50 protein-coding genes (1 of these 50 cut by a window edge) are annotated in these 57,500 nt (G+C 76.5%); 18 read left to right on the top strand and 32 right to left on the bottom strand.

What is annotated here, in order from left to right:
- Positions 1–77: 77 nt before the first annotated feature.
- Together HNR08_RS15680 and HNR08_RS15675 are read left to right on the top strand one after the other, a co-directional pair.
- Positions 78–1,067, top strand: a complete 990-nt coding sequence (locus HNR08_RS15680) for a LysR family transcriptional regulator (protein ID WP_146833455.1) — start codon at positions 78–80, stop codon at positions 1,065–1,067.
- A 68-nt stretch (positions 1,068–1,135) separates the two neighbouring features.
- Positions 1,136–1,639, top strand: a complete 504-nt coding sequence (locus tag HNR08_RS15675; protein ID WP_146833458.1) for a hypothetical protein — start codon at positions 1,136–1,138, stop codon at positions 1,637–1,639.
- A gap of 30 nt (positions 1,640–1,669) precedes the next feature.
- Here the strand turns inward: HNR08_RS15675 and HNR08_RS15670 are convergent, their stop codons facing one another.
- From HNR08_RS15670 to hflX, 3 genes are all read right to left on the bottom strand, one after another.
- Positions 1,670–2,683 carry an L-lactate dehydrogenase gene (locus HNR08_RS15670; protein WP_146833461.1) on the bottom strand — a complete coding sequence of 338 codons (1,014 nt, stop codon included), beginning with the start codon at positions 2,681–2,683 and terminating at the stop codon, positions 1,670–1,672.
- 128 nt (positions 2,684–2,811) lie between these two features.
- Positions 2,812–4,959 (bottom strand): ATP-dependent DNA helicase, encoded by a 2,148-nt coding sequence (locus tag HNR08_RS15665; RefSeq protein WP_246802915.1) that lies wholly within the window; start codon positions 4,957–4,959, stop codon positions 2,812–2,814.
- 66 nt (positions 4,960–5,025) lie between these two features.
- On the bottom strand, positions 5,026–6,573 hold the full coding sequence (gene hflX / locus HNR08_RS15660) for a GTPase HflX (protein WP_146833464.1): 1,548 nt from the start codon (positions 6,571–6,573) through the stop codon (positions 5,026–5,028).
- A 122-nt stretch (positions 6,574–6,695) separates the two neighbouring features.
- Here hflX and HNR08_RS15655 point away from each other — a divergent pair, with 122 nt between their 5' ends.
- Positions 6,696–7,310, top strand: coding sequence for a class I SAM-dependent methyltransferase (locus tag HNR08_RS15655; protein ID WP_146833467.1), 615 nt, complete (start codon positions 6,696–6,698; stop codon positions 7,308–7,310).
- A 16-nt stretch (positions 7,311–7,326) separates the two neighbouring features.
- Here HNR08_RS15655 and HNR08_RS15650 read toward each other — a convergent pair whose 3' ends face one another.
- The 7 genes from HNR08_RS15650 to HNR08_RS15620 form a co-directional block, all read right to left on the bottom strand.
- Positions 7,327–7,653 (bottom strand): thioredoxin family protein, encoded by a 327-nt coding sequence (locus tag HNR08_RS15650; RefSeq protein WP_246802916.1) that lies wholly within the window; start codon positions 7,651–7,653, stop codon positions 7,327–7,329.
- Between the two features lie 44 nt (positions 7,654–7,697).
- Complete coding sequence (gene dapF / locus HNR08_RS15645) at positions 7,698–8,651, bottom strand: diaminopimelate epimerase (protein ID WP_146833470.1); 954 nt, start codon at positions 8,649–8,651, stop codon at positions 7,698–7,700.
- Positions 8,648–9,601 carry a tRNA (adenosine(37)-N6)-dimethylallyltransferase MiaA gene (miaA, locus tag HNR08_RS15640; protein ID WP_146833473.1) on the bottom strand — a complete coding sequence of 318 codons (954 nt, stop codon included), beginning with the start codon at positions 9,599–9,601 and terminating at the stop codon, positions 8,648–8,650. Before miaA ends, dapF begins: the two co-directional genes overlap by 4 nt.
- Complete coding sequence (locus tag HNR08_RS15635) at positions 9,598–10,305, bottom strand: hypothetical protein (protein WP_146833476.1); 708 nt, start codon at positions 10,303–10,305, stop codon at positions 9,598–9,600. Before HNR08_RS15635 ends, miaA begins: the two co-directional genes overlap by 4 nt.
- Before the next feature lie 262 nt (positions 10,306–10,567).
- Complete coding sequence (locus HNR08_RS15630) at positions 10,568–12,499, bottom strand: hypothetical protein (protein ID WP_146833479.1); 1,932 nt, start codon at positions 12,497–12,499, stop codon at positions 10,568–10,570.
- A gap of 52 nt (positions 12,500–12,551) precedes the next feature.
- Positions 12,552–14,477 carry an HSP90 family protein gene (locus HNR08_RS15625; protein ID WP_146833482.1) on the bottom strand — a complete coding sequence of 642 codons (1,926 nt, stop codon included), beginning with the start codon at positions 14,475–14,477 and terminating at the stop codon, positions 12,552–12,554.
- A gap of 10 nt (positions 14,478–14,487) precedes the next feature.
- Positions 14,488–14,976, bottom strand: a complete 489-nt coding sequence (locus HNR08_RS15620; protein WP_146833485.1) for a type III secretion system chaperone family protein — start codon at positions 14,974–14,976, stop codon at positions 14,488–14,490.
- Positions 14,977–15,168: 192 nt separating this feature from the next.
- Here HNR08_RS15620 and HNR08_RS15615 point away from each other — a divergent pair, with 192 nt between their 5' ends.
- Both HNR08_RS15615 and HNR08_RS15610 read left to right on the top strand, forming a co-directional pair.
- On the top strand, positions 15,169–15,741 hold the full coding sequence (locus HNR08_RS15615) for a type III secretion system chaperone family protein (RefSeq protein WP_146833488.1): 573 nt from the start codon (positions 15,169–15,171) through the stop codon (positions 15,739–15,741).
- The gene (locus tag HNR08_RS15610) at positions 15,738–16,247 is read left to right on the top strand and encodes a type III secretion system chaperone family protein (RefSeq protein ID WP_146833491.1); all 510 of its coding nucleotides are present in this window, start codon (positions 15,738–15,740) and stop codon (positions 16,245–16,247) included. The genes HNR08_RS15615 and HNR08_RS15610 overlap by 4 nt, the downstream gene beginning before the upstream one ends.
- A 7-nt stretch (positions 16,248–16,254) precedes the next feature.
- Here the strand turns inward: HNR08_RS15610 and miaB are convergent, their stop codons facing one another.
- On the bottom strand, positions 16,255–17,847 hold the full coding sequence (gene miaB / locus HNR08_RS15605; protein ID WP_146833494.1) for a tRNA (N6-isopentenyl adenosine(37)-C2)-methylthiotransferase MiaB: 1,593 nt from the start codon (positions 17,845–17,847) through the stop codon (positions 16,255–16,257).
- Between the two features lie 133 nt (positions 17,848–17,980).
- Here miaB and HNR08_RS15600 point away from each other — a divergent pair, with 133 nt between their 5' ends.
- The 4 genes from HNR08_RS15600 (at position 17,981) to HNR08_RS15585 (ending at position 21,338) form a co-directional block, all read left to right on the top strand.
- A complete protein-coding gene (locus HNR08_RS15600) occupies positions 17,981–18,772 on the top strand; it encodes an amino acid ABC transporter ATP-binding protein (protein WP_146833497.1) in 792 nt (263 codons plus the stop codon).
- Positions 18,773–18,830: 58 nt separating this feature from the next.
- Entirely contained in the window at positions 18,831–19,709 is an 879-nt protein-coding gene (locus HNR08_RS15595; RefSeq protein WP_146833500.1) for a glutamate ABC transporter substrate-binding protein, read from the top strand.
- A 79-nt stretch (positions 19,710–19,788) separates the two neighbouring features.
- Positions 19,789–20,439, top strand: a complete 651-nt coding sequence (locus HNR08_RS15590; protein WP_146833503.1) for an amino acid ABC transporter permease — start codon at positions 19,789–19,791, stop codon at positions 20,437–20,439.
- Positions 20,436–21,338 carry an amino acid ABC transporter permease gene (locus HNR08_RS15585; protein WP_146833506.1) on the top strand — a complete coding sequence of 301 codons (903 nt, stop codon included), beginning with the start codon at positions 20,436–20,438 and terminating at the stop codon, positions 21,336–21,338. Before HNR08_RS15590 ends, HNR08_RS15585 begins: the two co-directional genes overlap by 4 nt.
- A gap of 13 nt (positions 21,339–21,351) precedes the next feature.
- Here the strand turns inward: HNR08_RS15585 and rny are convergent, their stop codons facing one another.
- From rny to HNR08_RS15545, 8 genes are all read right to left on the bottom strand, one after another.
- Positions 21,352–22,911 carry a ribonuclease Y gene (rny, locus tag HNR08_RS15580; RefSeq protein WP_146833509.1) on the bottom strand — a complete coding sequence of 520 codons (1,560 nt, stop codon included), beginning with the start codon at positions 22,909–22,911 and terminating at the stop codon, positions 21,352–21,354.
- 697 nt (positions 22,912–23,608) lie between these two features.
- Complete coding sequence (locus tag HNR08_RS15575; RefSeq protein ID WP_307724239.1) at positions 23,609–24,415, bottom strand: regulatory protein RecX; 807 nt, start codon at positions 24,413–24,415, stop codon at positions 23,609–23,611.
- A gap of 650 nt (positions 24,416–25,065) precedes the next feature.
- The gene (gene recA / locus HNR08_RS15570; protein ID WP_146833512.1) at positions 25,066–26,106 is read right to left on the bottom strand and encodes a recombinase RecA; all 1,041 of its coding nucleotides are present in this window, start codon (positions 26,104–26,106) and stop codon (positions 25,066–25,068) included.
- Between the two features lie 265 nt (positions 26,107–26,371).
- Positions 26,372–27,178, bottom strand: coding sequence for an MBL fold metallo-hydrolase (locus HNR08_RS15565; protein WP_146833515.1), 807 nt, complete (start codon positions 27,176–27,178; stop codon positions 26,372–26,374).
- Complete coding sequence (locus HNR08_RS15560) at positions 27,175–29,385, bottom strand: alkaline phosphatase family protein (protein ID WP_146833518.1); 2,211 nt, start codon at positions 29,383–29,385, stop codon at positions 27,175–27,177. Before HNR08_RS15560 ends, HNR08_RS15565 begins: the two co-directional genes overlap by 4 nt.
- 90 nt (positions 29,386–29,475) lie before the next feature.
- A complete protein-coding gene (locus HNR08_RS15555) occupies positions 29,476–29,709 on the bottom strand; it encodes a DUF3046 domain-containing protein (RefSeq protein ID WP_146833521.1) in 234 nt (77 codons plus the stop codon).
- A gap of 179 nt (positions 29,710–29,888) precedes the next feature.
- Entirely contained in the window at positions 29,889–30,068 is a 180-nt protein-coding gene (locus tag HNR08_RS15550) for a hypothetical protein (protein ID WP_146833524.1), read from the bottom strand.
- A gap of 187 nt (positions 30,069–30,255) precedes the next feature.
- A complete protein-coding gene (locus HNR08_RS15545) occupies positions 30,256–30,717 on the bottom strand; it encodes a hypothetical protein (RefSeq protein ID WP_146833527.1) in 462 nt (153 codons plus the stop codon).
- On the opposite strand from HNR08_RS15545, the gene HNR08_RS15540 reads away from it, so the two are divergent.
- Both HNR08_RS15540 and HNR08_RS15535 read left to right on the top strand, forming a co-directional pair.
- The gene (locus HNR08_RS15540; protein ID WP_146833531.1) at positions 30,716–35,842 is read left to right on the top strand and encodes an Lhr family helicase; all 5,127 of its coding nucleotides are present in this window, start codon (positions 30,716–30,718) and stop codon (positions 35,840–35,842) included. The genes HNR08_RS15545 and HNR08_RS15540 overlap by 2 nt on opposite strands.
- 9 nt (positions 35,843–35,851) lie before the next feature.
- On the top strand, positions 35,852–36,652 hold the full coding sequence (locus HNR08_RS15535) for a DNA-formamidopyrimidine glycosylase family protein (protein ID WP_146833534.1): 801 nt from the start codon (positions 35,852–35,854) through the stop codon (positions 36,650–36,652).
- A gap of 190 nt (positions 36,653–36,842) precedes the next feature.
- Here HNR08_RS15535 and HNR08_RS15530 read toward each other — a convergent pair whose 3' ends face one another.
- The 4 genes from HNR08_RS15530 to HNR08_RS15515 form a co-directional block, all read right to left on the bottom strand.
- A complete protein-coding gene (locus HNR08_RS15530) occupies positions 36,843–37,181 on the bottom strand; it encodes a helix-turn-helix domain-containing protein (RefSeq protein WP_146833680.1) in 339 nt (112 codons plus the stop codon).
- Positions 37,182–37,351: 170 nt separating this feature from the next.
- The gene (locus tag HNR08_RS15525) at positions 37,352–37,888 is read right to left on the bottom strand and encodes a CinA family protein (protein WP_146833536.1); all 537 of its coding nucleotides are present in this window, start codon (positions 37,886–37,888) and stop codon (positions 37,352–37,354) included.
- Entirely contained in the window at positions 37,885–38,547 is a 663-nt protein-coding gene (gene pgsA, locus HNR08_RS15520; RefSeq protein WP_146833539.1) for a CDP-diacylglycerol--glycerol-3-phosphate 3-phosphatidyltransferase, read from the bottom strand. Before pgsA ends, HNR08_RS15525 begins: the two co-directional genes overlap by 4 nt.
- 49 nt (positions 38,548–38,596) lie before the next feature.
- Entirely contained in the window at positions 38,597–41,275 is a 2,679-nt protein-coding gene (locus HNR08_RS15515; RefSeq protein ID WP_146833542.1) for an FtsK/SpoIIIE family DNA translocase, read from the bottom strand.
- Between the two features lie 140 nt (positions 41,276–41,415).
- Here HNR08_RS15515 and HNR08_RS15510 point away from each other — a divergent pair, with 140 nt between their 5' ends.
- Complete coding sequence (locus HNR08_RS15510) at positions 41,416–42,567, top strand: DNA glycosylase AlkZ-like family protein (RefSeq protein ID WP_146833545.1); 1,152 nt, start codon at positions 41,416–41,418, stop codon at positions 42,565–42,567.
- A gap of 25 nt (positions 42,568–42,592) precedes the next feature.
- On the opposite strand, the gene HNR08_RS15505 is transcribed toward HNR08_RS15510, so the two are convergent.
- The 6 genes from HNR08_RS15505 to HNR08_RS15480 form a co-directional block, all read right to left on the bottom strand.
- Positions 42,593–44,278, bottom strand: coding sequence for a ribonuclease J (locus HNR08_RS15505; protein WP_146833548.1), 1,686 nt, complete (start codon positions 44,276–44,278; stop codon positions 42,593–42,595).
- Between the two features lie 15 nt (positions 44,279–44,293).
- The gene (gene dapA / locus HNR08_RS15500; RefSeq protein WP_146833551.1) at positions 44,294–45,214 is read right to left on the bottom strand and encodes a 4-hydroxy-tetrahydrodipicolinate synthase; all 921 of its coding nucleotides are present in this window, start codon (positions 45,212–45,214) and stop codon (positions 44,294–44,296) included.
- Between the two features lie 93 nt (positions 45,215–45,307).
- Positions 45,308–46,129 (bottom strand): glycerophosphodiester phosphodiesterase, encoded by an 822-nt coding sequence (locus HNR08_RS15495; protein WP_246802918.1) that lies wholly within the window; start codon positions 46,127–46,129, stop codon positions 45,308–45,310.
- Complete coding sequence (locus tag HNR08_RS15490; protein ID WP_146833555.1) at positions 46,126–47,496, bottom strand: ABC transporter substrate-binding protein; 1,371 nt, start codon at positions 47,494–47,496, stop codon at positions 46,126–46,128. The genes HNR08_RS15495 and HNR08_RS15490 overlap by 4 nt, the downstream gene beginning before the upstream one ends.
- A gap of 97 nt (positions 47,497–47,593) precedes the next feature.
- Positions 47,594–48,517 (bottom strand): carbohydrate ABC transporter permease, encoded by a 924-nt coding sequence (locus HNR08_RS15485; RefSeq protein ID WP_146833558.1) that lies wholly within the window; start codon positions 48,515–48,517, stop codon positions 47,594–47,596.
- The gene (locus HNR08_RS15480; RefSeq protein ID WP_146833560.1) at positions 48,514–49,473 is read right to left on the bottom strand and encodes a carbohydrate ABC transporter permease; all 960 of its coding nucleotides are present in this window, start codon (positions 49,471–49,473) and stop codon (positions 48,514–48,516) included. The genes HNR08_RS15485 and HNR08_RS15480 overlap by 4 nt, the downstream gene beginning before the upstream one ends.
- Positions 49,474–49,674: 201 nt before the next feature.
- Between HNR08_RS15480 and HNR08_RS15475 the strand changes: the two genes are divergently transcribed.
- Positions 49,675–50,463: an AzlC family ABC transporter permease gene (locus HNR08_RS15475; RefSeq protein WP_146833564.1), complete on the top strand. Its 789-nt coding sequence runs from the start codon at positions 49,675–49,677 to the stop codon at positions 50,461–50,463.
- Complete coding sequence (locus HNR08_RS15470) at positions 50,460–50,780, top strand: AzlD domain-containing protein (protein WP_146833567.1); 321 nt, start codon at positions 50,460–50,462, stop codon at positions 50,778–50,780. Before HNR08_RS15475 ends, HNR08_RS15470 begins: the two co-directional genes overlap by 4 nt.
- 24 nt (positions 50,781–50,804) lie before the next feature.
- Here HNR08_RS15470 and HNR08_RS15465 read toward each other — a convergent pair whose 3' ends face one another.
- A complete protein-coding gene (locus HNR08_RS15465) occupies positions 50,805–51,623 on the bottom strand; it encodes a thymidylate synthase (protein ID WP_146833576.1) in 819 nt (272 codons plus the stop codon).
- A gap of 226 nt (positions 51,624–51,849) precedes the next feature.
- On the opposite strand from HNR08_RS15465, the gene HNR08_RS15460 reads away from it, so the two are divergent.
- Positions 51,850–53,322, top strand: a complete 1,473-nt coding sequence (locus HNR08_RS15460) for an NAD-dependent succinate-semialdehyde dehydrogenase (protein ID WP_146833579.1) — start codon at positions 51,850–51,852, stop codon at positions 53,320–53,322.
- A 6-nt stretch (positions 53,323–53,328) separates the two neighbouring features.
- Positions 53,329–53,889: a GNAT family N-acetyltransferase gene (locus HNR08_RS15455; protein WP_146833582.1), complete on the top strand. Its 561-nt coding sequence runs from the start codon at positions 53,329–53,331 to the stop codon at positions 53,887–53,889.
- Here the strand turns inward: HNR08_RS15455 and HNR08_RS15450 are convergent.
- Entirely contained in the window at positions 53,858–54,724 is an 867-nt protein-coding gene (locus tag HNR08_RS15450) for a sigma-70 family RNA polymerase sigma factor (RefSeq protein WP_146833585.1), read from the bottom strand. The two genes, HNR08_RS15455 and HNR08_RS15450, sit on opposite strands and share 32 nt — an antisense overlap.
- An 85-nt stretch (positions 54,725–54,809) precedes the next feature.
- Between HNR08_RS15450 and HNR08_RS15445 the strand changes: the two genes are divergently transcribed.
- Complete coding sequence (locus HNR08_RS15445; protein WP_146833588.1) at positions 54,810–55,139, top strand: VOC family protein; 330 nt, start codon at positions 54,810–54,812, stop codon at positions 55,137–55,139.
- Positions 55,140–55,324: 185 nt separating this feature from the next.
- Complete coding sequence (locus HNR08_RS15440; RefSeq protein WP_146833591.1) at positions 55,325–57,052, top strand: EAL domain-containing protein; 1,728 nt, start codon at positions 55,325–55,327, stop codon at positions 57,050–57,052.
- Between the two features lie 28 nt (positions 57,053–57,080).
- Here the strand turns inward: HNR08_RS15440 and HNR08_RS15435 are convergent, their stop codons facing one another.
- Positions 57,081–57,500: the 3' portion of a tetratricopeptide repeat protein gene (locus HNR08_RS15435; protein ID WP_146833594.1), read on the bottom strand. Its footprint extends 57 nt past the window's final position; 420 of the gene's 477 nt are visible here — the last part of the coding sequence; its start codon lies beyond the right edge, outside the window; the stop codon is at positions 57,081–57,083.

Genomic DNA, 57,500 nt, shown 5'->3' with positions numbered 1-57,500 from the left:
GACTCTCCCGCCGCCCGGCACATGCGCGCAACGGGCAGTTCCGCGCAGACCCATGCCGTGCGATTATGCTTCGCGCCATGCCCGCCCGGACGCTCGACGCCGCCGCCCTCCGCCTGGTCCGCACCGTGCACGAGGCGGGGAGCGTGACCGCCGCCGCGCGCGAGCTGGGGCTCACGCAGCCCGCGGCCAGCCAGCAGCTCCGGGTGATCGAGCGCACCGTCGGCACGCCCGTGGTGGTGCGCGCCGGCCGCGGGGTGCGCCTCACCGAGGCCGGCCTCGTGCTCGCCCGGAACGCCGCCGCCGTCGAGTCGGCCCTCGCCGCGACGCTCGAGGAGGTCGCGGCGGTCGCCAGCCTGCGGGCCGGGCGCGTGCGGGTCGCCGCGTTCCCGTCCGCGGCCGCGACGCTGCTGCCGGGGGCCCTGGCCGCGCTCCGGCAGGCGCACCCGGGCCTGAGCACGACGTTCGCCGAGGCCGAGCCGCCGGAGGCGCTGGCCGAGCTCGCCGCGGGCCGCGTCGACGTCGCCCTCGTGTTCCGCGACGCGGACGCCGAGCCCGCCGACGACCGGCTGCGACGCGTGCCCCTCGTCCGGGACGAGGTGCTCGCCGTCCTGCCCGCCGCCGACGGCCGCGAGCCCGGCACGCCGGTGGACCTCGCCGACCTCGCGGGCCGACCGTGGATCGCCGGCTGCCCGCAGTGCCGGGCGCAGCTCGTCGGCACGTGCGCCCGCGCCGGGTTCACCCCGCGGGTGGACTTCGCGACCGACGACTACCTCGCCGTGCTCGGCCTGGTGCGCGCCGGCCTCGGGGTCGCCACCCTCCCGGGTCTGGCGCTGGCCGCGCTCCCGCACGCCGGCGTCACCGTGCACCCCGCCCGCCCCGGTGCGGCGCGGGTCGTCGAGGCCGTGACCGAGCCCGGCACCGCCCGGGTCCCGGCGGTCGCGGCGGCGCTCGACGCCCTGCGGGTCGCCGCGTCGTCGGTCGCGCAGCCGCACGTGCACACGTACCCCCGCCGCACCCCGACCGCCACCCGGCACGCAGGTGCGTCGCCGCTCACCCCGGCCGGGTGACCCGCCCCGCGGGGGCGCCGACCTACGCTCGCTGACGCCCGCCACGCGCCCAGGGACGGAGGCCCACGATGCCGGCACCCCGCGTCGAGCGGGTCACGCGGTTCCTGCTGGGCAAGGACGCACCCGACCTGCTGTACGGCGCGATCGTGTCGGCGGCGATGCTCGCGGTCACCAGCCTGCACGCCGAGTCCAACGACATCGTGGCGGTGGCCACCACGGCGGTGATCATCACGTACTGGCTGGCGCACGTGTACGTCGACGCCGTCGGCGGGCGCCTCGAGGACCGCGACCACCACACGGGTCAGCGGCTCATGACGGCGCTGCGGGAGAGCACCGGAGTCCTGCTGGGGTCGCTCCCGCCGCTGCTGGTGTTCCTGCTGGCGCGCGCGGTCGGCGCCGACGTCACCGACGCGGCCGTGGCCGCCCTGGTGTTCACCGTGGTGATGCTCGTCGCCGGCGGCGCGCTGGTCGCCTACCTCGCCGGGGCGCGCGGCCTCGCCCTGGTGGGCGAGGCCGCGATCTCGGGCGCGTTCGGCGGCGTCGTGCTGGCCCTCAAGCTGGTCCTGCACTGACCCCGGCGGGGCCGGGCGAGGCAGCCCGCGTCAGAGCCCGAAGCGGCGCGCGACGGCGCGCAGCGACTCCGCGGACCGGCGCAGGCCCGCCAGCTCGTCGGTCGACATCGGCACCTGCAGCCGCTCGCCCACGCCGCCGCGGCCGACCACCGACGGCACGGACAGGCACACGTCGCTGATGCCGTGGTAGCCGTCGAGCAGCGACGACACCGGCAGGATCCGGCGCTCGTCCTTCATGATCGCCTCGATGATCCGGGACCCGGCCAGCGCCACGGCGTAGTTGGTCGCGCCCTTGCCGGCGATGATCCGGTAGGCGGAGTCCACGACCTCGCGGGCGATCGACTCGCGGACCTCGTGCGTGAGCGGGACGTGCCCCTCCATCGCGTTCCAGTCGAGCAGCGGCACGCCGCCGATCGTCGCGGAGGACCACAGCGGCAGCTCGGTGTCGCCGTGCTCGCCCGCGATGTAGGCGTGCACGTTCTGCACCGCGACGCCCGTGTACTGCGCGATGAGGTACCGCAGCCGCGAGGAGTCCAGCACGGTGCCGGAGCCGAACAGCTGCGTCGGCGGCAGGCCCGAGACCCGCAGCGACGCGTAGGTCACGATGTCGACCGGGTTGGTCACCATGACGTAGACCGCGTTCGGCGCGACCTCGACCAGCGAGGGCAGGATCTTCTTCACCAGGGAGATCGTCGCCTCGGCCAGGTCGATGCGGGTCTGCCCGGGCTTCTGCTTGGCGCCGGCGGTCACCATGACGACGTCGGCGTCCGCGCAGGCGGCGATGTCGTCGGAGCCGATCACCTCGGCCATCGGCATGAACTGGATGCCGTGCCCGAGGTCCAGCGCCTCGGCCTCGACCTTCGCCTTGTTGATGTCGTAGAGCACGACGCTGCGGGCGGCGCCCCGCATGAGCGCCGCGTACGCCATCGTCGACCCGACCGCGCCGGCGCCGACGACGGCGAGCTTGGTGGTGCGCCGCGGCGACGCCCCGCTCCCGGCAAGGCCGAGCTCGTCGCCCTCGACGTCGTTCGTCTGCTCGCTCACGGCGGTCCTCCCGGTGGTGCTGCGGCTGCGTCGGCGCCGGTCGGCGCGCTGCTCACGAGGCTAACGGGCCGGGGCGCACCCGCGCGCCCGCTGCGCCGCGCGTCGCGCCGGCGCAGGTGCGAGCCGCGTCACGCCGCGGCGAGCCGGCGCAGCGCCCCGAGGGCGACCTCACGGTCGGTGGTGCGCCAGAACGCCGGCAGCGACCGGGCCAGGAACTCGCCGTACCGGGCCGTCGCGAGGCGCGGGTCGAGCACGGCCACCACGCCGCGGTCGTCCACGGAGCGGATCAGGCGTCCCGCGCCCTGGGCGAGCAGCAGCGCCGCGTGCGTCGCGGCCACCGACATGAACCCGTTGCCGCCCGCCGCGGCGACCGCCTCGGAACGGGCCGAGCGGACCGGGTCGTCCGGGCGCGGGAACGGGATCCGGTCGATGAGCACGAGCTGGTTCGACCGCCCGGGCACGTCGACGCCCTGCCAGAGCGAGAGCGTCCCGAACAGGCAGGTGGCCTCGTCCTCCGCGAACCGGCGCACCAGGGTGGGGAGCTGGTCCTCGCCCTGCACGAGCACGGGGACGTCGAGCCGCTCGCGCATGGCCTCGCCGACGGCCACCGCGGCCCGCCGGGACGAGAACAGCCCGAGGGTGCGGCCGCCGGCCGCGGTGACCAGCTCCGCGATCTCGTCGAGCTGCGCGTCGGTGGCGGGCTCGCGGCCCGGCGGCGGCAGGCGGCGGGCGATGTAGAGGATGCCCTGGCGGGGGTAGTCGAACGGGCTCCCGACGTCGACCCCGTGCCACGGCAGCGTCGTCGTGGCGGCGGACGAGCCGGAGCCGGATGCTGCCGCCCCGGCGGCCGGGGTGGTGCCCTCGCTCCCGCCCGGCGCCGCGAGGGCCGTGGTCGCGGCGGAGGCGGTCGCCGCGGCGGCCTCCCCCGCGCCCTCGAGGCCGATCGCCCGCGCCATCGACCGGAACTCCCCGCCGAGGCTGAGGGTCGCGGAGGTGAGCACCGAGGCCCGGCCGGACAGCAGGTGCGTGCGGATGAGCCCGTTCACCGCGAGGGGCGCCGCGTAGATCCGGGTGGCGCCGTCCCGCTCGCCGCGCGAGCACCACAGCACGGTGTACCTCTGGTCGTCGGCGTCGGCGGCCATGCGGTCGGCGACCTCGAACAGGGCGAGGACCGCCGACGACGCGATCTTCAGACCCGAGTCGGCGGGCGCGGCCTCGCCCGACGCCGGCTTCTCGGGCCGCAGCGCCGTCAGCAGCCCGCGCGCGGCGTCCCGCACCATCGCGACGGCGGACCGGGTGCCCTCGGGCAGGCCGTCCGCGAACCTCCCCTCCGGCAGGTGGATCAGGGCGGCGCCGAGCGCGGCCGCGGCGCCGTCGAGCTCGGTCGTCGCGACGCCCCCGTGCCGGCGCGCCATCCGCCCGGCGTGCTCGACCGCGCCGACGGACATCTCGGCCGTCGACTGCGCCGTGACCCGGTCCGCGAGCTCGTGCGCCTCGTCGACCACGAGCACCTGGTGCTCGGGCAGGACGTTCGGCGAGCCGGACGCGGCGACGCCGAGCATCGCGTGGTTCGTGACGACGACGTCGGCGGCGCGCGCGGCGGCCCGGGCGCGCTCCGGGAAGCACTCCTCCAGCATCGGGCACCGCTGCCCCAGGCACTCCAGCGAGGTCACGGACACCTGCCGCCAGGCGCGGTCGGTGACGCCGGGGACCAGGTCGTCCCGATCGCCCGAGTCGGTCGCCTCGGCCCACTCCCGCAGCCGGACGACCTGGGCGCCGAGCGGCTCCTTCTCGGGCGTCCCGCCCTCCGGCGCGTCGGGTGCCTCTGTCGTCGCGGGGTGCTCGGCCGCGCCGTGGTCCCCCAGGTCGAACAGCATGCCCTGGTCGTCCGGCGGGTAGCCGCCCGCGGTCTTGTGCACGCAGACGTAGTTGTGCCAGCCCTTGAGCAGCGCGATCCGGGGCCTGCGCGGCAGCTCGGGCGCGAGTGCGTCGGCGACGAGCGGGAGGTCGCGGGTCATCACCTGGCGCTGGAGCGCCAGGGTCGCGGTGGACACGACGACGCGCTCCTCCGCGAGCACCGCGTGCCGGACCGAGGGCACCAGGTAGCCGAGCGACTTCCCGGTGCCGGTGCCGGCCTGCACCATGAGGTGCTCGCCCCGCTCGATCGCGCCCGCGACCTCGCGCGCCATCCGGAGCTGGCCCTCGCGCGGCGACCCGCCCAGGGCCGCCACCGCCACGTCGAGCAGGTGGTCGACGTCGGGGGCGGGATCGGGCACCCGGACAGGGTAGTCGCCGCCGGGGACACGGCGGGCCGCGCGCCCGGCCGCGGCCCGGCCGGCGGGCTACCGGACCTGGACCGCCGCGGCCGTCAGCTCCGACGCGAGGCCCGCGTCCACCCGGCCGCGCAGCGCGGTGCCGTGCGGCGTGTGCTCCTCGGCGTCGATCTCGCCCGTCTCGTGCACCCGGTGCACCAGGTCGCCGCGGTCGTACGGGATCACCACGTCGACGGTCACGCCCGGGCGCGGCAGCTGGTCCGCGATGACGGCCTGCAGCGCGTCGACGCCCTCGCCGGTGTGCGCCGAGACGACGACCGCCCCGTGCTCCCGCGACCGCAGCCGCGCCAGCGCCTCGGGCTCCGCGAGGTCGGCCTTGTTCAGGACGATGATCTCGGGCACGTCCATGGCGCCCGGGATGTCCGCGAACACGTGCCGCACGGCGGCGATCTGCCCCTCGGGGTCCGGGTGCGACGCGTCCACGACGTGCAGGACGAGGTCGGCGTCCGCGACCTCCTCCAGGGTGGACCGGAACGCCTCGACGAGCTGGTGCGGCAGGTTCCGCACGAACCCGACGGTGTCCGCGAGCGTGTACACGCGGCCGTCCGCGGCCTGCGCGCGCCGGACGGTCGGGTCCAGGGTGGCGAACAGCGCGTTCTCCACCAGCACGCCGGCGTCGGTCAGGCGGTTGAGCAGCGAGGACTTGCCGGCGTTGGTGTACCCGGCGATCGCGACGGACGGGATCGCGTTCTTCTTCCGCGACGCCCGCTTGGTCTGCCGGGCCGGCTCCATCGCGGCGATCTCGCGGCGGAGCTTCGCCATCCGGTTGCGGATGCGCCGGCGGTCCAGCTCGATCTTCGTCTCACCGGGACCGCGGGAGCCCATGCCCGCACCGGCGCCGCCGACCTGGCCACCGGCCTGCCGGGACATCGACTCGCCCCAGCCGCGCAGGCGCGGGAGCAGGTACTCGAGCTGCGCGAGCTCCACCTGCGCCTTGCCCTCCCGGGACTTGGCGTGCTGGGCGAAGATGTCGAGGATCAGCGCCGTCCGGTCGACGACCTTGACCTTGACCACGTCCTCCAGCGCGCGGCGCTGGGACGGGGCGAGCTCGCCGTCGACGACCACGGTGTCCGCGCCGACCGCCGCGACGACGCCCGCGAGCTCGGCGGCCTTGCCGGAGCCGAGGTACGTGCCCGGGTCCGGGGTGTGCCGGCGCTGCAGCAGGCCGTCGAGCACCTCGGAGCCGGCGGTCTCCGCCAGCGCCGCGAGCTCGCGCAGCGAGATCTCCGCGGACTCCTGGGTGCCGGAGCCCCAGAGCCCGACCAGCACGACGCGCTCGAGGCGCAGCTGCCGGTACTCGACCTCGGTGACGTCCTGGAGCTCGGTGGACAGGTTCGCGACCCGGCGCAGCGACGTGCGCTCCTCCAGGTCGAGCTGCTCGCCGTCGTGGGCCGTGTGGACGGTCGCGCCCTCGTGGACCGCGGTGCCCGCCCGCGCGAGCACGCGTGCCACGACGTCGTCGGCGACCCGCTGGGCGTCGCGCTCGGCCTGCTGCGCGTCCACGGCGGTCTCCTGGGCGTCCTGCTCGCGCGTCGTGGGGTTCTGGGGGTCGTTCACGCGGTTCCTTCGCGGTCGGGGATCGGGCGGTCCGTCGTCGGCGCCCGCGTACCAGTGTCGCGCGCCGGGAGGGCCGACGCGAGGCAATTCGCCACCGGCGGACGCCCGGTAGGGTCGCGGTCGTGACCGGCACCGAGCACTACTTCACCGCCGAGCCCGCGTCCCCCGACGAGCGCCGCACGCGCACCGTGCACCTCGCGGGCCGCGACGTCACGGTCGAGACCGCGGGCGGGGTGTTCTCCCCCGACCACCTGGACGCCGGCACCGACGTGCTGCTGCGGCACGTGCCCGACCCGCCGCGCGACGGCGACCTGCTCGACCTCGGCTGCGGCTGGGGGCCCGTCGCGCTCAGCCTCGGGCTGCTCGCCCCGCACGCGCGCGTCTGGGCCGTCGACGTCAACGAGCGCGCGCTGGACCTCACCCGGCGGAACGCGGCCGGGCTCGGGCTGGACGGGCTGCGCGCGGTGCGCCCCGAGGACGTGCCGGACGACGTGCGGTTCGCCGCGATCTGGTCGAACCCGCCGATCCGGGTGGGCAAGGAGACGCTGCACGCGATGCTGCGGCAGTGGCTGCGCCGGCTGGTGCCGGGCGGCGAGGCGTACCTGGTGGTGGCGAAGAACCTCGGGTCCGACTCGCTGCTGCGGTGGCTAGCCGACGAGCTCGCGGGGGTCGCCGCCGTCGACCGGGTGGCGACGGCGCGGGGGTTCCGGGTGCTGCGGGTGGTCGCCGCGGGCTGAGGCGCGCTGCGCCGGCTCAGGGGCGCGCGAGCGCTGCGACGGCCGCCCGGGCCTGCGCGAGGCTCGGCACGCCGGTGGCGCGCGCGACCGGGACGCCCGCCGCGTCGAGCACGACGACCGTCGGGGTCTCGGTGACGGCGAACCGGGCGGCCAGGTCGGCGCGGTCGGCGACGTCCACCTCGACGTGCGCGACGCCGTCCCCGGTCGCCACCACGCGCTCCAGCACGCGACGGGTCGCCCGGCACGGCGCGCAGAACCCCGAGGACAGCTGCACGAACGTCGCGGCGGCCCCCAGGGGCGCGCCGAGGGCGGCGGCGTCGAGCGGCAGGGCGTCGGTGGTCACGCCAGGTCGAACGCCGGGGCGGGCCGCGGGTGTTCCCCGGCCGGTCAGCCCGCGAGCGCGGTGGGGTCGACGTCGAGGTCCGCGACGAGCACCGCCGGGCCGGCGAGCTCGACGTGCCCGTCCGCGAGGACGCTCACCCGCACGGTCCCGCCCGGCACGTCCACGAGCCACACGTCCGGCGCCTGCGGGCCGGCCCACGCGCGGACCGCGAGCGCCGCGGCGCACGCGCCGGTCCCGCACGAGCGGGTCTCCCCCACGCCGCGCTCGTGCACCCGCATCCGCACCCGGCCCAGCGCCGCGCCGTCGGCGTCGCGCTCCTCGCCGAGCGGCACGACCAGCTCGACGTTCGTGCCGTGCGGCGGCACCGGCTCGACGGCCGGGGCGCGCGTGAGGTCGGCGGCGTCGAGCTCCGCCTCGCCCGCGAGCGCCAGGACCGTGTGCGGGTTGCCGAGGTCGACACTGAGCGCCGGGCGCGGCACGTCCAGGCCGGCGACGGCCACCTGCGCGTCGAACCCGTCCGCTGCCGCCTGCTCCCCGCCCGGCAGGAACCAGGTGCCCATGTCGACGGCGTACCAGAGCTCGCCCGCGGGCCCCTCGACCTCGCGCACCCGGCGCACGCCCGCGCGGGTGCCGAGCACGAGCTCGCCGTCGGCGGGGTCCCACAGGCCGAGCGACCGCGCGTACGCGGCGACCACGCGGACGCCGTTGCCGCACATCTCCGCGATCGAGCCGTCCGCGTTCCGGTAGTCCATGAACCACGTCGCCGCGGCGTCCTCCGCCAGCACGGCCGCGCCCTCCGGCAGGTCGGCGCTCGCCACGAGGCGGATCACCCCGTCGCCGCCGATGCCCGCGCGACGGTCGGCCAGCGCCCGGACCAGGTCCGCACCGAGGTCGACGCCGGTGCGGCCGTCCAGCAGCACGAAGTCGTTCTGGGTGCCGTGCCCCTTGGTGGCGTGCAGCGTGCGCGCGGCGGTCTCGGGGGCGACGGGGGCGGTCATGACCCCAGACTACGGCGCGGAGCCGGGTCGTCCGTGGCGAGGCCGAGGGCCCCGGCGTCGGCGTCCGCCACCAGCGCGAGAGCCCGGTCCACGAGGTCCGGGTCGCGCGCGTCCAGCCAGTGCACCCGCGGGTCCCGGCCGAACCAGCCCATCTGCTTGCGCGCCAGCCGGCGGGTCCCCGCGACCACCTGCGCGCGGGCCTCGTCCTCCGTGAGCCCGCCCCGGAGCATCGCGAGCACCTCCGCGTACCCGACCGCGCGCGACGCCGTCCGCCCGATCCGGTCCCGCAGGCCGCGGACCTCCTCGACCAGCCCGGCCGCCCACATCCGGTCCACCCGGGCCAGCACCCGCTCGTCCAGCACCGCCCGGTCGCAGTCCAGGCCGATCTGCACGGCCGGGACCGCGTAGTCGTGCCCCGGCAGGTTCGCGGAGTACGGCCGGCCGGTCAGCGCGATGACCTCCAGCGCCCGCACGATGCGCCGGGCGTTCCGGGGGCCGATGCCCTCGGCCGCGACCGGGTCCAGCCGCTCGAGCTCCGCGTGCAGGGCCCGCGCACCCTCCGCCTCGACCCGCTCCTCCAGCCGCGCGCGGACCTCCGCGTCGGTGCCCGGGAACTCGATGCGGTCGAGCAGCGCGCGCACGTACAGGCCGGACCCGCCGACGACGACCGGCCGGTGCCTGCGCGCGGCGATGCCGGCCACCGCCGCGCGGGCGTCCGCCTGGTACGAGGCCACCGAGGCGTCCTCGTCCGGCTCGAGCACGTCGAGCAGGTGGTGCGGCACCCCGCGGCGCTCCGGGACGGTGAGCTTGGCGGTGCCGATGTCCAGGCCGCGGTAGAGCTGCAGCGCGTCGGCGTTCACCACCTCGCCCCCCAGGTGCTCGGCCAGGGCCACGCCCAGGTCGGACTTGCCGGTCGCGGTCGGGCCGACGACGGCGACGACGAGGGTCAACGGGTCTCCTCGGGGTGGTTCTCGGGTCGGGCCGGCAGCCACGCGGTCACGCAGTGCGGGGCGCCGGCGACGACGGCGGGGACGTGCGCGGCGACGCGGACCGGTTCATCGCCCAGGGCGGCGAGCGCCGCGGACCACGGCGCCCACCCGGACACCGCGAGCGCGGCGGCGTCCCGCGGGCCGAGCGCGACCAGCGCCGACGCGAGCGCGGCCGGGCCGCCGGCCAGGCCGGCGAGCAGCGCGGCGTCCACCTCGGCGGCGCGGGGGTCCTCCGCCAGCGGAGCGTCGACGCCCTGCCGGGCGCTGGGCGACCCGACGACCACGAGCAGCGCGGCACCCGGCGGGAGCACCGGGACCTCGGCGGCCGCGCGCGGCACCTCGACCACGTCCACCGGGGCCGACACGGCGGCGGCGCGCAGCAGCACGAGCGCGACGGAGGCGGGGACGTCGGCGCGCGCGGCGGGGCGGTCGGGCCCGGACGGCGCGGCGAGGCCGGTGGCGCCGAGCCCGGTCGCGACCGGGTGGGCGATCGTGCGGGCCCGGCGCGCGGGGGCGACGACCAGCACGGGCCCGTCGGTGACGCCGGACGCCTCCCGGACCGCGGCGACGGCCGCCTCGCGCAGCGCGGCCGCGGGGTCCGCCCGGCCGGCCGCCCCGGGGACGAGCAGGGCGGTGTCGGGCAGGAACACCACGGCCGGACTCACCCTCCGACGGTATCCCGCCGCGCCCGCTCCCCGGACACCCGCGCGGGCTCCGACCCCGACGCCGGCGCCGGCGCACCAGGCTCGCCGACATCGGCACGTCCCGCCGAGATCGGTCCGTCCGGCGACCGATCTCGGCGCGGACCACCGATCTCGCCGCTGCCCACCCGACGACGCGCTGCCCAACCGACGACGCGCTGAGCACAGGGCACCGGGGCGCGGGCGCACCGGCGGCCGGTCCCGGCGGGGGCAGGGCCCCACGGGGTCAGGACGTGAGGGTGCGGGCCAGGTCGTCGGCGCGGGCCTCCTGCCCCGAGCGGCGCAGGACGTCGACCAGCGCGTTCGCCACCTCGCCGTGCGGGTCCCGCCGGCGGGCCGCGGCGAAGCCCTCCATCGCGGACTCCAGGTTCCACACGGCCTCGTCCACGTGCCCCAGCTGGTCGTGCAGCCGCCCGGCCAGCCAGAACGCGTGCGCGGCGTCCGCGAGCGCCCCGAGGCCGGCGTACGCCTCGGCGGCCCGCTGCGCGCGCTCGGCACCAGCGCCGTCCCGCTCGGGGCCACCCAGGGTCGCGAGCAGCCGGGCGGCGGCGTCGTCGAGGTCGGCGGAGGCGCGGCGGACGGCGCCCTGCTCCCGTGCGGCGAGCGCCGGGTCGAGGTCGTCGGCGGGCACCGGTGCGGCGCCGAGCGCGGCCAGCAGCCGGTCCGCCTCGGCCAGCACGACCTCGGCGTCCCCGGTGACGGCGGCGGCCGCGGCCCACGCGACGACCACCGGCGCGGCGACCGTCGGCGCGACGGCGCCGGCCCGCAGCCGGGCGACCGCGGCGGCGTACCCGGAGGCGGCGCCGTCGTCGTCCCCGAGCACCTGGGCGCAGTGCGCCGCCTCGGCGTACGCGAAGCCCGACTCGACCAGCAGTCCGGCGCCCTCGGCGGCGACGGCGGCGTCCAGGTACGCCCCGGCGGCGGCCTCCTGGTCGCCCGCGGCCGCGAGCCGCTCGGCCTCGGCGAGCAGCGCGTCCGGCGTCACGGGCGGTGCGGCGTGCGAGGCGGCGGGCGCCGCGGGCGCGGGCGCCGCCCCGGAAGGCCGGTCCAGCCCTCGCGGCAGCACGTCCAGGTCCAGCACCTCGTCCGCGGGCCGGGTCCGCCACGCCCGGGCGACCGACTCGGCCTCCGCGGTCGTCCCGTTCCGGGCGTCGAACTGCGCGGCGAGCGTCTCGGCCTGCGCCCGCAGCCAGTCGTCCAGCTCCGCGACGGTGGCGGCGGGCACGGTCGCGAGCCGCAGCGAACGGTCCCCGTGGGCGTCCCGCAGCACGTGGGTCGCGGCACCGACCAGCCGGGCGAAGGCCAGCCGGGAGTAGGGCGTGTCCCCGCCCGTGAGGTACTGCTGGTCGGCCTCGATCGCGCGCAGCGCCCGGTCGACCTGCCCGCCGCGGGCCAGCAGCCGGATGCGCCGGCCGCGGGCGCCGACCATGTCGGACTCCGCCTCCGCGAGCGCGGCGACGGCCCGCCGGTGGGTGCGCGCGGCGTCCCGGGGCCGTCCGGTCTCCAGGTAGGCCTCGGCGAGGTAGGACAGCATGTCGGCGGGCTCGGAGGCGCACGACGGGTCCTGGGCGAGGGTCTGCTCGATGAGCCGGATCCCCTCGTCGACGCGGTCGGTCGCCAGCAGCCAGGCGGCGCGGTCGCCGGGGTCGCACGCCTCGCACTGCGAGTACGCGTCCCGCGGGGTGGCGACCCACGCCTGGTAGGCCGCCTCGGCGTCCGCGGCGCCGCGCTGCCGGGCCCAGGCGAACCGCTCGTAGGCGACGGCGTCCATCCCGTTGCCGGCCAGGGCGTACCGCCGCTCCATGTCGGCGAGCGTGCGGTCGATCTGCTCGGCCGGCACCGTCGGGAAGTCCGCGAGGCCGCTGACCATCCACTTGAACGACCAGAACAGGCTGTGCCGGTCCGCGTCGTCGAACTGCTCGGGGTGCTCGTCCCACCAGCGCAGCAGCCGGGCGAACGCGACGAACGACCGGTCGACCTCCCCGCCCCACTGGTACGCCTCGACGAGCGTGCCGAGCGCGTACGCCCGGGCGGCGTCGGGGCCCTCGGCGTCCACGAGCCGCACCTGCCGCTCGGCGGCCTGGGTGCGCGCGAGCCCGTACGGCATCTGCCGTACCCGGGTGATCTCCTGGTTCGCCTCGTCCAGCGTGCGGCTCATCTCCGGGTCCCCTCGTCAGCGCGAGCGCAGCGAGTGGTGGCGTGGGGTGTGATCACGCCTGCTCCTCCCCGGCCGGTCCCCCGGCCGCGTCGTCGTGGGTGCCCCCGGCCAGCCCGGCGCGCAGCAGCACCGCCAGGGAGCCGGACATCAGCTCGGCGTCCCGCGCCCGCAGCGGCTCGCCCGCGAGCAGCAGCGCCGAGACGTACAGCGACCGCAGGCCGGCGGCCGCGACCTCGCCGGGCGGCGCGCCCAGCAGGTCCCGCACCAGCGGGTTCGCGTCGTTGAGGACGAGCTGCCGCGCGGCGGCGGGCGCGGCGAACCCGGCGAGCACGTCGCTCCACACGTCGTCGGCGGCGGCCATCGCGGCGCGCAGGTCGCGCTGGTGCTCGCCGTCCCGGTCGTGCAGGAGGACGGCGGGCAGGTCGGCGGGCTCGAACGTGCGCAGCAGCGGCTCGCAGTCCAGCGGGCGCAGAACGTCCCCGGCGGCGCGCACGGCGTCGAGGGTGGCCAGCTCGCGCTCGGGGGCGACCGGCGCGAGCACCTGGGCGATGTCCCCGGCGCCGAGCGGGCGGACCTCGACCCCGAGCCGGGACCGCGCGCCGAGCCGGGCCAGCAGGTCGGCGTCGTACACGTACCCGGCGTTCACCACCGCGACGCCCTGGGCGCGGGCCACGGGCGCGATCCGCTTGTAGTCCTCGAGGGTCGGCGCGTACACGACCCGGCCGTGCTCGGCCGCCACCTCGGCGAGGGTCAGCGTCCCGTCGGTGGTCTCGTACGGCAGGATCCGCGCGGCCAGGTCGAGCATCGTGTCGTCGGTCAGCGCCAGCGAGCGCACCGCGAGGTGGTGCGTCGCCACGAACTGCCGGGCCAGCGCGGTGCCGGACTCCAGGGTGCGCAGCGTCCAGGCGCGCACCTGGGCGGCGAGCGCCTCCTGCGTGGCCAGCAGCACCTCGTCGGTGTAGAGCTGCTCGCGGGAGGCGGTGGGACGCAGGCCGGACGCGTCGATCGCGCAGCGCACGAAGAACGCCCAGTCCGGCAGCAGCCCCTCGACCCGCGCGCCGAGCAGCATCCGCTTGAGGGACACGCGGTGCGTCCCGCCGCCGCCGGGCGGCACCGCGGCGGGCAGCAGGAACGCCACGCCCGTGACCCCGGCGAGCGGCACCTCCAGGTCGAGGTGCGCGAGCGGGGTGAACCCGAAGGTCTCCTCGCAGTACCGGGTCAGCGCCCGGGTGCGCTCGGCCTCGTCGGCGTGCGTCCGCGCCCACGGCAGGTCGGGGGCGGTGACGCGGCGCCAGACGTGCCCGGGCCGGGGCGAGCCGTCGGCGGGCCAGGGCGCGTCGGATGCCGGCGCGTGGGGCACCGGCCCGACCCCCAGCGGCACCTCCACCGCCACGTCCACCGGCAGCAGCGACCCGAACTCCGCCGCGAGCGCCGCGACGGTCTCCCCCGCGAGCCAGTGCTCCAGGTCCCGCCGGGGCCGCAGCCGCACGGTGCTGCCGGGCGCGACGTCGGCGCCCGGCAGCTCCACGAGGTCGTAGGACCCGTCGGCGCGCCCGGTCCACCGCACGGCGGGCGCGCCCGGGTCGCGGGCGGACCGGGACACGAGCTCGATCTCGTCCGCGACCATGAACGCCGACAGCAGGCCGATGCCGAACTGCCCGAGGAACTCCTCGCGCCCCAGCCCGAGGTCCAGGTCGCGCTTCGACGACCGCCCGACGGTCGCGAGCAGCTCCTCCGCCTCGGCGCGGGTCAGCCCGATCCCGGAGTCGACGACCGCGAGCGAGCCGTCCGGGAGCGGGCGCAGCCGCACCGTCGCCGGGCAGCCGGGGTCGGCCGCCCGGCGCGCGGTGATGGCGTCGACGCCGTTCTGCAGCAGCTCGCGCAGGTAGACGCGCGGCCCGGAGTACAGGTGCCGGGCGAGCAGGTCGACCACGCCGTGCAGGTCGACCTGGAACGCCCGGCCGGCGGGGTCCGTCATCGGCGGTGCGTCACTCGCTCTCGTACTCGGCCTTGGCGAGCGCGGCCTCGGCCGGGTACGCCTCGTCCAGCTGCTCGAACAGGCTGAGCGCCGTCGTGATGCCGCACGCGAGGTGCAGGTCGATCTGCTGGTCGGTCACGCCGTGCTCGTAGTCGACCGTGTGCTCGGCGTACACGCCCACGACGTCGTCCTCGGCGCGCACGTAGCCCTTCGGCCACAGCTTCTCGGAGTTCCAGGTGTTCACGAGGTCCACCACGCGGGCGTACTGGTCGAGGCCGACCTTCCGGTTCCACCGGCCGCGCACCTGCAGGTACTCCTGCTGGCCGCCGATCCGGAAGAAGTAGAAGAGGTGCCCGTCCCAGTACCCGCCGATGTCGCCGTCGTCGTCGACGCCGTACTTCATGTCGCGCGCGTCCAGCACGGCGGTGATCCGCTCGTGCGACAGCGGCTCGGGTCCGGCCGCGGCGCCCGCGGCGTCCGGCTTGGTGAAGAAGCCCATGTCCGTCCTCGTCCTCGGTGCGGGCGGCGGGCGCCCGCACGGCTGGCATCCGTGCAGGTGACGGCGCCGTGGCGGCGCGCGTCGGGGTCGAGCCTAAGCCCCCGCGCCGACACCGTGGCCGGTCCGGGGCACCGACCCGTGCGCCCGCACGCCCGCCCTGGCGCCGCGCGCGCCCGCGGGTAGGGTTGGCGCATGGGTCTGTTCCGGAACCGTCGCCCACGCCGCGGAGCCGACCGCCCCGCGCGCGGCCACGAGACCGGACCGGTGCCCGCGAACCCCGGTCGCGCGGGCCTGCGCGGCGGCAGCGACGGCGCGGTGACCGTCGACGACGGCCGCCCCACCCCCCTGTCGGCCGACCGGATCGTGCGCTGGTTCGAGCGCAACGACTTCCACTACTTCACCGACGACGACGGCGACCTCGGCGGCCTGTGGCGCGGCCGGCTGTTCTACTTCTTCCTGTTCGGCGACGACAAGGAGATCCTCCAGGTCCGCGGGCAGTGGAACCGGGAGATCGCGATCGAGCGCCTCGAGGAGGTGCTCGACGCCTGCGCGGAGTGGAACGCCGAGCGCATCTGGCCGAAGGCGTACGTGCGGGTGCGGGACAACGGCATGGTGCACGTCGTCGCGGAGGTGTCGACCGACCTCGAGCACGGGGCGACCGACGCGCAGCTCAGCCAGATCCTGTTCTGCGGGCTGTCCACGTCGAGCACGTTCTTCGACGCGATCGACGAGCTGTACCCCGACCCCGCGGCGGTGGCCCCGTGACCGAGCCCCGCACCCCCGGCTGGCTGTCCCGGGTGCTCGCCACCCGGTCCGCCGCGGCGACGCCCGAGCGCCGGGTCCCGCTGCAGGCCCGCCCGACGCCCCTCACCCGGGACCGGGTGGCGTCGGCGCTGTCGTCGCGCGGCTACCACTACCGGGTGGACGAGGACGGCGACCTCACCGGCGTCTGGAACGACTCCCGGTTCTGGTTCCTGCTGCTCGGCGAGCAGCACGAGATCCTGCAGGTCCGCGGGCGCTGGCACCGCCAGCTCCCGGTCGACAGCCGCCGGGCCGTGACGCTCGCGCTGAACGACTGGAACCGCGAGCGCATCTGGCCGAAGCTCTACCTCCGCGAGGAGGAGGGCCAGATCGCCGTGTACAGCGAGGTGTCCACCGACCTGGAGCACGGGGTGACGGCCGAGCAGCTCGACCAGCTCATCTCCTGCGGGCTGGGCACCGGCGTGCAGAGCTTCGCGTCGTTCGACACGCTGCTGCCGCCGACGGTCTGAGCGCGCGTCAGCGCCCGATCGTCGGCAGGCCCAGCAGCACGGGCGCGCCCGCCCCGGCGCCGCCGCCCGTGCCGCACGCGTCGCCCGACCCGCCGTGCGCGTGGTCGTCCTGGCCCGACTGCCGGCGCTCCCACGCGTCGCCCGCGCGGGTCCGGCGGACGGCGAACGACCCGCCCTGCACCGCGGAGTCCGCGACCAGGTGGTGCGGCGCGGCGTGCGTGACGTCGACGGTGACGAGGTCGCCCGGGCGCGGCGCGTCGGCCGCGGCGAGCCCCGCGGGCAGCGCGAGGTGCACGAGCCGGTTGTCGGCGGCGCGGCCGGACAGGCGGTGCGTCGCACCGTCCTTGCGCCCCTCGCCCTCGGCGAGCAGCACCTCGACCGTGCGGCCGACCTGGGTGCGCATCTCCTCCAGCGCGATCCGGTCCTGCAGCGCCACCAGGCGCTCGTACCGCTCCTGCACGACCGCCTTCGGCAGCTGGTCCGGCAGGTCGGCGGCGGGCGTCCCGGGGCGCGGCGAGTACTGGAACGTGAACGCCGACGAGAACCGCGAGGCCTCGACCACCCGGAGCGTCTCGGCGAAGTCCTCCTCGGTCTCCCCGGGGAACCCGACGATGATGTCGGTGGTGATCGCCGCGTGCGGCATCCGCGCGCGCACCCGGTCGAGGATGCCCAGGAACTTCTCGGAGCGGTACGACCGGCGCATCGCGCGCAGGATGCGGTCCGAGCCGGACTGCAGCGGCATGTGCAGGCTGGGCATCACCGCCGGCGTCTCGGCCATCGCGGCGATGACGTCGTCGGTGAACGCGGCCGGGTGCGGGGAGGTGAACCGCAGGCGCTCCAGGCCGGGCGTGGCGCCGGCGGCGCGCAGCAGCTTCGCGAACGCGCCGCGGTCCCCGAACTCGACGCCGTACGAGTTGACGTTCTGGCCGAGCAGCGTGACCTCGATGGCGCCCTGGTCGACGAGGGCGGCCACCTCGGCCAGCACGTCGCCCGGCCGGCGGTCCCGCTCCTTGCCGCGCAGGTGCGGCACGATGCAGAAGGTGCAGGTGTTGTTGCAGCCGACGCTGATCGAGACCCAGCCCGCGTAGACCGACTCGCGGCGGGTCGGCAGCGTCGAGGGGAAGACCTTCAGCGACTCCTCGATCTCGACCTCGGCGGCCTGGTTGTGCCGCGCGCGCTCCAGCAGCACCGGCAACACGTCGAGGTTGTGCGTGCCGAACACGACGTCCACCCAGGGCGCCCGCTCGACGATGCCGGACCGGTCCTTCTGCGCGAGGCAGCCGCCGACGGCGATCTGCATGCCCGGACGCGCGCGCTTGGCGCCCGCGAGCCGGCCGAGGTTGCCGTACAGCCGGTCGGCCGCATTCTCCCGGACCGCGCAGGTGTTGATGACGATGACGTCGGCCTCCTCGGCCGCCGCGGCCTCGGGCGTCGCCGCCACGTACCCGGCCTGCTCGAGCATGCCCGCCATGTGCTCGGAGTCGTGCACGTTCATCTGGCAGCCGAGCGTCTTCACCAGGTAGGTGCGCGGGGCCGCGCCCGCCGCGGTGCCGAGGGCGTCGGGGGCGGCGAGGACGGGGGGCGTGGTCGTCGTGCTCATCGCGGACAAGGGTACGTCCGCGATCTCCCGCCCCCCGTCGGCGACGGCCCGCCGACGCCGACATGACTCCGCCGTTACCCTTCTGTGACGCGAAGGGGTGGCGCCTGTCACATTCGCCCCTTACGTTCCAGAGATGGCACAGCCCGAGCCCGCCCCGGCGCCCGCAGCCCCGCGCCCCGCGCACGGCGGCCAGCCGCTCGTCGTCCTGGAGCACGTCAACAAGCACTTCGGCGACCTGCACGTGCTGCGGGACATCGACCTGACGGTGCGCCGCGGCGAGGTCGTCGTCGTCATCGGGCCGTCCGGCAGCGGCAAGTCGACGCTGTGCCGGACGATCAACCGGCTGGAGACCATCGAGTCCGGCACGATCACCGTCGACGGGCAGCCGCTGCCCGCCGAGGGGCGGGAGCTCGCGAAGCTGCGGGCCGACGTCGGCATGGTGTTCCAGTCCTTCAACCTGTTCGCCCACCGCACCGTGCTGCAGAACGTCACGCTCGGGCTGCGCAAGGTGCGCCGGCTCGGCGCCGGCCCCGCGAAGGAGCGGGCGATGGCGCTGCTCGAGCGGGTCGGCGTCGCGAACCAGGCCGACAAGCTGCCCGCGCAGCTGTCCGGCGGGCAGCAGCAGCGCGTCGCGATCGCCCGCGCCCTGGCCATGGAGCCCAAGGTCATGCTGTTCGACGAGCCGACCTCGGCGCTCGACCCCGAGATGATCAACGAGGTCCTCGACGTCATGGTGGCGCTCGCCGGCGAGGGCATGACGATGGTCGTGGTGACCCACGAGATGGGGTTCGCCCGCCGCGCCGCCGACCGCGTCGTCTTCATGGACGGCGGCGCCGTCGTCGAGGAGGCCGACCCCGAGACCTTCTTCACCGCCCCGCGCAGCGACCGCGCGCGGGACTTCCTGTCCAAGATCCTCACCCACTGACGCGAGACCGGACCGACACGACACGACACCGACCGACACGCGACGCTAGGAGAGCCCGATGAGAACCCGCACCGCAGGACCGATCGCCCTCACCGCCGCCGCCGTCCTCGCCCTCGCCGCGTGCGGCGGATCCGACGACACCGGGGACGAGACCACCCCCGAGGTCTCCGACGTCGCGGCCGGCGACTTCCCCGAGGGCTCGACGATGGCGGAGCTGGCCGAGGCCGGCTCGATCACCATCGGCACCAAGTTCGACCAGCCGCTGTTCGGCCTGGTCGGGCCCGACGGCAACCCGGAGGGCTTCGACGTCGAGATCGGCAAGATCATCGCGGGGGCGCTCGGCATCCCCGAGGACGGCATCACCTGGACCGAGACCATCTCCGCGAACCGCGAGTCGTTCATCGACTCCGGCCAGGTCGACATCGTCATCGCCACCTACACGATCAACGACGAGCGCAAGAAGGTCGTGTCGTTCGCGGGCCCGTACTACGAGGCCGGCCAGTCGATCCTCACGCTCGCGGACAACGAGGACATCCAGGGCCCCGACGACCTCGCGGGCAAGAAGGTCTGCACCGTCTCCGGCTCGACGCCCGAGGCGAACCTCCTGGAGAACTTCCCCGACACCGAGGTCGTGCCGTTCGGCGCGTACTCAGACTGCCTCGAGCCGCTGCGCGGCGGCCAGGTCGACGCGATGAGCACGGACAACGTCATCCTCGCCGGCTTCGCGGCCGACGACCCGACGTTCGAGGTCCGCGGCGAGCCGTTCACCGAGGAGCCGTACGGCATCGGCCTCGCGCTCGACGACACCGACTTCCGGATGTGGATCAACGACGTCCTGGAGGCCTCGTTCGAGGACGGCACCTGGACCGAGGCGTGGGAGGCGACGGCCGGCACGGTGCTGCCGACGCCCGAGCCGCCCACCGTCGACCGGTACTGACGCCCGCCGTCGCGCGGCGCCGCGCGTCCCCGCCCGGGGCGCGCGGCGCCGCACCGTCCGAGTCCGTGGAGGACCCTGCGTGGACCTGATCGCCGACAACCTGCCGGCCTACCTGAGCGGCTTCCGCGTCACCCTGCAGCTCACCGCCATCTCCGGGGCGATCGCCCTGGCGGCGGGGACGGTGCTCGCCGCGATGCGGGTCTCGCCCGTGGCGACGCTGCGCGGAATCGCCGTCGTGTGGGTCGAGGTCCTGCGGAACACGCCGCTCACGCTGGTGTTCTTCTTCCTCGTGTTCGTGGCGCCGCAGTTCGGCGTCCTGCCGCCGCTCGGGTTCTGGACCGCGGTGCTCGCGCTGTCGGCGTACACGTCGGGGTTCGTGTGCGAGGCGGTCCGGTCCGGCATCAACGGCGTCCCCGTCGGCCAGGCCGAGGCGGCCCGCGCCATCGGGCTCACGTTCGGGCAGACGCTCGGGCTCGTCGTCCTGCCGCAGGCCGTGCGTTCCGTGGTGCCGCCCCTGATCAACGTGCTGATCGCGCTGACGAAGAACACGTCGGTCGCCGCCGGCTTCGCGGTCGTGGAGCTGCTCGCGTCCGGCCGGCGCATCGCCCTCGCCAACCCCAGCGAGAGCATCATGGCGCTCGTCAGCGTCGCGCTGTTCTACCTGGTCATCACGATCCCGGCGGGGTACCTCGCCGGGATCCTCGAGCGGAAGGTGGCGTTCGCGCGATGACCTCCGTCCTCTACGACGAGCCCGGACCGGTCGCCCGCCGCCGGGAGCGGATCGGGTCGGTGTTCGGCGGCCTGCTGATCGTCGTCCTGCTGGCCCTGGCCTTCCGGTACGCCGACCAGCGCGGCCTGTTCGGCGCCGACCGCTGGGACGTGCTGTACGACCCGCCGAAGAACCAGACCGCCGAGGCCGTCTGGACCTCGATGGTCGTCAAGGGCCTCGGGGCCACGCTGCGGGCCGCGGTCGTCGCCGCCCCGCTCGCGCTGCTGCTCGGCCTGCTGCTCGCGGTCTGGCGCACCACGCGGGTCCGGTGGCTGCGCGCGCCGGCGACCGTCGTCATCGAGCTGTTCCGCGGCCTGCCCGTGCTGCTCATGATGCTGTTCGCGCTGCTCGGGTTCGGGTGGGACGCGTTCGCGGCGGTCGTGTTCGGGCTCGTCGTCTACAACATGGCGATCATCGCGGAGATCCTGCGGGCCGGTCTGGCGTCGCTGCCGCGCGGGCAGGCGGAGGCCGCGTACGCCATCGGCCTGTCGCGGACCCAGACGCTGCTGCTCGTGCTGCTCCCCCAGGCCGTCCGCACCATGCTGCCGAGCCTGATCGCGCAGCTCGTCGTCCTGCTCAAGGACTCGTCGCTCGGGTTCATCGTCGGCTACCCCGAGCTGCTCAAGGCCATGCAGAACAACGCGCAGTACTTCGGCAACAAGTACTACGTGGCGCTGTTCCTCATGGGCGCGGGGATCTACCTGGTCGTCAACATCTCGCTGACCCGGCTCGCCGTGTGGTTGCAGGGGCGCAGCACCCGGACGTCCGGGCGGGCCGCTCGGGACGCGACGGTGGTGCCCGGGGCGCCGGGCGGGGCCGGCGGGTTCGCCGCCGGCCCCGGGGGCGGCGGGCCCGTCTGACCGGCCGGGCAGGTCAGCCCGCGGTGGCGCTCGCCCGGACCTCGCGGACCACCGTGACGGTGATCTCGCCCGGGTAGGACAGGTCCTGCTCGATGTGCCGCGCGATCTCGACGGCCAGCCGGTTGACCTCGGTGTCCGCCACCTGCGACGGCTCGACGACCACGCGCATCTCGCGCCCCGCCGCCATCGCCAGCGCGCGTCGCACCCCGGCGTGCCCGGCGACCAGCTCCTCGAGCTTCTCCAGCCGCTCGACGTGCTGCTCGACGTCCTCGCGGCGGGCGCCCGGCCGGGCGGCGGACATCGCGTCCGCGACCTGCACCAGCACCGCCTCGACCGTCTCCGCCGGGACCTCGTCGTGGTGCGCGGCGATCGCGTTCACCACCGCCGGCGACTCCCCGTGCCGCGCCGCCAGCGCCGCCCCGACCGCGGCGTGCGTGCCGGGGACCTCGCCGGTCAGGGCCTTGCCCAGGTCGTGCAGCAGAGCACCGCGCCGGGCGACCTCGACGTCCGCGCCGAGCTCCGCCGCGACCTGCGCGGCCAGCAGCGCCGACTCGACCACGTGGTCCAGCACGTCCTGCCCGAACGACGTCCGCACCCGCAGCCGCCCGAGCACCCGCACGAGCGCGGGGTCCAGGCCGCGGACGCCCGCGCGCTCGGCAGCCGCGTGCCCCGCCTCGTCGGCGCGGTCGTCCGCCCCCGCCACCGCCTCCGCGTACGCCGCCTCGATCCGCTGCGGGTTGATCCGGCCGTCCGCCATCAGCGCGTCCAGCGCCACCCGGGCGACCTCGCGGCGCTCCGCGTCGAAGCAGGACAGCACCACGGCGTCGGGCGTCTCGTCCACCAGCACGTTCACGCCGGTCAGCGCCTCGAACAGCCGGATGTTCCGGCCCTCCTTGCCGATGATCCGGCCCTTCATCTCGTCCGACGGCAGCGGCAGCAGGGTCAGGCTGCTGTGGCTGCTCGTCGCGACGGCCGTCCGCTGCGCCGCGGTCGCCAGCACCCGCCGGGCGCGTGCCTCCGCCGTCCGCCGGGCCTGCGCCTCGATGCGGCGCACCGAGGCCGTCGCCGCCGCCTGCGCCTCCGCGGTCAGCCGGCGCAGCAGCTCCGCGCGCGCCTCCTCCGCGGTCAGGCCCGACGCCGCCTCCAGCCGCTCGACCGCCTCGCGCTGCGCCTCGGCGAGCCGCTCCCCCGCGGTGCGCTCGGCGTCCGCCACGGTCGCCGCCGCCGTCCGCTCGGCCGCCGCGACCCGCTCCGCCGCCGCGGTCGCCGCCTCCGCGGCCTGCTCGGCGGCCTGCCGGCGGAGCTCCGCCGCCGCGTCCTGCGCCGCGCGCGCCTCCCGCTCCCGCTCGGCCGCGGACCGCTCCGCGGCGGCGGCGTTCACGTCACGCTCCGCGGCGCGCGCCTCCCGCCGCTGGGCGTCGGCCAGCGCCTGGCGGGCCTCGTCGCGGATCGACTGCACGTCCTCGCCGGCCTGCCGACGCACGGCCGCCGCCTCGCGCCGGGCGAGCAGCACGAGGATCAGGGCGACGAGGCACGCCGCGAGCAGGCCGACGATGATCGCCACGTCCTGCATGCGGTCACGCTCCTCGTCCGGGGTTCGGGCCGGCCCTGGGTGCGGACCGGGGTGCTGGGGGTCGCGGCGCGGTGCTCCGAGGGCCGGCCCGGGGCCGGGCGGCGGCCGGGCGACCGGCGACGCGACCGGGCCATTCTCCACCAGCGGCGACGCCCGCGGGCCCACGTCCCGCGTCGCGGCCGTGCCGCGCGCGGGACGCGAGGGCAGCGGCCGGGCGTCCGGAACCGCGCGAACGTCCGACTGCTGCCTTCGCGTCCGCCCGCACGAGCCGCTCGGACGGACGGACGACTCTCATGCTCCGTCCCCTCCGGACGCCGGACGCCGGGCGCCGGCCGCCGTGCGCGTCGAGGTTGCAGCAGATGCGGGCATCGGTGCGCGGAACCCGACGTCTTCTGCATCCTCGACGTCGGACGTGCGGACGCGCGGACGCGCGGACGCGCGGACCTGCGGCCAGGCGGACGTCGAGGTGGCAGGATCCGCGTCCCGCCGGGATCGCCGCACAGGCGGATCCTGCAGTCTCGGTGACTACGCCGTCGGGAGACGTGGCGATCACGAGCCCGCGGCACAGCCCTGATCGACCGCCGCGTGGTGCGGATCGCCGCTCCCGGTCGGGAGCGCCGAGTCGAGCCGCCGAACCCCCCGGGCAGACCGGGGTCGGCCCCCGACGCAGCCGACCGTCGGCCGGCATCCGCGAGGATCAGTCGCCGTCCTCGGCCGCGCCCTCCGCGGCGAGCTCCTCGCGGACGACGCGCGACACGAGCGAGCCGCCGTAGCCCTTGCGACCGAGGGCGCCGTACGCGCGGCGCAGCCGGACGTCCCGGTCGAGCCCTCGGGTCGCGGCGAGCTTCTTGCGCGCGAGCGCGCGGGCCGCCTGCTCCTCGTCCTCGTCGTCGACCTGCTCCAGGGCCTCGCGGGCGATCTCGTGGTCGACCCCCTTGCGCCGGAGCTCCTGCGCGAGGGCGCGGCGGGAGAGCTTGCGCTCGGCGTGCCGGCTGCGGACCAGGATCTCCGCGTACGCCGCGTCGTCGACGAGCCCGACCTCGGTGAACCGGTCGAGCACGCGCTCGGCGACGGCCTCGGGGACGTCCCGCCGGGCCATCGCCTCGGCGAGCTGCGCCCTGCTGCGGGGCGCCGCGGTGAGCTGCCGCAGCGCGATCGCGCGGGCGACGGACTCGGGGTCGGGCTCGGCGTCCGACGCGGCGGCGCCCGATCGGGGCGGCTCGGCGGCCGGGGCGCGTCGGCCGCCCCGCGCGCGCGACCCTCGTCCGGCACCCGACCGGCCGACGGATCGGCGAGGGGCGGTCGGTTCCAGGTCGTCGTCCGGCGCGCGGTCGTCGCCCGGCACGAGGTCGTCGGCCGGGACGAGGCCGTCGGCCGGCACGAGGTCGCCACCGGCGGAGCCCGCCAGGGCATCGGGAACCGGCCCTGCAGCACCCGACCCGCGCCGCGCCACGATCTCGGCGAGCCGCGCCGCGACCGCCGCGACCTCGCCGGACCCGGCCACCTCGGGCCTGCTCGTCCCGGACCCGGTCACCCCGGGCCCGGCCACCCCGGACCGGAGCGTCTCGGACCGGCCCGTCCCCGACCCGCCTGTCTCGGACCCGTCTGTCTCGGACCCGCCTGTCCCCGACCCGCCTGTCCCGGACCCGCCTGTCTCGAACCCGGTCGTCCCGGTCGCGCCGCCCGCGCCCGCGCGTCCCCGTGGCGCGCGCCCCGGCTCGCCGTTCGCTCCGTCGTCCGGGGTCTCAGGGCGCGCGGCACCACGCCCGCGTGTCCGCGACGGCGACCGCGCCGCCCGTCCCGCCCGGACGGACGAGCGCCCCGCCCGCACCGAGTCGGTCGCTTCGTCCCCGGCGTCCTCCAGCCAGGCCGACGCCGGGGCAGGCGCGTCGTCGTCCCAGACGCCCGACGCTGCGGCCGCCGGCGACTCCCACGCGCCTCCCGGCCCCGCGGCGTCATCGGCCCACGCCGGCTCCGCTGCGCCCGCCCGGTCGTCGTCCCACGCCCCCGAGCCGGCGTCGGAGAGGTCCTCCCACGCCGACCCGGACGCGTCGTCGTCGGGGTCGAGCCACGCCGGGTCCCGGCCCGCCGGGCCGCCGGCCGTCGAACCGCCGCCGGCCCGGGGTCCGTCGACCAGGTCGTGCTCGGCCGGCATCAGAAGTCGACCTTCACCTCCGCGCCCGCGGGCGCGTCGACCTTCGCGCCGATGCCGAGCTTCTCGAGGATCTTCTTCTCGATCTCGGCCGCGAGGTCCGGGTTGTCGCGCAGGAAGCCACGGGCGTTCTCCTTGCCCTGGCCGAGCTGGTCGCCCTCGTAGGTGAACCAGGAGCCGGACTTGCGGATGAACCCGTGCTCGACGCCCATGTCGATGAGGCCGCCCTCGCGGGAGATGCCGACGCCGTACAGGATGTCGAACTCGGCCTGCTTGAACGGCGGGGCCATCTTGTTCTTGACGACCTTCACGCGGGTGCGGTTGCCGACGGCGTCCGAACCCTCCTTGAGGGTCTCGATGCGGCGGATGTCCATGCGCACGGACGCGTAGAACTTGAGCGCCTTGCCACCGGTGGTGGTCTCCGGCGAGCCGAAGAACACGCCGATCTTCTCGCGCAGCTGGTTGATGAAGATCGCGGTGGTGCCGGACGCGTTGAGCGCACCGGTGATCTTGCGCAGCGCCTGGGACATGAGGCGGGCCTGGAGGCCGACGTGGCTGTCACCCATCTCGCCCTCGATCTCGGCCTTGGGCACGAGCGCCGCGACGGAGTCGATGACGATGATGTCGATCGCGCCGGAGCGGATCAGCATGTCCATGATCTCGAGCGCCTGCTCGCCGGTGTCCGGCTGGGACACGAGCAGCGCGTCGGTGTCGACGCCGAGCTTCTTGGCGTAGTCCGGGTCGAGGGCGTGCTCGGCGTCGATGAACGCCGCGATACCGCCCTGCCGCTGCGCGTTCGCGACGGCGTGCAGCGCGACGGTCGTCTTGCCGGAGGACTCCGGGCCATAGATCTCGACGATGCGGCCCTTGGGCAGGCCGCCGATGCCGAGCGCGACGTCGAGCGCGACGGAGCCGGTGGGGATCACCTCGACGGGGGCACGCCCGTCGTCGCCGAGGCGCATGATCGAGCCCTTGCCGAACTGGCGGTCGATCTGGCTGAGTGCGGCCTCGAGGGCCTTCTCGCGGTCCTGGGGAGCGGGCATGTCACACCTCGTCGTTCTCGAGCAGCGTCGCGCTGCGCTTACGGGGGCTGGTCCTTGATGTCGTGCAGTGACGCTATGCCCGACCACCGACATGCACCCCGCGGCCGTCCACAACCCGCACCCGCCGCCTCACCTGTGGACGACCCGCGGGCCGCGACCGTCCGCACGGCGCGTCACCGTCATCCACTCTAGCCGAACACCTGTTCGATCGACCGGCAGCGACACGCCGCCTGGCGCGCCGCCCCGCGCGCCCCCGCTCGGCCCGTCAGACCCGCTCGACGGACGCCCCGAGGTGCACGGCCTCCCCCGGCGCGAGCAGCACCGGCGCCACCTGCGCGCGCCGCGCGAGGGCGTGCGCGAACGCCGGACCGCCCCGGTCCATCCACCCGGGCGGCAGCCGCCGGGACGCCGGCGCGTGCAGCGTGCCCCAGTGCACCGGCACCGCCCACCGCACCCCGACCGCCTCGCACACCGCCGCGGCCTGGGCCGGGTCCATGTGCCCGCCCGACAGCCGCGGCCCCCACCCGCCCACCGGGACGAGCGCGAGGTCGACCGGTCCGCCCGCGAGCTCCGGCAGCCGCCGCATGTGCGGGTACGGCGCCGTGTCCCCCGCGAACCACACCCGCAGTCCCGGCGCGACGACGAGGAAGCCGTGCGTGGCGTTCGGGCGGTGCGGCATCGGCCGGTGTCCGTGCACGGCCGGAACGGGGCGCACCCGCACCGGTGTCCCCGGCACGGTCCACCACTCCTCCGCCCCGAGCCCGACGGCCCCCCGCACACCCTGGTGCGCGAGCCAGTGCGCGTTGGCGCGGGCGGACAGCACCGGGGCGTCGCCGAGCATCCGCAGCGAGCCGAGCTCGGCGTGGTCGTGGTGCAGGTGCGACACCAGGACGGCGCTCGGGTCGGCCCACGTCGCGGGGTCGGGTGCGGGGGCGCGCCGGCGCAGCAGCCCGGCGTGCGGGCGCAGCAGCGGGTCGGTGACGATCCGCGCGCCTCCGACGTCGAGGACGACCGTCGCGTGCCCCAGCCAGCGCAGCGTCGCCCCGGCGCCGGTCGGGTCGCCCGCGGTCACGCCGCGCCGTCCCGCCCGGGCACGGCGTCCGCCGCCGCATCCGCCCCCGCGTCGGCCCCCGCCTCCGCATCCGCCTCCCCGGCCGGATCCGCACCCGCCCTGGCACCCCCCGCCGACGCCCCGCGCAGCCCGAGCCCGGCCGCCCACCGCACCAGCTGCTCGTGCACCCGGTCCGCGCCCACGGGCATCCGCGCCCCGCCGACGTCCTCCAGCAGGTCGTCGTCCAGCGCCAGCTCCGCCGGGTGCACCAGCACCGCGAGGTTCTGCGCCCCGCCCAGCCCGCCGTGCGACCCGACCTGCCCCTCGAACGCGTGCACGTGCCCCGCGGGCGACACCTCGGACAGCAGCACGAGGTCCCCGACGTTCCCGAGCCGACCGAGCCGGCGCAGGTCCTCCGCCGCCCGCGAGCCGTACCGCGCGACCGGGTCGTGCCCGTCGACGGGCTCCGCCCCGTCCGTGCCGTCGACCTCCAGCCACGCCACGCCGCCGGGACCGACGGCCATGAGCCCGCGCGCGGCGGTGTCGACGAGCACCAGCCCGATCCCGGGCGTCGCCGCGAGCCCGCGGACGAGGCCGGGCCAGCGCTCCTCGATCTCCTCCAGCACGAGCCGCCGCTCCGCCTGCGGGAAGAACACCATGCCCAGGTTCCCCGACCCGGTGACGGCCACGTCCGGGGGCGGCGCCGCGCCGGGCTCGTCGTCCCGGCGGTCCTTGCCCTGCGGCCCGAGGACCATCGACCGGTCGGGCCCGCGCCGGGCGGCGGCCGACGACAGGAACGCGTTCAGCGGCCCCCACTCCTCGTCGGTGCCCGCCTGGACGGCGTCGACGCCAGGCTCGGCCATGAGCCGCCGGACGACGTCGACCAGCGGCTGCCCCGACACCTGGGCGAAGGTCGGCCCGAGCGACTGCCCGTGGTCCGACAGCACCACGACGCGGTAGTCCCGGGGCGCGGCCTCGGCGACCCGCACGAGGGTGTCGAGCACGCCGTCCAGCCCCTCGAGCGCGCGCAGCGACTCCGGCCGCGTGGGCCCGGCGTGGTGCGCGATCTCGTCGTAGTCGACCAGGTCCACGAACACGACGGGCGCGCCGCGGACGAGCTGCTCGGCGACCAGCGACGTCGCGAGGTCCCGCAGCAGCACGTTGGTCACGCCGCGCAGCACCACGTACCAGCCGCGCCGCGCCACCCGGGGTTCGACGCCGCGCACCCGCTGGCGCCGGCCCTGGTAGAGCTCCTTGACCATCTCGCCGACCGTCAGGGTGACCGCGCGCGCGAGGACGAACGGGCTCGCGAAGAACCGCAGGTAGGAGGTCCCGGGACCGATCCCCCGCCGCGCCTGGCTCATGACGAGGAGCTGGCGGTCGGCGTCCCCGGAGAACATCGTCGCGACCGCCGCGCCCCCGTCGGCGAGCAGCCCCCGCCCGTCGGACATCCGCCGTTCCACGAGCGCGGCGTCGTCGGGGTGGTTCGTGACGACCAGACGCCCGGCCTCACGGTCCCACCACCGGAACGAGCAGATCGCGTCCGCCGCGCCGTGCAGCAGACCCGCCTGGCTGGCCGGGGTCGTCGACGGCGCCTGCGCCCACCACGACTCCAGCCGGTGCGAGCCCGACGCCAGCCAGCGGCTGATCGTCGGGACCAGCCCGGCGTCCGCCGCCTGCGCGAGCACCGGCGCGCCGACCCCGTCGAGCTGCACGACGAGCAGCCCGGGCGGCCGCTCGTCCGGCACGGCACCGCCGCCCTCGCCGGCCCGCCGGGCGTGCGCCCGGGCACGGCGCAGCACGTCGCCGACCACGTAGTCGGAGTCCGACGCGCCCCACACCCACCGCCCCACGGCCATGACGAAGGCCGTGATGACGAGCACCTGGACGACGGCCCACGGGTTCTGCACCTCGACGCCGGGGACCACCGACAGCGCCACCCACGCGACGAGCACCTGCGCGCCAAGCCCGGCGACCAGCGCCCCCATCGCCCCGCCCACCCGCGCGAGCACGCGCAGCGGCGGCCGCAGCACCAGGTCCCCGACGGCGACGACCAGCGCAGCGAGGAGGACGGAGCCGGGGTTCGTCGCCGCCACGCCGTCGACGAGCGCGATGGCCACGCCCAGCCCGAGGGCCGTCGTCACCAGGCCCAGCAGGGCGTCCCCGACGTCGCCGAGCGTGAGCGCCCACCAGCCGCGACGCGGGCGGGGCGGGTCGTCGGACGGCACCCGCCCAGCGTGCCACGCGGGCGCGCGCGGCGGACCCCCGCTCGCCCGCGGCGGGTCAGCCGGGTCGGCCGGGTCCGCGGGTCGGCCGGGTCACCGGCGCGGCGGCGCCTGCCGGTACCGGTCGTCGCCCCAGCGCCGCGCGTCCGGGATGTCGAGCTCGTCGCACAGCGCGTGCCAGACGTCCCGCGGCTCGACACCGGCGTCCAGCGCCTGCTCGGGCGTGCGGCCCCCGAGCGTGGGCAGGACCAGCTCGTGCACGAGCGCCCGGCCGTGGGCGCTGCCGAGCACCTCGTCGACGAGCTGCCAGAACTCCCGGTACCGCACTCCACCCTCCTGACCAGCGATGACCCCCGGCTGGGCTCTCCGGGGGGCCGCAACCCCAGCCTGGCAGCCGGATCAGGCCGTCGGTCGCGTCGCGCGTGCGCTCGTCGTCGGCCCTCGGATGAGCGTACGTGCGACTGCCGGGTCCGACCTCGCCGCCCGGGTGCCGCCGCGGCGCCGGATCAGCGCCGCGACAACGCCGCGGTCGCCACCAGGACGATCCCGACCGGGACGGCGAGCGCCGCCACGACGACCCCGACGAGGAGCGTGATCGCCGGGGCGAACGCCCACCCGACCGCCACCAGCACCAGCGCCGCGAACGCGACCCCGCCCCACAGCCGCACACTGCCTCTGCGTCCCATCGCGCCATCGTCGCAGAGTCGTGGAGCCGGCGGGACCTCGCGCGGAGCCGGCCGTCAGCGGCGGCAGATGCGGCGGGACGATCTCCGGGCCCGTCTCCGCGTCGGCCGCGAAGACGTGCCGACCGCGGACCGGTGGACGCCGCTCCTCCGCGCGCGGCCACCGGCGAGCGTGAGCGGCGCCCGCGCGTCACTCCTCCGCGACCGGCCGGGACAGCAGCCACCCCGACAGCGGCGGCGCGAACAGGATCGGCCCCGCGTACACCCGCCCGCCGGCGGGCACCTCCAGGTCCGACGGCGCGGGGCTGCCGAGCACCCCGGACGCCAGGGACCGCCAGTACCCCCGGACCCGCGGCCGCCGCCGGGCCCGGCCCCCGAGCAGCCCCTCGAGCACCTCGACGACGTCGCGCCGCGGCACCTCGATCTCGACGCAGCCCTCGACGGCGACGAGGTCGGCGCCGTCCCGGTGCAGGTGCACCACCACCCCGGGCACGCCGTCGAACACCACGGAGACCGTCCGCGGCGGGCCGTCCACGGGGTCGTCCGCCTCCCAGGGGTCGGCCTCGGGCACCGGCGCGGGCGGGCGGCCGTGCCGCGACCCGGCCTGCCAGAGCGCGCGGACGGCGGCCTGGGTCCCCTCGTCGACGGGCATGCCGCCATCCTGGCACCGGGGAGCGCACGACGGGCCGCGGGACCGGGACGCGGGTGTCGGACCCGCGCGACACAATGGCGCGGTGACGCCACCCCCGCCCCCGGACGCGACCGCCGACGTGCTCGGCCGGTTCTCCGGCCCGACGCAGGACTGGTTCCGCGGCGCGTTCGCGGAGCCGACGGCTGCGCAGGCGGGTGCGTGGGACGCGGTGTCGACGGGGCGGCACGCGCTGGTCGTGGCGCCGACGGGCTCCGGCAAGACGCTCGCGGCGTTCCTGTGGGCGCTGGACCGGATCGTGGCGGAACCCGCGCCGGAGGACGCCGACCCGGTCGAGCGCTGCCGGGTGCTGTACGTGTCGCCGCTCAAGGCCCTCGCGACCGACGTGGAGCGGAACCTGCGCTCGCCGCTGGTGGGCGTGCGCCAGGCCGCCACGCGGCGCGGGGTGACGCTGCCGGAGGTCCGGGTCGGCGTCCGCACCGGGGACACCCCGCCGAACGAGCGGCGCGCGTTCGCCACGAAGCCGCCGGACATCCTCATCACGACGCCGGAGTCGCTGTTCCTGGTCCTGACCTCGGGCGCCCGCGCGGGGCTGTCGGGGGTGCGGACGGTGATCCTCGACGAGATCCACGCGGTCGCGGGCACCAAGCGCGGCGCGCACCTGGCGGTGTCGCTGGAGCGGCTGGACGCGCTGCTCGACCGGCCGGGCGGCCCGGGTCCGGCGCAGCGCGTCGGGCTGTCGGCGACGGTGACGCCCGTGGACCGGGTGGCGGCGTTCCTCGCGGGCGGACGCGCGCCGGCGGACGGCGGCCGGGAGGTCGTCGTCGTGCAGCCGCCGTCGAGCAAGGAGATCCGGGTCGACGTCGTCGTGCCCGTCCCCGACCTGACGGACCTGGGCGCCCCGCTGCCCGACGACGGCTCGCGACACCCCGCGCCCCCGGACGGCGTCGCCCCGCTGGCCCCCGGGGAGCGCGACCTCACCGGCCAGGCCGCGGCCGAGGGCGGCACCCGCCCGTCGATCTGGCCGCACGTCGAGGAGCGCGTCGTCGACCTGGTCGCCGAGCACCGCTCGACGCTGGTGTTCACCAACTCGCGCCGCGGCGCGGAGCGGCTGACCGCCCGGATGAACGAGGTCTGGGCCGAGCGCCGGGGCGAGGACGTCCCCGACCCGGGCGAGCTGTGGGCCGCGCAGGTGACCGCGCAGTCCGGCACCGCCGTGGGCGTCGACACGCGCGACGCCCGGAACGTCCTGGCCCGCGCGCACCACGGGTCGATGAGCCGGGCGGAGCGCACCCGCACCGAGTCCGAGCTCAAGGCCGGCCGGCTGCCCGCGGTGGTCGCGACGTCGTCCCTGGAGCTCGGCATCGACATGGGCGCGGTCGACCTCGTGGTGCAGGTCGGCGCGCCGCCGTCGGCCGCGTCGGGCCTGCAGCGCATCGGCCGCGCCGGGCACCAGGTCGGGGCGGTGTCGCACGGCGTCGTGTTCCCGACGTTCCGCGGCGACCTCGTGCCCGCGGCGGTCACGGCGCTGCGGATGCGGGCCGGGCAGATCGAGCCGGTCGCCGTGCCGCAGAACCCGCTGGACGTGCTCGCGCAGCAGGTCGTCGCGATGGTCGCCACGGAGGACTGGACGGTCGCCGAGCTGGCCGCCGTCGTCCGCCGGGCGGCACCGTTCGCGACCCTCGGCGACGCGACCCTGCGCGCGGTGCTCGACATGCTGGCCGGCCGGTACCCCAGCGAGGAGTTCGGCGAGCTGCGCCCCCGCGTGGTGTGGGACCGCGCCACCGACGTGCTCACCGCCCGGCCGGGCGCGCTGCGGCTGGCGGTCACGAGCGGCGGCACGATCCCCGACCGCGGCCTGTACGGCGTGTTCCTCGCCTCGGGCGCCGAGACCGCGGACGTGCCGGTCGACCCGGAGCGGTCCGGCGGGCGCACCCGCGGCGGCAAGCGGGTCGGCGAGCTCGACGAGGAGATGGTCTACGAGTCCCGGGTGGGCGACACGTTCACGCTCGGGTCGAGCACCTGGCGGATCGAGGACATCACCCCGGACCGCGTCCTCGTGACGCCGGCCCCGGGCGTGCCCGGGCGGCTGCCGTTCTGGAAGGGCGACTCCCAGGGCCGCCCCGCCTCCCTCGGCCGGGCGATGGGCGCGTGGGCGCGCGAGGTCGCCGACCTGCCCGACGCCGCGGCCCGGGACCGCGTCCGGGAGGCCGGGCTGGACGACTGGGCCGCGGACAACCTGCTCGGCTACCTCCGCGAGCAGCGCGCGGCGACCGGTGCGCTGCCGAGCGACGTCACCGTCGTGGTCGAGCGGTTCCGCGACGAGCTCGGCGACTGGCGCGTCGTCGTGCACTCCCCGTTCGGCGCCCGGGTGCACGCCCCGTGGGCGCTGGTGCTGGGCGCGCGGCTGCGCGAGCGGTTCGGCGTGGACGCGGCCGCGATGCACGCCGACGACGGGATCGTGCTGCGGCTGCCCGACATGCTGGCCGCCGCGAGCGACCCGGTCGGCGACCTGCTCGGCTGGTCCGCACCGGACGCCTGGTCCACCGACGGCACCGCGGCGAGCGCCCCGGGCGGGCTCGCGGACCCGGTGCCCGTCGACGCCGCGGACCTGCTCATCGAGCCCGACGAGGTCGCCGAGGCCGTGCGCGCCGAGCTCGGGGGGTCCGCCATGTTCGGCGCCCGGTTCCGGGAGGCCGCCGCCCGCGCGCTGCTGCTCCCTCGCCGCCGACCGGACCGCCGGCAGCCCCTGTGGCAGCAGCGGCAGCGGTCCGCGCAGCTGCTGAGCGTGGCGTCGCGGTACCCCGAGTTCCCGATCCTGCTCGAGGCCGTGCGGGAGTGCCTGCAGGACGACTTCGACATCGACGCGCTGGTCGAGCTCATGCGGGACGTGTCGGCCGGCCGCGTCCGGGTGGTCGAGGTGACGACCGCCCGGCCGTCGCCGTTCGCCCAGTCGCTGCTGTTCGGGTACACCGCGCAGTTCCTCTACGACGGCGACGCCCCGCTGGCCGAGCGCCGGGCCGCCGCGCTGACCCTGGACCCGACGCTGCTGGACGAGCTGCTCGGCGGGGGCGGCGGGTCCCAGGTGGCGGACCTGCTGGACCCGGACGCCGTGCTGCGCACCGAGGCCGAGCTCATGGGCACCGACCCCGACCGGCAGGCCCGCACCGCGGAGCAGGTCGCGGACGTGCTGCGCCGCCACGGGCCGCTCCCGCTCGCGGGCGTGGAGGCGCGCACCCGCGAGGACGTCCGCGGCGAGGTCGCCGGCTGGCTCGCCGACCTGGAGCACGCGCGGCGGCTGATCCGGGTCCGCATCTCCGGCGTGCCGGCCGAGCGCGCCGAGCAGTGGGCGGCGGTCGAGGACGCGGGCCGGCTCCGGGACGCGCTCGGCGTCGCGCTGCCCGTCGGCGTGCCCGAGGTGTTCACCGAGGTGCTCCCCGACCCGCTCGGCGACCTGCTGCGCCGGCACGCCCGCACGCACGGTCCGTTCACCGCCGCGCACGCCGCGGCGCGGTTCGGGCTCGGCACCGCCGTCGTGCAGTCCGCCCTGCGCCCGCTGGAGCGCGCGGGCGTGGTGGTGCAGGGGCGGCTGCGGCCGGACGCCCTCGGCGGGGTCGGGGACGAGTACTGCGACGCCGACGTGCTGCGCACCCTGCGCCGCCGGTCGCTGGCGGCGCTGCGGTCCGAGGTCGAGCCCGTGCCGCAGGTCGCGCTCGGCCGGTTCCTGCCGGCGTGGCAGCACGCCACCGGACGGCCCGGCCCGGGTGCCCTGCGGGGCGTCGACGGGCTGGCCCGCGCGGTCGAGCAGCTCGCCGGCGCGGTGCTGCCCGCCTCCGCGCTGGAGACCCTCGTGCTCCCGGCCCGGGTGCCGGACTACTCCCCCGCGCTGCTGGACGAGCTCACCGCGGCGGGCGAGGTGCTGTGGGCGGGCCACGGCACGCTGCCCGGGAAGGACGGCCTGGTCAGCCTGCACCTCGCGGCGACGGCCGACCTGACGCTCCCGCTGGTCCCCGCGCCGGGCGCCGAGGTCACGCCCGCGGAGCACCTGGGCACCCCGCTGCACCGGGCGCTCGTGGACGCGCTGCGCGGCGGCGGGGCGTACTTCCTCGGGGCGCTCGGGTCCCGCGCCGCCGAGGGGCTGGAGACGCCGCCGAGCCAGGCCGCGCTGGTCGACGCGCTGTGGGACCTCGTGTGGGCCGGGCTGGTGACCAACGACGGCCTCGCCCCGCTGCGCGCCCGGCTGGCGGGCGGCCGCACCACGCACAGGACGTCGTCCACCTCGGGCCCGTCGCCGCGGGCGCGCGCACTGACCATGGGCCGGTACGGCGGGCGGCCGAGCCTGCGCGGCTCGGGCCTGGGGCTGCGGGGCGGCGGGCTCGGCGGCGGCGTGCCCGGGCCGGGGCTCGCGACCGCCGGCGGCGAGGCGGGCGGCCGGTGGTCGATGCTGCCCGCCCGCGAGCCCGACCCGACCCGGCGGGGCCACGCGCTCGCCGCCCAGCTGCTCGACCGGCACGGCGTGCTGACCCGGGCGGTCGCCCCGGCCGAGGGCGTCGCGGGTCAGTTCGCCGCCGTGTACCGGGTGCTGGCCGCCCTGGAGCAGGCCGGGCAGGTGCGGCGCGGCTACTTCGTCGAGCACCTGGGCGGCTCGCAGTTCGCGCTGCCCGGCGCGGTCGACCAGCTGCGCGCGGACGCCCGCCAGCTCGAGCGGCTCGCCGAGCAGTCCGTCCCGGCCGACGCCGACCGGTCCGTCGTGCTGCTCGCCGCGACCGACCCGGCCAACCCGTACGGCGCCGCGCTCGGCTGGCCCGTGCGCCCCGACGCCCCCACCGGCCACCGGCCCGGCCGGAAGGCGGGCGGCGTGGTGGTCCTGGTCGACGGCACGCTCGCGCTCTACCTGGAGCGCGGCGGGCGGACCGTCCTGTCGTTCGCCGAGGACGAGCAGGTGCTCCGGCTCGCCACCGACCGGCTGGCCGAGGCCGTGCGGGACGGGCGGCTGGGCCGGGTGACGCTGGTGCGCGGCGACGGCGAGGAGCTGCTGCACACGACCGGCACCGCGCTGGGCCGGGCGCTGGCGGCGGCCGGGTTCGCGCCGACCCCGCGCGGGCTCCGGCTCCGGGGCGTGCGGTGAGGGCCGCCCGTGCCTGAGGGCGACATCCTCCGGCGGACCGCGCGCCGCCTGGACGAGGCCCTGGCCGGCCGGGAGCTCGTCCGGGCCGACCTGCGCTGGCCCACCGCGGCGACCGTGGACCTCGTGGGTCGCACCGTCCTGGGCACCGCCTCGTACGGCAAGCACCTGCTCACGCGGTTCGACGACGGCCGCACCCTGCACACCCACCTGCGGATGGACGGCTCCTGGCGGGTCGCCCGCACCGGCACCCCCGGCGCCCGGGCCGCGAACCCCGCGGTCCGGGCGGTGCTCGCGAACGCCACGTGGACCGCCGTCGGGGAGCTCATCGGGATGCTCGACGTCGTGCCCACCCGGGACGAGCACACCCTCATCGGGCACCTCGGCCCGGACCTGCTGGCGGACGACTTCGAGGAGGCCGGCCTGCCGGAGGCGCTGCGCCGCTGGGCCGCCCGCGGGTCGACGCCGGTCTGCGAGGTGCTCCTCGACCAGACCGTCGTCGCGGGCATCGGCACGATCTACATGGCCGACTCGCTGTTCCTGGAGAGGATCTGGCCCTGGACACCCGCGGACGAGGTCCCCGACCCGGGCCGCCTGCTCCGGGTGGCCCGCGCGATCATGCAGCGCTCGGTCGGCACGGCGACGCCGTCCACGACCGGCGAGACCTACCGTGGCCGCACGACCTGGGTGCACGGCCGCCTGCGCGAGCCCTGCCGGCGCTGCGGCGCCCCGGTGCGCCGCGGCCTCGCCGGCGCCCCGCCGCGCGAGCGCCCGGCGTACTTCTGCGGGGTCTGCCAGCGCCCCGCGTCGTGACGCCCGCCGAGACGACGGGATCCGCCTGTGCGCGCCCCGTCCCGCGGAGTCGGATCCTGCAGTCTCGGATCCTGCCTGCCCCGCGCGCCCGCGCCGCGCCCGCGCGGACGCGACGACGCCCGGCCTCCCGCCGAGCGATGGGCGGGACGACCGGGCGTCGTCGGTGTCGGGGGTGGGGTTCCCGCGCGGCTCAGCCGACCGGTGCGAGCTCTGGGCGGTGCCGGGCCCAGCCGCCGTCCTGGCCGGCGAGCGCCGACGCCAGGTCGACCGGGACGGTGTCAGGGATCAGGAGACCCTCGGCGACGGCGATGCGGTCGCTCACCTCGCGCAGCACGAGCGACATCGGCACGTCGAGCGCCTCGCAGATGCTCGCGAGCAGCTCGGACGACGCCTCCTTCTGACCCCGCTCGACCTCGCTGAGGTAGCCCAGCGACACCCGGGCGGCGGAGGACACCTCGCGCAGGGTGCGTCCCTGCCGCTGGCGGGCATCCCGCAGCACGTCACCGATCTCTCGGCGCAACACGACCATCTGGCGTCCCCCTCTCATGTCCCGTTCCTGCTCCTGCCGCACCGCCGGTGCGCCCGCGGGCGCGGTCCGGACGAGTGCGACACCCTTGTGGCCCCGCGTGGGGAGGCTCCCACCGTACATGTCGCTGCCACGTCGGGCAGCGCCGGGACGGGTGGACGGCCTGGTGTTCATCACGAGAGTTCCAACGCGTCCGGCGGTCCGGGTGTTCCCGCGCCCCCGCCGGGGTGGGCGGACCGCACGGCGTGCAGGGCCTCACGGAGCACCGCGGCGCAGGTGGCGGTGCGGATCGCGGGCCGGTCGCCGGTCAGCTCCAGGCTCCGGACGACGGTGCCCGCGGGCCCGGCGACGGCGACGTGCACCGTCCCGGGTGAAAACCCGTCCTGGGGGTCGGGCCCGGCGACGCCGGTGGTCGCGAGCCCGACGTCGGCCCCGAGCACCGCGCGCACGCCCTCGGCCATCTGCCGGGCGACCTCGGGGTGCACCGCGCCGTGCGCCGCCAGCAGGTCCGCGTCCACGCCGAGCACGGACCCCTTGAGGTCGGTGGCGTAGGCGACCACGCCGCCGCGCAGCGACCGGGAGGCGCCGGGGACGTCCACGAGGGTGGCGGCGACCTGCCCGCCGGTCAGCGACTCCGCGGTCGCGACGGTCCAGCCGCGCTCGGTCAGCGCGGCCAGCAGGCCCGCGGCGACGTCGCGTGCCGCGGTCATCGCGGGGACGCCACCGCGGGGCCCGCGCCGTCGGAGCGGGGCGACGTCGTGCCGGTGTCGGCGGCGTGCCGGGTGACCTCGGCGCCGCGCCCGGCGGCGTGCTCCCGGTGCACCCGGACGGCCGTGCGCACGTAGTCGGCCCCGGTGACGAGCGTGACGACCACCGCGGCGACCATGAGCACCCACGCGACGACCGTGACCCAGCCGGGCAGGTGGTCGAGCGGCAGCAGGAACAGCCCGACGGCCACGGACTGGAGGACGGTCTTGATCTTCCCGCCGCGGGACGCGGGCAGCACCAGGTACTTCAGCAGGAAGAACCGCATCACGGTGATGCCGAGCTCGCGCACGAGGATCGCGACCGTCACCCACCAGGGCAGCTCGCCGAGCCACGACAGCGCGACCAGGGCGGTGCCGATGAGCGCCTTGTCGGCGATCGGGTCGAGCAGCTTGCCCAGGTCGGTGACCAGGCCCAGCCGGCGCGCGAGGTAGCCGTCGACGCGGTCGGTGGCGGCGGCGAGCGCGAACAGCCCCGCGGCCACGAGCCGCCACACGGGGTCCTGACCGCCGTCGACGAGCAGGGCCCACGCGACGAACGGCACCACGACGATGCGCAGCACCGTCAGGACGTTGGCGACGTTCAGCGGCGAGGGTCGGCTCACCCCGACAGCCTACGGTCTGTCCGCGCGGGGGTCCGTCCGCGCCGCGGGTTCAGCGCAGGTCGTCGGCGTCGTCGAAGTAGTCGACCGCCTCGGGCGGCTCGCCGGGCATCCGGCCCTCGGGCGCGGCGTACCGGTCCTCGCCCGCGTCGCCGCCGCCGGGCTCGCCGCGCAGCATCGCCAGCGTGCCGGGCAGGTCGTCCGGGGTGACCAGCACCTCGCGGGCCTTGGAGCCCTCGGACGGCCCGACGATCTCGCGCGACTCGAGCAGGTCCATGAGCCGCCCGGCCTTCGCGAACCCGACCCGCAGCTTGCGCTGCAGCATCGACGTCGAGCCGAACTGCGTCGTGACGACGAGCTCGGCGGCCTGCAGCAGCAGGTCGAGGTCGTCGCCGATGTCCTCGTCCACCTGCTTCTTGGCGGGCGCGGCGGCGACGTCCTCGCGGTACACGGGCTTGAGCTGCTGCTTGACGTGCTGGACGACCGCGTGGATCTCGCTCTCGCTGACCCAGGCGCCCTGGGTGCGCATCGGCTTCGCGGCGCCCATGGGCAGGAACAGGGCGTCGCCCTGCCCGATGAGCTTCTCGGCGCCGGGCTGGTCGAGCACGACGCGGGAGTCGGTGAGCGACGACGTCGCGAACGCGAGCCGGGACGGCACGTTGGCCTTGATGAGGCCGGTGACGACGTCGACCGACGGGCGCTGCGTGGCGAGCACCAGGTGGATGCCGGCGGCGCGCGCGAGCTGGGTGATCCGCTGGATCGAGGCCTCGACGTCGCGCGGGGCGACCATCATGAGGTCGGCGAGCTCGTCGACGATGACCAGCAGGTACGGGTACGGCGCGATCTTCCGCTCCGAGCCGGGCAGCGGCTTCACCTTGCCGGCCTTCACCGCGACGTTGAAGTCGTCGATGTGCTTGAACCCGAACATCGCGAGGTCGTCGTACCGCGCCTCCATCTCCCGGACCACCCACTCCAGGGCCTCGGCGGCCTTCTTGGGGTTGGTGATGATCGGGGTGATGAGGTGCGGGATGCCCTCGTAGATCGTCAGCTCGACGCGCTTCGGGTCGACCAGCACCATGCGCACCTGGTCCGGGGTGGACCGCATGAGGATCGACACGATCATCGAGTTCACGAAGGACGACTTGCCCGCGCCGGTGGCGCCCGCGACCAGCAGGTGCGGCATCTTCGCGAGGTTCGCCGTGACGTAGCCGCCCTCGACGTCCTTGCCCACGCCGATCACCATGGGGTGCTCGGAGCGGCGGGCCGCGCTGGACCGCAGCACGTCGCCCAGCGACACCGTCTCGCGGTCGGTGTTGGGGATCTCGATGCCGATGGCCGACTTGCCGGGGATCGGCGACAGGATCCGGACGTCCGCGCTCGCGACCGCGTACGCGATGTTCTTGCTCAGGGCGGTGACCCGCTCGACCTTGACGCCCTTGCCGAGCTCGACCTCGTACCGGGTCACGGTCGGGCCGCGGGTGAAGCCGGTGACCTGCGCGTCGATCTCGAACTGCTCGAGGACGCCGGTGAGCGCCTCGACCACCCGGTCGTTCGCGGCGGAGCGGACCTTGTGCGGCGCACCCTTGGCGAGCGCGTCCTCGGACGGCAGCGTGTAGAGCACGTCGCCGCCCAGCATCGGCTGCTCGCCGCGGGGCACGCCCGTGGTCGGCGGCGCGACCGGCGCGCGCCTCGCGGGGACGGCCGCCTCGCCGACGGCCGTGACGGCCTCGGTGGGCGCGGTGCCCGGGGCGACGTCGTCGGGGGCGAGGACCGCGGTGGCGTCCTCCTCCTCGCGGCGGCGCTGCTCGACGAACGCCGCGCGCTCGAAGGCCTCGTCGCCGGCGTACCCGTCCAGGCCCTCGTCGTCGGCGTCCGGGTCGTCCTTGGCCCTGCGCCGCCGGCCGAGGAGCCCGCGGCGGGCGGGTTTCGCGGGCGGCTCCTCGACGGCGGTGTGGCCGGCGTTGATGACCAGCGGCGCGTCGTCGTCCTCCGGCTCCTCCTCGCGGTGGTTGCCGGTGAGCCGGTCGTACAGGCCGCGCAGCCGCGGGCCGATCTGGTTCACGGGCGTCGCGGTGACGACGAGCAGGCCGAAGAACGCGAGCAGCACCAGCAGCGGCACGGTCGCCCACACGGTGACCAGGCTGACCAGCGGCGTGCCGACCAGGTAGCCGACGATGCCGCCCGCGTCCCGGACCGCCTCGAACCCGCCGGACGGCGCGGGCAGGTCCTGCTGCACGTGGACGATGCCGCACGACGCCAGGGTGATCGCGGTCAGGCCGATCCCGATGCGGGAGTTCGCCTGGTTCCGCTCCGGGTGCCGCATGAGCCGCACCGCGATGCCGACCAGCACGACGGGGACCGCCACGGCGACCCGGCCGAACGTCCCGGCCGCCACGACGTGCACGGCGTCGCCCGCCATGCCGTCCAGGCCCCACCACTCGCGCGCCGCGACGACGATCGCGAGGGCCAGCAGGAAGAAGGCGGCCCCGTCCCGGCGCAGCGCGGGGTCGAGGTCGCGGGCACCGTGCCCGACGCGGCGGGCGGCGCCGCCGACGACGTGCGCGCAGCCCATCCAGATGCCGCGGACGATCCGGATCGGCAGCGCGGGGCGCGGTGCCGGGGCCGGGCCGCGCGAGCCGGAGCCGGACGCGCGCGCCGCCGGTGCCGCGGTGCGGGCGCGCGACGACGGCGCAGCCGCACGGGAGGCGGTGGAGGACGGACGGGCGGCCATGATCCTCACGGTAGCCGCCGGGGCCGCGCGGGGCCGGGACCCCGCGCCCGCAGACCCCCGTGTCGCCGACGGACGGGCCCGCCCCGACGCGGCCCCGGGCGCAGCGGGCGGGTGTCGGTGCGCGGTGGGAGCCTCGGGGCATGGACACGCAGGTCTCCCCCGCGCAGGTGCGCCGGTACCGGGTCCGGGCGCAGCAGCTCGACCGCGCGCCCGACGCCCGGCGCGCGGTCACCGACACCGCCGTGCTGGACGCCGGCGTCCAGGACACGGGGCCCGACGGCGCGCTCTGGGCTCTCGCCCTGCGGGGCGTGCCGGTGTCCGCCGGGGCGTGGCCGGACGGTCTCGCGGTGGCGTGGAGCGTGCGCGGCGCCCCGCACGCGTACCGGCGCGCGGACCTCCCCGCGGTGCAGCGCGCGCTGCGGCCGTACTCCGACGCGGACGCCGGGAAGCGGATCTACGACGCCGCGAAGCCGCTGCGGGCGGCGGGGATCCGGCCGGTCGACGCGCTCGCCCGGGTCGCCCGCACGATGCACGGGGTCGTCGCCGGACCCACCGTGAAGGGCGTGCTGTCCAGCCGGATGACCGCGGAGCTCGACGAGCCGTACCTCCGGTGGTGCCGGCCGTGCGGGGCGACGCACATGTTCGAGATGCCGTTCCGGCTCGGCGCGCTGCACGCCGGGCTGGAGCTGGAGCCCGGCACCTCTCCCCCGGTGCTGCGGCGCGCGCCGGGGTTCCCCGCGGCCCAGGTCGGCGCGGTCGAGCGCGACGACGAGACCGGGGCCGGCGACGGCGCCCACGACCTCGTCCGCGGCGTGCTGCACCTGCTCGGCCCCGCGACCCCGCAGGACGTCGCGGCGTTCCTCGACGCGCCGGTCGCCGACGTGCGGCGGCGCTGGCCGGCCGACGCGGTCGAGGTCGCGGTGGCCGGGGCCTGCGCGTCCGTGCTGGCCGAGGACGTTCCGGCGCTGCGGGACGCGGCCGAGCCAGCCGTCGGGCCCTCCGGCGACCCCGTCGTCCGGCTGCTCGGCCCGTACGACCTGTTCCTGCAGGCGCGCGACCGCGAGGTGCTCGTCCCGGACGCCGCCCGCCGGAAGGCCCTGTGGCCCGTGCTGGGCCGCCCGGGCGCGGTGCTGGCCGGAGGCGACGTGGTCGGCACCTGGCGCCCTCGGGCGAAGGGACGCCGGCTCGGTGTCGAGCTCGACCCCTGGGCCCCGTGGGACCGCGCGCTCACGGCCGCGGTCGCCGAGCAGCACGCCCGGCTCGCGGCGTTCCGCGGGGCCGAGGTCGCCTGACCCCGGCCCCGGGGCCCCGGGCCCGCTACGCCTCGACGACCACCGGGATGATCATCGGCCGGCGGCGCAGGCGGTTCGACGCCCAGCGGCCGACGACCCGCCGCACGACCTGCTGCAGCTGCTGCGTGTCGGTCGCCCCGCCGCGCGAGGCCTCCTCGAGCGCCGCCGTGACCTCCGGCAGGATCGAGTCGAACACCGCGTCGTCCTCGGCCACGCCGCGGGCGAGGATCTGCGGCTTGCCGAGCACCTTGCCGTCGGTCGAGCTGATGACCGCGAAGATCGAGATGAAGCCCTCGTCGCCGAGGATCCGGCGGTCCTTGAGGTCGGCCTCGGTGATGCCGCCGACGCTCGAGCCGTCGACGAACACGTACCCGCACGGCACGGCGCCGACGACCGAGGCCCGGCCGTCGACCAGGTCCACGACCACGCCGTCCTCGGCGAGCACCACGCGGTCGGCCGGGACCCCCGACTTCACGGCGAGCGCGCCGTTCGCGACCAGGTGCCGGACCTCGCCGTGCACGGGCATGACGTTGCGCGGCTTGAGGATGTTGTAGCAGTACAGGAGCTCGCCGGCCGACGCGTGCCCGGAGACGTGCACCTTGGCGTTGCCGCCGTGCACGACGCGCGCGCCGAGCCGGGTGAGGCCGTTGATGACCCGGTAGACGGCGTTCTCGTTCCCGGGGATCAGCGACGACGCGAGGATGACCGTGTCGCCGGGGCCCACCGCGATCTTGTGGTCGCCGTTGGCGATCCGGGACAGCGCGGCCATCGGCTCGCCCTGGGAGCCGGTGCACATGAGCACGAGCTCGTCGTCCCGGATGTCGCCGAGCCGCTTGGCGTCGACCAGCACGCCCTCGGGCACCTTGAGGTAGCCGAGCTCGGCGGCGATCGTCATGTTCCGGATCATCGACCGGCCGACCAGGGCGACCTTGCGCTCGTGCGCGGCGGCGGCGTCGAGCACCTGCTGCACGCGGTGCACGTGCGAGGAGAACGACGCGACGACGATCTTGCGCGCGGACGTGGCGAACACGCCGTCCAGCACGGGGCCGATCTCGCGCTCCGGGGTGACGAACCCGGGCACCTCGGCGTTGGTGGAGTCGACCATGAACAGGTCGACGCCCTTCTCCCCCAGGCGCGCGAACGCGCGCAGGTCCGTGATCCGGCCGTCCAGCGGGAGCTGGTCCATCTTGAAGTCGCCGGTGTGCAGCACGGTGCCGGCGGGCGTCGTGACGGCGACGGCGAGGGCGTCCGGGATGGAGTGGTTCACGGCGACGAACTCGCACGAGAAGGCGCCGACCTGCTCGGTCTGGCCCTCCTTCACCGCGAGGGTCAGCGGCGTGATGCGGTGCTCCTTGAGCTTCGCCTCGACGAAGGCGAGCGTCAGCTGCGAGCCGATCAGCGGGATGTCCTGGCGGAGCCGCAGCAGGTACGGCACGGCGCCGATGTGGTCCTCGTGCCCGTGGGTGAGCACGATGCCGTCGACGTCGTCCATGCGGTCGGCGATGTAGCCGAAGTCCGGCAGGATCAGGTCGACGCCGGGCTGGTGGTCCTCGGGGAACAGCACCCCGCAGTCGATGACGAGCAGCCGGCCCCCGTACTCGAGGACGGCCATGTTCCGGCCGACCTCGCCGAGGCCGCCGAGGGCCACGATGCGCAGCGCGCCCTCGGGCAGGGCGGGCGGCAGGGCGAGGTCGGGGTGGGGGTGCGACATGCTTCTCCTGGTCAGCTACAGCACAGTGGACAGGGCGTCGACGATGCCCGCGGCACTCAGGCCCGCGCGCACCGCCTCGACGTCCTCGTCCGACGCGGCCACGTTCGGCAGCCGCAGGTGTCGGGACGGGATCAGGCCGAGGGACCAGACCGCGGCCTTCGCCGCGACCGCCTGGAACCCCTGGCCGTTGAGCGCGTCGATCGCCGGTGCGATCGACAGGAAGATCTCGAGCGCACGGGCGTGGTCCCCGGCGTCGTGAGCCGCGGTGATCGCGGCGAGCTGCGGGCCGGCGACGTGGCCGACCACGCTGACGATGCCGGCCGCGCCGTGCGCGAGGAACGGCAGGTACAGCGAGTCGTCGCCGCTGTACCAGGCGAGGCCCGTGCGGGCGGCGGCCTTCGCGGCGGCGTAGACGTCGCCGGTGGCGTCCTTCATCGCGACGACCCGCTCGTGCGCGGCGAGCGCGTCCAGGGTCGGCTGCGCGAACCGCACGCCGGTGCGCCCGGGGACGTCGTAGAGCATCACCGGCAGCGGCGTGGAGTCGGCCACCGCGGTGACGTGGCGTACGACGCCGTCCTGCGACGGGCGGGAGTAGTACGGGCTGACGACGAGCAGGCCGTCGGCGCCGGCCTCGGCGGCCTGCTCGGCCATCCGGACGGCGTGCAGCGTGTCGTTCGACCCCGCGCCGGCCACGATCGCGGCACGGTCGCCGACGGCGGCGACGACGGCGCTGATCAGGTCGGCCTTCTCGGGGGCGTGCGTGGTGGGCGACTCGCCGGTGGTGCCGTTGAGGACCAGGCCGTCGTGCCCGTGGTCCACCAGGTGCGTCGCGAGGCGTACGGCGGCGTCCAGGTCGATCGCGCCGTCCTCCCGCATCGGCGTGACCATGGCGGTGAGCACCGCGCCGAACGGACGCGACGGGGTGGCGGGGAGCATGGGGCCACGGTACCGCCCCACGCCGCCCGCCCGCGCCCCGCGACCAGCCTCCGGCCGCCGCCGGCGCGGCCCCCGCGAGGGCCGCGCCGGCGATCACGCCGGGTGCGCGGCGAGCCAGCCGGCGAGCCGGTCGGGCCGGTCGGTGATGACCGCGTCCACGCCGAGCGCCGCGGCGGCGGCCCAGTGCTCGGGCTCGTTGAGCGTCCACACCATGACCTGCAGCCCCGCGTCGTGCAGGCGCGCCACCAGGCCCGGGTCGGCCAGCAGCAGCGGCCCGGAGGGGTTGCAGGTGACGACGCCGAGGTCGGCGCACAGGGCGACGAGCCCCGCGGGGTCCTCGACCTCGAACACCAGCAGCCCGCGCCGCAGCCCCGGGTCGGCCTCGGCGAGCGCCCGGACCGACTCCGGCCAGAAGCTCTGCCCGATCACCCGGTCCGCCAGCCCGGCCGCCCGGATCGCGTCGGTGACCGGACGCACCTGGTCGACGGTCCACGGGCCCTTGAGCTCGAGCAGCAGGTCCAGGCCGGGGCGGCGGACCAGGAGCTCGAGCACCTCGGCGAACGTCGGCACCCGCTGGCCGGCGTAGGCCGCCGCGAACCACGAGCCGGCGTCGAGGGCGCGCAGCGCGTCGAGCGACATCTGGGTGACGACGCCCTGCCCGTCGGTCGTGGCGTCGACGGTCTCGTCGTGGATCACCACGACCTGCCCGTCGGCCGTGGGCTGGATGTCGATCTCGATGCTCGCCGCGCCGGCCCGCCAGGCGGCCTCGAACGCGGCGAGGGTGTTCTGGGGGGCGACCGCGGAGTTGCCGCGGTGCGCGATGACGACGGGGCGGGTCGCGAGCGCCGCGGGGACCCCGGAACCGGGGTCGCCCACGAGGGCGACCCCGGTCCGGTCGGCGGACGTGTCCGTCACAGGTAGGGCTCCACGTTCTCACGGTAGGCGGTCTCGATCTGCGGCGTGACCGACTCGAAGGCCGCGGCCGGGTCGGTGCCCTCGAGCACGATCTGCTCGATCGCGTCGGTGAGCAGCGCGTCGGCGCCCGGGACGAACACCCGGATGTAGTCCTGCGCGCGGGCCTTGTCGGCGAGCTGGTCCACCGCGGTGCGGAACTGCGGGGCCTGCTCGTACACGGCCTTCATGGTGTCGGACTCGACGGCCGAGGTCCGCACCGGCATGTAGCCGGTGGCCTGGGAGAAGGTCGCGGTGTTCTCGGTGTCCGTGAGGAACGCCAGGAACATCGCCGCGGCGAGCTGCTCCTCCGGGGTGCTGGAGGACGAGATCGCCAGGCCGGTGCCGCCGGTCGGGGTGCCGCCGCCGGCGGGGCCGTCCGGCAGGTACGCCGTGCCGACCTCGAACGAGGCCGCGTCGAGCGCCCCCTTGAGCGAGCCGGTGGAGCCGATGGTCGAGGCGATGAGGCCGGAGGCGAAGTCGGCCATCGAGTCGTCGGCCGAGACCGTGGCGATCGCGTCGTCGCCGTGGAACAGGTCGCGCAGGAACGCGCCGCCCGCGAGCGCCTCGTCGGAGTCGAGGGTCACGTCGAACTCGTCGGAGTACTGACCCCCCTGACCCCAGATCATGTTCTCGAACCACCAGGCCGACCACGACGTGCCGAGGCTGAGGCCGAACGGCGAGCCGCCCTCGGGCACCTGGGCCTCCAGGGCGGTGCTCCACTCCTGGAGCTGCTCCCACGTCTCCGGGCCCTCGTCCGGCAGCCCGGCGGCCTGCCACATCGTCTTGTTGTAGTAGAAGAGCGGCGTCGAGCGCGCGTACGGCGCTGCCCAGTGCTGCCCGTCGTACTCGTAGTCGCCGTACAGGCCGGGCTGGAAGTCCTCGGCGTCGGCGTCCAGGTACTCGAAGACGTCGTCCAGGGGCATGATCTGGTCGTTCAGGTGGTACCGGAACCACCACACGTCGGAGGAGATGACCAGGTCCGGCTTCTCGTCGGTCTGCGACGCGGCCTGGAACCGCTGCGCGACCTCGTCGTAGTTGGCGCCGGCGGTCACCAGGTCGACGGTGATGTCCGGGTTCTCGGCCTCGAAGGCGGCGATGAGCTGCTCCTCGACGGCCTGCGACTGGCCGGGGTGGTTGCTCCACCAGGTGATCTCGGAGGCGGGCTCGACCTGCGACCAGTCGGTCGCGTCGGTCGTCGCCTCGGCGGTCGTCCCGGCACCGACGCTCGGGCCGCCGCAGGCGGTCAGGGCGAGGGTCGTGCCGGCGACGGCGGCGGCCAGTCCGGCGGTGACGCGACGGTCACGGAGACGGCTGCGGGGGTGGGACACGTGAGTGCTCCTTCGGGGGTTCGGCGCCGGGGGTCCGGCGCTCGGGTGACGGGCGCGCAGGGGCGCACCCGCCGGTCCGGGGGTGTGGCGCGGGAGGTCAGCCGGTGACGGCCCCCGCGGTGAGGCCGGCGACGAGCCGGCGCTGCAGGAGGAGGAAGACCGCGAGGATCGGCAGGGTCACGACGACGGTGGCGGCCAGCAGCACGCCCCAGTTGGTCATGCCGTCGATGTTCTGCAGCAGGGTCAGGCCGATCGGCAGCGTCATCTTGTCGGGGCGGTCGACGACGAGGAACGGCCAGAGGTAGTCGTTCCACTCGGTGACGACGGACACGAGCGTGACGGCGGCGATCGTCGGGGTGCTCATCGGCACCACGAAGCGCCACAGCCGGCGCCAGTGCCCCGCGCCGTCGAGCTCCGCGGCCTCGAGGATGGAGGCGGGCAGGGTGAGGAAGTGCTGGCGGAACAGGAACGTGCCGAACGCGCTGGCCAGACCCGGCACGAGGATGCCCTGGTAGGTGTTCAGCCAGCCGAGGTCGGCCACCAGGGTGTAGTTCGGGATGATCGTGACCTGCGGCGGGATCATGAGCGTCGCGATGACCAGCCCGAACACGGCCTTCTTGTACGGGAGCTCGAGGAACACCAGCGCGTAGGCGCACGCCAGGCCGAGCGCCACCTTCAGGCCCGCGCCGACGACGGTGATGCCCACGCTGTTCGCGAGCAGCCGGCCGAGCGGGACGGTCGAGGCGGCCTGGGCGTAGTTGTCGAACGACGGCGACCCGGGCAGCCACTGCAGCGGGAGCTGGTACAGCTCGTCGGGCGCCTTGAGGCTGGCGAGCACGAGCCACACGAGCGGCGCACCGAGGACGACCGTGGCGACGACCATCGTCACGTAGCCGGCGACGTGCGGGCGGGCGCGGCGGCCCGGGCGGGACGCGGCCGGCGTCGGGCGCGGCGCCGGGGACGGCGCGGCGGAGGAGGCGGAGGGCGCCGCGGCCTCGCGGCGCGGGGTCAGGACGCTCATGCGTAGTGCACCTTCCGCTGGACGAAGCGCATCTGCACCGCGGTCACCGCGAGCAGCACCAGGAACAGGACGGTCGCGACGGCGGAGGCGTACCCCGCGCGGCCGTTGACGAAGCTCTCCTGGTACACGGAGTACATGAGCGTCGTGGTGGACCCGAGCGGCCCGCCCTGGGTCATCGCCTTGATGATGTCGAACGACTGCAGCGAGGCCAGGAGCATCGTGACCAGCAGGAAGAACGTGGTCGGGGTGAGCAGCGGCAGCACGATCGACCGCAGCGTCCGGGCCGGCGAGGCGCCGTCCAGGGCGGCGGCGTCCTTGAGGTCCTGCGGGACCGACTGCAGGCCGGCGAGGTAGATCAGCGCGACGTACCCGAGGTTCTTCCAGAGGTAGACGACGATGATCATGACCAGCGGCCAGGGGCGCTCGGTGTACCACTGCGGCGACTGCGCGCCGAACCAGCTCAGCACCTCGCGCATCAGCCCGTACCGCGGGTCGAAGATGAACAGCCAGAGGATGCCGACGGCGAACCCGGACAGCACGTACGGGGCGAACGCGACCGTGCGGGCGAACCCGCGGCCCCGGAGCTTCTGGTCGAGCAGCAGCGCCAGCCCGAGGCCCAGCAGCATCGCGCCGCCGACCGTGGCGACGGTGAACACCACGGTCGTCGTGACGACCTGGCCGAACCCGCGGGACGTGACCAGCTCGACGTAGTTGCCCAGGCCGATCTGCCGGGCCACCGGGGAGCCGAGGTTCCACTGCAGGGTCGACAGGTAGAACGACTGCAGCAGCGGCCGGTAGACGAACACGAGCAGCAGGGCCACGTTCGGCCCGGCCAGCAGGAGGAACCAGAGCAGCGCCGACCGGCGGCGGCGCGAGCGCAGGGCCCCGGCGCGCCGCGGGGGCGCGGTCCCCGGCGCGGGGGCCGGGGGCGGGGCGAGGAGATCAGCAGTGGTCACGAAGGAGGTCCGCTCGGGTCGGGATCGGTGTCGCGGCCCGCGCCCTTGCGGCCCTGGACACTCTGCGACGCCCCCGACCTGCCACGACAGGGGTCCGCGCCGACGTTCGGCAACCCTTGTCCGGCCGTTCACCGGGGCGTCAGGACGTCCACCCGGCGGTCAGGTCGCGTCCGCCCGGGCGCCGCGTCCTACCCTCGTCGCGTGCCCCTCCTCGGTCTCCCCGGCCCGGGCGCGCGCTCCTCGGACCCGGTCGTGCGCTCGGCCGTCCGCACGGCCCTGTCGGTCTCCGTCGCCACCGGCCTGTACGGCGTGTCCTTCGGCGCCCTGTCCGTCGCGGCCGGGCTCGACCTGCCGCAGACGATGGTGCTGAGCCTGCTGATGTTCAGCGGCGGCTCGCAGTTCGCCGCGGTCGGCGTCCTGGGCGCGGGCGGCGGGGTCGGCGCGGTGGTCGCGACCGCCGGGCTGCTCGGCGCGCGCAACGGGCTGTACGGGGTGCAGGTCGCGCCGCTGCTGGGCGCGCGCGGCTGGCGCCGGCTGCTCGCGGCGCACCTGACGATCGACGAGTCGACCGCGGTGGCGACCGCCCAGCCCTCCCCCGCCGCCACCCGCGCGGGGTTCTGGTGGACGGGCGCCGGGGTGTTCCTGCTGTGGAACGCGTTCACGCTCGCGGGCGCGCTGCTCGGCGACGCGCTGGGCGACCCGCGGCGCTACGGCCTGGACGCCGCGGCGGGCGCCGCGTTCCTCGCCCTGCTCTGGCCGCGGCTGTCCGGCGCCGGCACGGGGACGGTCCGGGTGGTGGCGGTCGCCGCGGCGGCCACCGCACTGGCCCTCACGCCCGTCGTGCCCGCCGGCGTGCCGGTGCTCGCCGCCGCGGCGCTGGCGGTCGTCGTCGGGGTCCTCGAGCGGCCGGACGGCGACCCGGAGCCGCCCGGCGCGGAGGCGGCCGCCGGACCGGTCGTCACGCCCGGACCCGCGGGGGCCGCCTCGTGAGCCGGCTCACCGTGTGGGTCGCGGTGCTCGCGTCGTCGGTCGTCGTGCTCGCGACGAAGGTCGCCGGCCACCTGCTGCCCGAGCGGCTGCTGGCGGCGCCGCGGGTGACCCGGACCGCCGCGCTCGTCACCGCGGCGCTGCTCGCGGCGCTCGTCGCGGTGCAGGTGGGCACGTCCGACGGGTCGCTCGTGCTGGACGCGCGGGTCGTCGCGCTCGTGGTCGCGGCCGTGGCGCTGCTGCTGCGGGCGCCGTTCGTGCTGGTCGTGCTGCTGGCGGCCGCGACGGCGGCGCTGCTGCGGTGGCTCGGGATGCCCTGAGCCGCCCCGCGCCGGGCCGCGACCTCAGACGGCGACGGGCGCCTTGATCGCCGGGTGGTGCTGGTACCCCTCGACGACGACGTCCTCGAACGCGTAGTCGAACAGCGAGTCCGCACGGTTCAGGCGCAGCGTCGGGAACGGGTACGGCTCGCGGGTCAGCTGCTCGCGCACCTGGTCGACGTGGTTGTCGTAGATGTGGCAGTCGCCGCCGGTCCACACGAAGTCGCCGACCTCGAGGCCGACCTGCTGGGCCACCATGTGCGTCAGCAGCGCGTACGACGCGATGTTGAACGGCACGCCGAGGAACAGGTCGGCCGACCGCTGGTAGAGCTGGCAGGAGAGCCGGCCGTCCGCGACGTAGAACTGGAAGAACGCGTGGCAGGGCGCGAGCGCCATCGACGGGATGTCCGCGACGTTCCACGCCGACACGACGTGCCGGCGCGAGTCCGGGTCGGCCCGGAGGTTGTCCAGCAGCTGCGCGAGCTGGTCGACGGTGCCGCCGTCCGGCGTGGGCCACGAGCGCCACTGCACCCCGTACACCGGGCCGAGCTCGCCGTCCGCGTCCGCCCACTCGTCCCAGATCGACACGCCGTGCTCCTGGAGCCACCGCACGTTCGAGTCGCCGCGCAGGAACCACAGGAGCTCGCCCACGATCGACCGCAGGTGCACGCGCTTGGTCGTGACCAGCGGGAACCCCTGCGTCAGGTCGAACCGCATCTGGTGCCCGAAGACGCTGCGGGTGCCGGTCCCGGTGCGGTCGGCCTTGGGGGTGCCGGTCTCGAGCACCAGCGCGAGCAGGTCCTCGTAGGGTGTGCGGCCGACTGCGCGCTCCGGGGAGGTCATGGGCGCCATCGTAGATCGCGCCACCCCCGCGACCCGCGCACCCCGCCCGGCCCGCCTCGGCCCGCCCGCCCGGCCCGCCCCGCCCGGCCGGCGAGCCCGGCCCGCCCGGCGAGGTTGCAGCAGGTGTCGGTCTCCGCGCCCTGAGGCCGGCACCTGCTGCGACCTCGGTGCGTCGGCGGGGGCGGTTCGGCGAGCCGGTGCGAGAGGCGAGCGCGACACTGGGCGCATGACGACCTCGCCGCTGCCGCCGTACGTCGCCGCGCACACCCCGACGGGCCTGCTCATCGGGGGTGAGTGGCGGCACGCCACGGGGGGCGGCACGTTCGCCGTGTCCGACCCGGCGACGACCGACGTGCTGTTCGAGGTGGCCGACGGCGCACCGGACGACGGCCTCGCCGCGCTGGACGCCGCGCACCGGGCGTTCCCGGCGTGGCGCGAGACGGCCCCGCGCACGCGCTCGGACGTGCTGCGCGCCGTGTTCGACGCGATGACCGCCCGCGCGGAGGACCTGGCCGCGCTGGTCACGGCGGAGGGCGGCAAGCCGCTCGCGGAGGCGCGCGCGGAGGTCGCGTACGCCGCCGAGTACGTGCGCTGGTACTCCGAGCAGGCGGTCCGCCTGGACGGCCTGACCCGCCGGGCGCCCGCCGGCACGCACCACCAGCTCGTGCTGCGCCGCCCGGTCGGCCCGGCGCTGCTCATCACGCCCTGGAACTTCCCCATCGCCATGATCACGCGCAAGGTCGCCCCCGCCCTGGCGGCCGGCTGCCCGGTCGTCATCAAGCCCGCGCAGCTCACGCCGCTGACGACCGCGTACTTCGCGGAGCTGCTGCGTGCCGAGCTCGACGCCCGCGACCTGCCGACCGGCGTCGTCAACGTCGTCCCCACGTCGTCGTCGCGGGCGCTGACCGGACCCGTGATCGCGGACCCGCGCCTGCGCAAGCTGTCGTTCACCGGCTCGACCGAGGTCGGGCGCACGCTGCTCAAGCAGGCCGCCGACGGCGTGCTGCGCACCTCCATGGAGCTCGGCGGGAACGCGCCCTTCCTGGTGTTCGAGGACGCCGACCTGGACGCTGCCGTCGAGGGGGCGGTGCAGGCGAAGATGCGCAACGCCGGGCAGACGTGCGTAGCGGCCAACCGGTTCCTCGTGCAGGAGCCCGTCGCCGCCGAGTTCACCGACCGGCTGACCGCGGCGTTCGAGCGGCTGGTCGTCGGGCGCGGCACGGAACCGGACGTCACGGTCGGCCCCCTGATCGAGCGGTCGGCCGTCGAGCGGGTGGACGAGGTCGTGGCCGAGGCGGCCGACGCCGGGGCGCGCGTGCGGACCGGCGGCGAGCGGCCGGGCGGGCGCGGGTACTTCTACCCGCCGACCGTCCTGGACCGCGTCCCGGAGGACGCGCGCGCCGTCCGCGAGGAGGTGTTCGGGCCCGTCGCACCCGTCGTCACGTTCGGCACGGAGGCGGACGGCGTCCGGCTGGCGAACGCGACCGAGTTCGGGCTCGTCGCGTACGCGTACACGCGGGACGTCGGCCGGGTCATGCGCCTCGCCGAGCAGGTGGAGACCGGCATGCTCGGCGTGAACCGCGGGATGGTGTCCGACGCCTCGGCGCCGTTCGGCGGCGTCAAGTCCTCCGGCATCGGCCGCGAGGGCGGCGAGGCCGGCATCGAGGAGTACCTGGAGCCGCTGTACGTGGCATTGTGAGGCGCCATGAGCCTGCTCTCCCCCGCGACGTCCGACGTGTCCGTGCGCCCCGCGGTGCCCGGCGACGAGACCGCCATCGCCGCCGTCCAGCTCGCCGCCTGGCGCGCGACGCTGACCGACACGATCGGCGCCGAGGTGCTGGACGCGGTGGACCCGGCGCGCGTCGCCGACCAGTGGGCGTCCGCCATCGCCGCCCCGCCCGGGCGCGGCTACCGGGTGCTGGTCGCGATGCACGGCCCGCGGCTCGTCGGCTTCGCTTCGGTCGCCCCCGTGGTCGCGCCGCCCGGCTCGGGTGACGACACCCCGGGCGGCGAGATCCTGGCGCTCGAGGTCGACCCCGCCGAGCGCCGGGCGGGTCACGGCTCCCGGCTGCTCGCCGCGGTCGTGGACCTGCTGCGGGACGAGGACCGCGCGACGTCCGTGCAGACGTGGGTCATCGAGGGCGACGCGGTGCGCGAGCAGTTCCTCGGCTCGGCGGGCCTCGGCGACGTCGGCGCGCGGCGGGTGCTCGGCGAGCAGGACGACCCCCGCGAGATCACGGAGCACCTGTGGGGCGCCGCGATCTGACCGCGAGGTCCAGCCGCGCCGGGTCGTCGCCGATCAGCTCGACCCGGCGGATCGCCCCGTCCTCCACGACGAACGCGAACACCACCTTCACCTCGCCGCGCAGCGACCACACGGCCGCGGCGAACCCGTCCAGCTCGGTGAGCCGGGCGGCGCGCGCCCTGCCGTCGAAGAACCGGGCGACGGCCTCCCCGCCGGCGACCCGCGCGGGCGAGCCCATCGCCGCCGCCGCGGCGTCCGACACGAGCTCGGCGTCCGGGTGCAGCAGCCGGAGCAGCGCGTCGAACCGACCGTTCCGGGAGGCGTCCAGGAACGCCTCGACCAGCTCGCGCTGCCGCGCCCGGTCCACCTCGACCTCGTCCGCCTGCCCGCGCACGCGGCGCCGCGCCCGGCTCGCGAGCTGCCGGCTGGCGGCCTCCGACCGCCCGAGCACCGCCGCCACCTCCTCGAACGACAGTCCGAACAGGTCGTGCAGGCAGAACGCCAGCCGCTCCGCCGGGGCCAGCGCGTCCAGCACCACCTGCAGCGCCCGGCCCACGTCGTCCGCGCGCTCGGCCTCGGCCGCCGGGTCGAGAACCGGGCCGTCCCGCGGCGGCACCGGGTCGGCACCGAGGTCCTCCCGCCGGGACGCGCGCGCGCGGAGCTGGTCGAGGCAGATCCGGGACACCACCGTCGTCAGCCAGCCCGGGAGGTTCGTGACCCCCGAGACGTCGCTGCGTTCCAGGCGCAGCCACGCCTCCTGCACCGCGTCGTCCGCCTCGTGCACCGACCCCAGGAGCCGGTACGCCACGGCGCGCAGGTGGGTGCGCTGCTGCTCGAAGACCGTCGTCGTGTCCATCGCCGTCACATTCTGCTCGCCCCGTCCGTCACCTTCATGACGATCCGGCGGTCGCGGACGTGACCGCCCCACCCGAGGAGGAACCATGAGCACGACGATCCGCAGCCTGGTGGTCCAGGTGTCCGACCTGGACGCGGCGAAGGCCGTCTACACGGCCCTGTACGGCGCGCCGCACACGGACACCCCGTACTACGTGGGGTTCGACGCCGGCGGCTTCGAGGTCAGCCTCGCGCCGGGCGCCCCCGACGGCCCGCCGGTCACGTACGCCGACGTCGAGGACCTGGACGGCGCCCGGGAGGCGCTGCTCGCCGCCGGGGCGACCGAGCGCAGCGCGCCGCGGCAGGTCGGCCCGGAGGCGCGGGTGTGCGTCCTCGCGGACGCCGACGGCAACCCGATCGGGCTCCGCGGCCGCTGACCCCGCGTCGGCGGAGGACCTCCGCGCCGAGAGAGGACGGTGCATGGACCTGCCGGGCCAGGGCGACCTGTCTCGGCGGGTCAGGCGGGTCAGCCGGGTGCGCGGGGTGAACGCGGGGAGAACTGTCGTCGACGAGGTCGCGCGGAGCCTCAGGTCAGCCGCCCGGCCCGCCGATCGTGCTGGTCGTGGCACCACCCCAGACGCTCGCCCCGTGGCGGCGGGCCGGCCGCGGCCGCGCCCTCGCGGACCTCGCGTCTCTCCCTGTCGTCGTCGCGCCCACCGACCCGTGCGAGGCGGTGGACCTGGGCTTCCGGACGCGGTGGACGGGTTCGTCCGTGCTGGTCGCGCCGCGGGAGCCGGGCGGCCCGCACGGGATGGTGGCCCGCAAGGACTTCCTCACGACGATGACGGGGCGCTACGGCTTCGGGCGGTCGCTGTGGGGCCGGCGGCCGGTCGCGGACGTCGCCCGGTGGGACGTGCCCTGGGTCGAGGTGACGGCGTCGCTCCCGGAGGCGGCGGAGCGGCTCGCGCAGGGCGACGGCTACTCGGACATGGTGGTGCTGGACGGCGACCGCGTGCCGGTCGGCATCCTCGACCCGACGACGCTCCTGGAGGCCCTGGCGGCGGAGCTCGCGCACGAGGCGTCGCACGACCACCTGACCGGCGTGCCGTCCCGGGCGTGGTTCGTGGACGGGCTGCGCGACCTGTGCGACCGGGCCCGGGGCGGCGACGGCGCGGTGGTGCTGGCGTTCGTGGACCTGGACCGGCTCAAGGAGGTCAACGACTCCCTGGGCCACTCGACGGGTGACGCCCTGCTGCACTCCGTCGCCCGCCGGCTGGCCGCCACGGCTGACCCCGGGGACGTGGTGGGCCGGCTCGGCGGCGACGAGTTCGCCCTGGCCCGCCTGCTGCCGCCGCAGACGCCGGAGCGCCCGTGGCGGACCGGCGCCCTGGAGCTCGGCGAGGCCCTGCGCGCCGCCATCGCCGCACCGGACGCCGCCCTCCCGGACGCCGCGCACTCCCGCGCCTCGGTGGGCCTGGCGGTGGGCGCAGGCGCGCTGGTGGACAGCGACCGGCTGCTGCGTGACGCCGACCTGGCCATGTACGGCGCGAAGAAGGCGGGCGGGGACCGGGTCCGGCTCGCCGGGGCGGACCGCGAGCCGGCCGGCGCCGCGTGGACCGGGCTCGAGGTGCATTACCAGCCGATCGCGGGGACCACGGACCGCGCGGTGCACGAGGTGGAGGCCCTGCTGCGCACCCGGGACCGCGCCGGCGCCCTGGGCGGGCCGGCCGAGCCGCTGGGCCGCGCCGCGCGCAGCGGCCGGGCGCTGGACCTCGACCTGTGGGTGCTGGACCGCGCGTGCCGGGACCTCGTGGCCTGGCGGCGCGACCTGGGCGGCCGGGCGCCGCACGTCGTCAACGTCAACCTGTCCCCCGCGGCCCTGGACGAGCCGGCGCTCGCGCACCGGGTGCTCGCGGTGGTCGACGGGGCCGGGGCGCCGCGCGGGGGCATCCGGCTGGAGCTGTCCGAGGCCGCCACGGAGGACCAGATCGTCCGGGCGCAGCCGGCGCTGCGGACGCTGCGGGCCGCGGGGGTGCCGATCGCGCTGGACGACCTCGGCGGCGCGCTCGCCGGGCTCCGGCAGGTGACCCGGCTGCCGGTGGACGTCGTGAAGATCGACCGGTCGGTCGTGGCGCACATGCTCGACGACCCCGTGGACGCCCTGCTGGTGGAGCTGGTGCAGCGGATGGCCGCCGAGCGCGGCATGACGGTCGTCGCCGAGGGCGTCGAGACCGCCGAGCAGGCCGAGGCGCTCCGGGCCGCCGGCGTCCCGCTGATGCAGGGATACCTGGTGGCCCGCGCCATGCCGGCCGACGCGCTGCCCGGCTACCTCGCGGGCGCGCCCGCCTGAGCCGCGCGGGCCGCCGGCCGGACCCGCGTCACAGCCCCCGCGGCTCCCCCGTGCGCCCCCGGTGCAGCCGGGACGCGTGCCGCAGCGTGGCCCGCGCCCGCCGCCGGTCGCCCGCCGCGTCGTACGCGAAGGCCAGCCGGTACCAGGCGCCCCAGTCGTCCGGGTCGGCCCGCTCCGCCTCGGCGCGCGCGGCCTCGAACGCGGCGGTCGCGGCGGCGCGGTCGATCCGCCCGCCCGGGCTGCGCGGCAGGTCGTCGACCGGCAGCTCGCCGCGGTCGGCCAGCGTGTCCGCCATCCGCTGCACGTCGATCGCCAGGGCCCACTCCCGCGCGACGAGCCCGAGCACCAGCAGCGGCAGCACCGCGAACGCCACGCCGAGCCCGATGCCGACGGGCTCGCCGGTCCGCACCAGCGCGACGGCCCGGCCGGCGACCAGCCAGACGTAGAG

Source organism: Cellulomonas hominis, assembly GCF_014201095.1.
GTDB lineage: Bacteria > Actinomycetota > Actinomycetes > Actinomycetales > Cellulomonadaceae > Cellulomonas > Cellulomonas hominis.
Note: the sequence above shows the minus strand (reverse complement) of the source record. Positions and strands in the feature narration are given on the sequence as shown.

Excerpts from the sequence above, each read along its gene's own strand:
- HNR08_RS15680 (WP_146833455.1), top strand. The coding sequence starts at position 78 with ATGCCCGCCCGGACGCTCGACGCCGCCGCCCTCCGCCTGGTCCGCACC.
- HNR08_RS15675 (WP_146833458.1), top strand. The coding sequence starts at position 1,136 with ATGCCGGCACCCCGCGTCGAGCGGGTCACGCGGTTCCTGCTGGGCAAG.
- dapF (WP_146833470.1), bottom strand. The coding sequence starts at position 8,651 with ATGACCGCCCCCGTCGCCCCCGAGACCGCCGCGCGCACGCTGCACGCC.
- HNR08_RS15630 (WP_146833479.1), bottom strand. The coding sequence starts at position 12,499 with ATGAGCCGCACGCTGGACGAGGCGAACCAGGAGATCACCCGGGTACGG.
- HNR08_RS15625 (WP_146833482.1), bottom strand. The coding sequence starts at position 14,477 with ATGACGGACCCCGCCGGCCGGGCGTTCCAGGTCGACCTGCACGGCGTG.
- HNR08_RS15620 (WP_146833485.1), bottom strand. The coding sequence starts at position 14,976 with ATGGGCTTCTTCACCAAGCCGGACGCCGCGGGCGCCGCGGCCGGACCC.
- HNR08_RS15615 (WP_146833488.1), top strand. The coding sequence starts at position 15,169 with ATGGGTCTGTTCCGGAACCGTCGCCCACGCCGCGGAGCCGACCGCCCC.
- miaB (WP_146833494.1), bottom strand. The coding sequence starts at position 17,847 with ATGAGCACGACGACCACGCCCCCCGTCCTCGCCGCCCCCGACGCCCTC.
- HNR08_RS15600 (WP_146833497.1), top strand. The coding sequence starts at position 17,981 with ATGGCACAGCCCGAGCCCGCCCCGGCGCCCGCAGCCCCGCGCCCCGCG.
- HNR08_RS15595 (WP_146833500.1), top strand. The coding sequence starts at position 18,831 with ATGAGAACCCGCACCGCAGGACCGATCGCCCTCACCGCCGCCGCCGTC.
- HNR08_RS15585 (WP_146833506.1), top strand. The coding sequence starts at position 20,436 with ATGACCTCCGTCCTCTACGACGAGCCCGGACCGGTCGCCCGCCGCCGG.
- rny (WP_146833509.1), bottom strand. The coding sequence starts at position 22,911 with ATGCAGGACGTGGCGATCATCGTCGGCCTGCTCGCGGCGTGCCTCGTC.
- recA (WP_146833512.1), bottom strand. The coding sequence starts at position 26,106 with ATGCCCGCTCCCCAGGACCGCGAGAAGGCCCTCGAGGCCGCACTCAGC.
- HNR08_RS15550 (WP_146833524.1), bottom strand. The coding sequence starts at position 30,068 with ATGGGACGCAGAGGCAGTGTGCGGCTGTGGGGCGGGGTCGCGTTCGCG.
- HNR08_RS15540 (WP_146833531.1), top strand. The coding sequence starts at position 30,716 with ATGCCGCCATCCTGGCACCGGGGAGCGCACGACGGGCCGCGGGACCGG.
- HNR08_RS15545 (WP_146833527.1), bottom strand. The coding sequence starts at position 30,717 with ATGCCCGTCGACGAGGGGACCCAGGCCGCCGTCCGCGCGCTCTGGCAG.
- HNR08_RS15530 (WP_146833680.1), bottom strand. The coding sequence starts at position 37,181 with ATGGTCGTGTTGCGCCGAGAGATCGGTGACGTGCTGCGGGATGCCCGC.
- HNR08_RS15525 (WP_146833536.1), bottom strand. The coding sequence starts at position 37,888 with ATGACCGCGGCACGCGACGTCGCCGCGGGCCTGCTGGCCGCGCTGACC.
- HNR08_RS15515 (WP_146833542.1), bottom strand. The coding sequence starts at position 41,275 with ATGGCCGCCCGTCCGTCCTCCACCGCCTCCCGTGCGGCTGCGCCGTCG.
- HNR08_RS15510 (WP_146833545.1), top strand. The coding sequence starts at position 41,416 with ATGGACACGCAGGTCTCCCCCGCGCAGGTGCGCCGGTACCGGGTCCGG.
- HNR08_RS15505 (WP_146833548.1), bottom strand. The coding sequence starts at position 44,278 with ATGTCGCACCCCCACCCCGACCTCGCCCTGCCGCCCGCCCTGCCCGAG.
- dapA (WP_146833551.1), bottom strand. The coding sequence starts at position 45,214 with ATGCTCCCCGCCACCCCGTCGCGTCCGTTCGGCGCGGTGCTCACCGCC.
- HNR08_RS15485 (WP_146833558.1), bottom strand. The coding sequence starts at position 48,517 with ATGAGCGTCCTGACCCCGCGCCGCGAGGCCGCGGCGCCCTCCGCCTCC.
- HNR08_RS15465 (WP_146833576.1), bottom strand. The coding sequence starts at position 51,623 with ATGACCTCCCCGGAGCGCGCAGTCGGCCGCACACCCTACGAGGACCTG.
- HNR08_RS15460 (WP_146833579.1), top strand. The coding sequence starts at position 51,850 with ATGACGACCTCGCCGCTGCCGCCGTACGTCGCCGCGCACACCCCGACG.
- HNR08_RS15455 (WP_146833582.1), top strand. The coding sequence starts at position 53,329 with ATGAGCCTGCTCTCCCCCGCGACGTCCGACGTGTCCGTGCGCCCCGCG.
- HNR08_RS15450 (WP_146833585.1), bottom strand. The coding sequence starts at position 54,724 with ATGGACACGACGACGGTCTTCGAGCAGCAGCGCACCCACCTGCGCGCC.
- HNR08_RS15445 (WP_146833588.1), top strand. The coding sequence starts at position 54,810 with ATGAGCACGACGATCCGCAGCCTGGTGGTCCAGGTGTCCGACCTGGAC.